This is a genomic window from Mesorhizobium sp. M0598 (assembly GCF_040320865.1).
GTDB lineage: Bacteria > Pseudomonadota > Alphaproteobacteria > Rhizobiales > Rhizobiaceae > Mesorhizobium.
Genome location: NZ_JAMYQL010000016.1, coordinates 55,476 through 109,378 on the forward strand (window position 1 = coordinate 55,476; position 53,903 = coordinate 109,378).

The 53,903-nt window shown below is 63.2% G+C and carries 59 protein-coding genes and 2 pseudogenes (1 of these 61 only partly in view); 29 read left to right on the plus strand and 32 right to left on the minus strand.

Annotated features, from left to right (window positions below):
• The 3 genes from NKI59_RS20070 to NKI59_RS20080 form a co-directional block, all read right to left on the minus strand.
• A protein-coding gene (locus NKI59_RS20070) for an LLM class flavin-dependent oxidoreductase (RefSeq protein WP_352645505.1) crosses the window boundary here: on the minus strand, positions 1–593 show its 5' end (the start). It extends 772 nt beyond the left edge of the window; 593 of the gene's 1,365 nt are visible here — the first part of the coding sequence; the start codon lies at positions 591–593; the stop codon falls past the left edge of the window.
• A gap of 52 nt (positions 594–645) precedes the next feature.
• Positions 646–1,203: an FMN reductase gene (msuE, locus tag NKI59_RS20075; protein WP_023677302.1), complete on the minus strand. Its 558-nt coding sequence runs from the start codon at positions 1,201–1,203 to the stop codon at positions 646–648.
• A 575-nt stretch (positions 1,204–1,778) separates the two neighbouring features.
• Positions 1,779–3,071, minus strand: coding sequence for an Nramp family divalent metal transporter (locus NKI59_RS20080; protein ID WP_352706331.1), 1,293 nt, complete (start codon positions 3,069–3,071; stop codon positions 1,779–1,781).
• Positions 3,072–3,307: 236 nt separating this feature from the next.
• Between NKI59_RS20080 and NKI59_RS20085 the strand changes: the two genes are divergently transcribed.
• A complete protein-coding gene (locus NKI59_RS20085; RefSeq protein WP_023677305.1) occupies positions 3,308–3,613 on the plus strand; it encodes a hypothetical protein in 306 nt (101 codons plus the stop codon).
• Positions 3,614–3,717: 104 nt separating this feature from the next.
• Here the strand turns inward: NKI59_RS20085 and NKI59_RS20090 are convergent.
• Positions 3,718–4,573 (minus strand): annotated as a pseudogene (locus NKI59_RS20090) (aldo/keto reductase).
• Positions 4,574–4,802: 229 nt separating this feature from the next.
• On the opposite strand from NKI59_RS20090, the gene NKI59_RS20095 reads away from it, so the two are divergent.
• From NKI59_RS20095 to NKI59_RS20110, 4 genes are all read left to right on the plus strand, one after another.
• Positions 4,803–5,438, plus strand: coding sequence for an ankyrin repeat domain-containing protein (locus NKI59_RS20095; RefSeq protein ID WP_352569141.1), 636 nt, complete (start codon positions 4,803–4,805; stop codon positions 5,436–5,438).
• Between the two features lie 145 nt (positions 5,439–5,583).
• Positions 5,584–5,973, plus strand: a complete 390-nt coding sequence (locus NKI59_RS20100) for an ArsR/SmtB family transcription factor (protein WP_352569142.1) — start codon at positions 5,584–5,586, stop codon at positions 5,971–5,973.
• Positions 5,970–6,503 carry an SRPBCC family protein gene (locus NKI59_RS20105; protein WP_352706333.1) on the plus strand — a complete coding sequence of 178 codons (534 nt, stop codon included), beginning with the start codon at positions 5,970–5,972 and terminating at the stop codon, positions 6,501–6,503. Before NKI59_RS20100 ends, NKI59_RS20105 begins: the two co-directional genes overlap by 4 nt.
• Positions 6,504–6,604: 101 nt before the next feature.
• On the plus strand, positions 6,605–7,180 hold the full coding sequence (locus tag NKI59_RS20110) for a dihydrofolate reductase family protein (protein WP_352706335.1): 576 nt from the start codon (positions 6,605–6,607) through the stop codon (positions 7,178–7,180).
• A 63-nt stretch (positions 7,181–7,243) separates the two neighbouring features.
• Here NKI59_RS20110 and NKI59_RS20115 read toward each other — a convergent pair whose 3' ends face one another.
• The 6 genes from NKI59_RS20115 to NKI59_RS20140 form a co-directional block, all read right to left on the minus strand.
• Complete coding sequence (locus NKI59_RS20115; RefSeq protein ID WP_352706337.1) at positions 7,244–8,044, minus strand: class I SAM-dependent methyltransferase; 801 nt, start codon at positions 8,042–8,044, stop codon at positions 7,244–7,246.
• 153 nt (positions 8,045–8,197) lie between these two features.
• Positions 8,198–9,229 carry a DUF930 domain-containing protein gene (locus NKI59_RS20120; RefSeq protein WP_352706339.1) on the minus strand — a complete coding sequence of 344 codons (1,032 nt, stop codon included), beginning with the start codon at positions 9,227–9,229 and terminating at the stop codon, positions 8,198–8,200.
• A gap of 61 nt (positions 9,230–9,290) precedes the next feature.
• Positions 9,291–10,040: a glucose 1-dehydrogenase gene (locus tag NKI59_RS20125; RefSeq protein ID WP_352489988.1), complete on the minus strand. Its 750-nt coding sequence runs from the start codon at positions 10,038–10,040 to the stop codon at positions 9,291–9,293.
• 47 nt (positions 10,041–10,087) lie between these two features.
• The gene (locus tag NKI59_RS20130) at positions 10,088–11,092 is read right to left on the minus strand and encodes a sugar-binding protein (protein WP_352489989.1); all 1,005 of its coding nucleotides are present in this window, start codon (positions 11,090–11,092) and stop codon (positions 10,088–10,090) included.
• Positions 11,093–11,145: 53 nt separating this feature from the next.
• Entirely contained in the window at positions 11,146–12,207 is a 1,062-nt protein-coding gene (locus NKI59_RS20135) for an ABC transporter permease (protein WP_352706341.1), read from the minus strand.
• Between the two features lie 55 nt (positions 12,208–12,262).
• On the minus strand, positions 12,263–13,003 hold the full coding sequence (locus tag NKI59_RS20140; RefSeq protein WP_254819718.1) for an ATP-binding cassette domain-containing protein: 741 nt from the start codon (positions 13,001–13,003) through the stop codon (positions 12,263–12,265).
• A gap of 469 nt (positions 13,004–13,472) precedes the next feature.
• Between NKI59_RS20140 and NKI59_RS20145 the strand changes: the two genes are divergently transcribed.
• From NKI59_RS20145 to NKI59_RS20155, 3 genes are all read left to right on the plus strand, one after another.
• Entirely contained in the window at positions 13,473–14,906 is a 1,434-nt protein-coding gene (locus NKI59_RS20145; RefSeq protein ID WP_352706344.1) for a coiled-coil domain-containing protein, read from the plus strand.
• Positions 14,907–15,034: 128 nt separating this feature from the next.
• Positions 15,035–16,597, plus strand: a complete 1,563-nt coding sequence (locus tag NKI59_RS20150; protein ID WP_352706346.1) for a serine hydrolase — start codon at positions 15,035–15,037, stop codon at positions 16,595–16,597.
• A 255-nt stretch (positions 16,598–16,852) separates the two neighbouring features.
• Complete coding sequence (locus NKI59_RS20155; RefSeq protein ID WP_352501252.1) at positions 16,853–17,173, plus strand: hypothetical protein; 321 nt, start codon at positions 16,853–16,855, stop codon at positions 17,171–17,173.
• A gap of 47 nt (positions 17,174–17,220) precedes the next feature.
• Here NKI59_RS20155 and NKI59_RS20160 read toward each other — a convergent pair whose 3' ends face one another.
• Positions 17,221–18,162, minus strand: coding sequence for a hypothetical protein (locus NKI59_RS20160; protein ID WP_352706348.1), 942 nt, complete (start codon positions 18,160–18,162; stop codon positions 17,221–17,223).
• Between the two features lie 291 nt (positions 18,163–18,453).
• On the opposite strand from NKI59_RS20160, the gene NKI59_RS20165 reads away from it, so the two are divergent.
• Positions 18,454–18,894, plus strand: a complete 441-nt coding sequence (locus tag NKI59_RS20165; RefSeq protein WP_352451439.1) for a lipid-binding SYLF domain-containing protein — start codon at positions 18,454–18,456, stop codon at positions 18,892–18,894.
• 18 nt (positions 18,895–18,912) lie between these two features.
• On the opposite strand, the gene NKI59_RS20170 is transcribed toward NKI59_RS20165, so the two are convergent.
• The gene (locus NKI59_RS20170) at positions 18,913–19,545 is read right to left on the minus strand and encodes a TetR/AcrR family transcriptional regulator (protein WP_023677324.1); all 633 of its coding nucleotides are present in this window, start codon (positions 19,543–19,545) and stop codon (positions 18,913–18,915) included.
• A gap of 682 nt (positions 19,546–20,227) precedes the next feature.
• Here NKI59_RS20170 and NKI59_RS20175 point away from each other — a divergent pair.
• Genes NKI59_RS20175 through NKI59_RS20185 form a run of 3 tightly spaced genes read left to right on the plus strand, consistent with a single transcriptional unit; the run spans position 20,228 to position 24,011 of the window.
• A complete protein-coding gene (locus NKI59_RS20175; protein WP_352451438.1) occupies positions 20,228–20,713 on the plus strand; it encodes a (2Fe-2S)-binding protein in 486 nt (161 codons plus the stop codon).
• Positions 20,710–21,693 (plus strand): FAD binding domain-containing protein, encoded by a 984-nt coding sequence (locus tag NKI59_RS20180; RefSeq protein WP_352706351.1) that lies wholly within the window; start codon positions 20,710–20,712, stop codon positions 21,691–21,693. The genes NKI59_RS20175 and NKI59_RS20180 overlap by 4 nt, the downstream gene beginning before the upstream one ends.
• Positions 21,690–24,011, plus strand: a complete 2,322-nt coding sequence (locus tag NKI59_RS20185; RefSeq protein WP_352706353.1) for a xanthine dehydrogenase family protein molybdopterin-binding subunit — start codon at positions 21,690–21,692, stop codon at positions 24,009–24,011. Before NKI59_RS20180 ends, NKI59_RS20185 begins: the two co-directional genes overlap by 4 nt.
• Positions 24,012–24,357: 346 nt before the next feature.
• Here the strand turns inward: NKI59_RS20185 and NKI59_RS20190 are convergent, their stop codons facing one another.
• Complete coding sequence (locus tag NKI59_RS20190) at positions 24,358–25,368, minus strand: zinc-dependent alcohol dehydrogenase family protein (protein WP_352706355.1); 1,011 nt, start codon at positions 25,366–25,368, stop codon at positions 24,358–24,360.
• A 105-nt stretch (positions 25,369–25,473) separates the two neighbouring features.
• Here NKI59_RS20190 and NKI59_RS20195 point away from each other — a divergent pair, with 105 nt between their 5' ends.
• Positions 25,474–26,403, plus strand: coding sequence for a LysR family transcriptional regulator (locus NKI59_RS20195; RefSeq protein WP_352706357.1), 930 nt, complete (start codon positions 25,474–25,476; stop codon positions 26,401–26,403).
• A gap of 38 nt (positions 26,404–26,441) precedes the next feature.
• Here NKI59_RS20195 and NKI59_RS20200 read toward each other — a convergent pair whose 3' ends face one another.
• The 6 genes and pseudogenes from NKI59_RS20200 to NKI59_RS20225 form a co-directional block, all read right to left on the minus strand.
• The gene (locus tag NKI59_RS20200) at positions 26,442–27,212 is read right to left on the minus strand and encodes a slipin family protein (RefSeq protein WP_023680344.1); all 771 of its coding nucleotides are present in this window, start codon (positions 27,210–27,212) and stop codon (positions 26,442–26,444) included.
• Positions 27,209–28,600 carry an NfeD family protein gene (locus NKI59_RS20205; RefSeq protein ID WP_352706360.1) on the minus strand — a complete coding sequence of 464 codons (1,392 nt, stop codon included), beginning with the start codon at positions 28,598–28,600 and terminating at the stop codon, positions 27,209–27,211. The genes NKI59_RS20200 and NKI59_RS20205 overlap by 4 nt, the downstream gene beginning before the upstream one ends.
• A gap of 286 nt (positions 28,601–28,886) precedes the next feature.
• Positions 28,887–29,174: a hypothetical protein gene (locus tag NKI59_RS20210; RefSeq protein WP_352472174.1), complete on the minus strand. Its 288-nt coding sequence runs from the start codon at positions 29,172–29,174 to the stop codon at positions 28,887–28,889.
• 69 nt (positions 29,175–29,243) lie between these two features.
• Complete coding sequence (locus tag NKI59_RS20215; RefSeq protein WP_352579470.1) at positions 29,244–29,834, minus strand: RES family NAD+ phosphorylase; 591 nt, start codon at positions 29,832–29,834, stop codon at positions 29,244–29,246.
• Positions 29,835–30,182 (minus strand): antitoxin Xre/MbcA/ParS toxin-binding domain-containing protein, encoded by a 348-nt coding sequence (locus NKI59_RS20220; protein WP_254819704.1) that lies wholly within the window; start codon positions 30,180–30,182, stop codon positions 29,835–29,837.
• Positions 30,183–30,339: 157 nt separating this feature from the next.
• Positions 30,340–30,534 (minus strand): annotated as a pseudogene (locus NKI59_RS20225) (pseudouridine synthase); the annotation flags it as partial.
• A 140-nt stretch (positions 30,535–30,674) separates the two neighbouring features.
• Here NKI59_RS20225 and NKI59_RS20230 point away from each other — a divergent pair.
• Positions 30,675–31,184, plus strand: coding sequence for a hypothetical protein (locus NKI59_RS20230; RefSeq protein WP_352706363.1), 510 nt, complete (start codon positions 30,675–30,677; stop codon positions 31,182–31,184).
• 221 nt (positions 31,185–31,405) lie between these two features.
• On the opposite strand, the gene NKI59_RS20235 is transcribed toward NKI59_RS20230, so the two are convergent.
• A complete protein-coding gene (locus NKI59_RS20235) occupies positions 31,406–32,170 on the minus strand; it encodes a pseudouridine synthase (RefSeq protein WP_352706365.1) in 765 nt (254 codons plus the stop codon).
• 115 nt (positions 32,171–32,285) lie between these two features.
• Here NKI59_RS20235 and NKI59_RS20240 point away from each other — a divergent pair, with 115 nt between their 5' ends.
• Complete coding sequence (locus NKI59_RS20240; protein WP_352451428.1) at positions 32,286–32,876, plus strand: DUF922 domain-containing Zn-dependent protease; 591 nt, start codon at positions 32,286–32,288, stop codon at positions 32,874–32,876.
• A gap of 46 nt (positions 32,877–32,922) precedes the next feature.
• On the opposite strand, the gene NKI59_RS20245 is transcribed toward NKI59_RS20240, so the two are convergent.
• A complete protein-coding gene (locus tag NKI59_RS20245) occupies positions 32,923–33,666 on the minus strand; it encodes an SDR family oxidoreductase (protein ID WP_352706368.1) in 744 nt (247 codons plus the stop codon).
• Positions 33,667–34,026: 360 nt separating this feature from the next.
• Here NKI59_RS20245 and NKI59_RS20250 point away from each other — a divergent pair, with 360 nt between their 5' ends.
• From NKI59_RS20250 to NKI59_RS20280, 7 genes are all read left to right on the plus strand, one after another.
• Entirely contained in the window at positions 34,027–34,650 is a 624-nt protein-coding gene (locus tag NKI59_RS20250; protein WP_352706370.1) for an NAD(P)H-dependent oxidoreductase, read from the plus strand.
• Between the two features lie 373 nt (positions 34,651–35,023).
• Positions 35,024–35,356 carry an ArsR/SmtB family transcription factor gene (locus NKI59_RS20255; RefSeq protein ID WP_352457336.1) on the plus strand — a complete coding sequence of 111 codons (333 nt, stop codon included), beginning with the start codon at positions 35,024–35,026 and terminating at the stop codon, positions 35,354–35,356.
• 4 nt (positions 35,357–35,360) lie between these two features.
• A complete protein-coding gene (locus NKI59_RS20260) occupies positions 35,361–36,053 on the plus strand; it encodes an aquaporin (protein WP_352706372.1) in 693 nt (230 codons plus the stop codon).
• Complete coding sequence (gene arsC / locus NKI59_RS20265) at positions 36,050–36,472, plus strand: arsenate reductase (glutaredoxin) (protein WP_352706374.1); 423 nt, start codon at positions 36,050–36,052, stop codon at positions 36,470–36,472. Before NKI59_RS20260 ends, arsC begins: the two co-directional genes overlap by 4 nt.
• Positions 36,473–36,541: 69 nt before the next feature.
• Positions 36,542–36,874, plus strand: a complete 333-nt coding sequence (locus tag NKI59_RS20270; protein ID WP_352490030.1) for an ArsR/SmtB family transcription factor — start codon at positions 36,542–36,544, stop codon at positions 36,872–36,874.
• A gap of 50 nt (positions 36,875–36,924) precedes the next feature.
• A complete protein-coding gene (locus tag NKI59_RS20275) occupies positions 36,925–38,301 on the plus strand; it encodes an FAD-dependent oxidoreductase (RefSeq protein ID WP_502901082.1) in 1,377 nt (458 codons plus the stop codon).
• Positions 38,298–39,539 carry an MFS transporter gene (locus NKI59_RS20280; protein ID WP_352706379.1) on the plus strand — a complete coding sequence of 414 codons (1,242 nt, stop codon included), beginning with the start codon at positions 38,298–38,300 and terminating at the stop codon, positions 39,537–39,539. Before NKI59_RS20275 ends, NKI59_RS20280 begins: the two co-directional genes overlap by 4 nt.
• Positions 39,540–39,563: 24 nt before the next feature.
• On the opposite strand, the gene NKI59_RS20285 is transcribed toward NKI59_RS20280, so the two are convergent.
• Entirely contained in the window at positions 39,564–39,788 is a 225-nt protein-coding gene (locus tag NKI59_RS20285; RefSeq protein WP_031213090.1) for a hypothetical protein, read from the minus strand.
• A 229-nt stretch (positions 39,789–40,017) separates the two neighbouring features.
• A complete protein-coding gene (locus NKI59_RS20290) occupies positions 40,018–40,383 on the minus strand; it encodes a VOC family protein (protein ID WP_023680367.1) in 366 nt (121 codons plus the stop codon).
• Between the two features lie 144 nt (positions 40,384–40,527).
• On the opposite strand from NKI59_RS20290, the gene NKI59_RS20295 reads away from it, so the two are divergent.
• Complete coding sequence (locus NKI59_RS20295; RefSeq protein WP_352706381.1) at positions 40,528–40,839, plus strand: hypothetical protein; 312 nt, start codon at positions 40,528–40,530, stop codon at positions 40,837–40,839.
• Between the two features lie 8 nt (positions 40,840–40,847).
• Entirely contained in the window at positions 40,848–41,759 is a 912-nt protein-coding gene (locus NKI59_RS20300; RefSeq protein ID WP_352706384.1) for a sigma-70 family RNA polymerase sigma factor, read from the plus strand.
• A gap of 188 nt (positions 41,760–41,947) precedes the next feature.
• On the opposite strand, the gene NKI59_RS20305 is transcribed toward NKI59_RS20300, so the two are convergent.
• From NKI59_RS20305 to NKI59_RS20325, 5 genes are all read right to left on the minus strand, one after another.
• The gene (locus NKI59_RS20305; RefSeq protein WP_352706386.1) at positions 41,948–43,105 is read right to left on the minus strand and encodes a sulfite oxidase; all 1,158 of its coding nucleotides are present in this window, start codon (positions 43,103–43,105) and stop codon (positions 41,948–41,950) included.
• A 592-nt stretch (positions 43,106–43,697) separates the two neighbouring features.
• Positions 43,698–44,342: a hypothetical protein gene (locus tag NKI59_RS20310; RefSeq protein WP_352638081.1), complete on the minus strand. Its 645-nt coding sequence runs from the start codon at positions 44,340–44,342 to the stop codon at positions 43,698–43,700.
• A gap of 170 nt (positions 44,343–44,512) precedes the next feature.
• Positions 44,513–45,754 carry a DNA polymerase IV gene (gene dinB / locus NKI59_RS20315; protein WP_352706388.1) on the minus strand — a complete coding sequence of 414 codons (1,242 nt, stop codon included), beginning with the start codon at positions 45,752–45,754 and terminating at the stop codon, positions 44,513–44,515.
• A gap of 331 nt (positions 45,755–46,085) precedes the next feature.
• Positions 46,086–46,544 carry a GNAT family N-acetyltransferase gene (locus NKI59_RS20320; RefSeq protein ID WP_352706390.1) on the minus strand — a complete coding sequence of 153 codons (459 nt, stop codon included), beginning with the start codon at positions 46,542–46,544 and terminating at the stop codon, positions 46,086–46,088.
• Positions 46,545–46,617: 73 nt separating this feature from the next.
• On the minus strand, positions 46,618–46,980 hold the full coding sequence (locus NKI59_RS20325; protein WP_352706393.1) for a hypothetical protein: 363 nt from the start codon (positions 46,978–46,980) through the stop codon (positions 46,618–46,620).
• Between the two features lie 186 nt (positions 46,981–47,166).
• On the opposite strand from NKI59_RS20325, the gene NKI59_RS20330 reads away from it, so the two are divergent.
• Positions 47,167–47,475, plus strand: coding sequence for a hypothetical protein (locus NKI59_RS20330; protein ID WP_352706395.1), 309 nt, complete (start codon positions 47,167–47,169; stop codon positions 47,473–47,475).
• A gap of 218 nt (positions 47,476–47,693) precedes the next feature.
• On the opposite strand, the gene NKI59_RS20335 is transcribed toward NKI59_RS20330, so the two are convergent.
• The gene (locus NKI59_RS20335; protein ID WP_352617088.1) at positions 47,694–48,389 is read right to left on the minus strand and encodes an XRE family transcriptional regulator; all 696 of its coding nucleotides are present in this window, start codon (positions 48,387–48,389) and stop codon (positions 47,694–47,696) included.
• A gap of 82 nt (positions 48,390–48,471) precedes the next feature.
• Between NKI59_RS20335 and NKI59_RS20340 the strand changes: the two genes are divergently transcribed.
• The 3 genes from NKI59_RS20340 to NKI59_RS20350 all read left to right on the plus strand — a co-directional run bounded on the left by NKI59_RS20340 (position 48,472) and on the right by NKI59_RS20350 (position 50,237).
• Entirely contained in the window at positions 48,472–48,870 is a 399-nt protein-coding gene (locus tag NKI59_RS20340) for a hypothetical protein (RefSeq protein WP_352706399.1), read from the plus strand.
• 69 nt (positions 48,871–48,939) lie between these two features.
• Positions 48,940–49,566, plus strand: a complete 627-nt coding sequence (locus NKI59_RS20345; RefSeq protein ID WP_352706401.1) for a GcrA cell cycle regulator — start codon at positions 48,940–48,942, stop codon at positions 49,564–49,566.
• 65 nt (positions 49,567–49,631) lie between these two features.
• Positions 49,632–50,237 carry a DUF6456 domain-containing protein gene (locus tag NKI59_RS20350; RefSeq protein ID WP_352706403.1) on the plus strand — a complete coding sequence of 202 codons (606 nt, stop codon included), beginning with the start codon at positions 49,632–49,634 and terminating at the stop codon, positions 50,235–50,237.
• A gap of 44 nt (positions 50,238–50,281) precedes the next feature.
• Here the strand turns inward: NKI59_RS20350 and NKI59_RS20355 are convergent, their stop codons facing one another.
• Both NKI59_RS20355 and NKI59_RS20360 read right to left on the minus strand, forming a co-directional pair.
• Positions 50,282–50,587, minus strand: a complete 306-nt coding sequence (locus tag NKI59_RS20355) for a hypothetical protein (protein WP_352706405.1) — start codon at positions 50,585–50,587, stop codon at positions 50,282–50,284.
• Between the two features lie 223 nt (positions 50,588–50,810).
• Positions 50,811–51,128, minus strand: a complete 318-nt coding sequence (locus NKI59_RS20360) for a hypothetical protein (protein WP_352706407.1) — start codon at positions 51,126–51,128, stop codon at positions 50,811–50,813.
• A 230-nt stretch (positions 51,129–51,358) separates the two neighbouring features.
• On the opposite strand from NKI59_RS20360, the gene NKI59_RS20365 reads away from it, so the two are divergent.
• On the plus strand, positions 51,359–51,637 hold the full coding sequence (locus tag NKI59_RS20365) for a hypothetical protein (protein WP_352706409.1): 279 nt from the start codon (positions 51,359–51,361) through the stop codon (positions 51,635–51,637).
• 229 nt (positions 51,638–51,866) lie between these two features.
• Here NKI59_RS20365 and NKI59_RS20370 read toward each other — a convergent pair whose 3' ends face one another.
• Positions 51,867–53,837, minus strand: coding sequence for an acyltransferase family protein (locus NKI59_RS20370; RefSeq protein WP_352706412.1), 1,971 nt, complete (start codon positions 53,835–53,837; stop codon positions 51,867–51,869).
• Between the last annotated feature and the right edge of the window lie 66 nt (positions 53,838–53,903).

Below are 53,903 nucleotides of genomic sequence, written 5' to 3' on the forward strand. Positions count from 1 at the left end.
TTGTGGTCGATGTCGTGGAGCTTGTCCTTGTCGTAGAAGCGCCCCGATTTCTTGTCGCGGATGAAGGCATCGTCCTCCCAGCTGTCCCACAGCGCCTTGACCGTCTCGACATGCTCATGCGCGCGGGCATAGCGCTCGGCGTGGGCAGGCTGCGTCTCGCGATTGAAGTTGCGCGCGGTTTCGTCGCCGGCCGAGGTGACGACGTTCCAGCCGGCGCGGCCATTCGACAGATGATCGAGCGAGGCGAATTTGCGGGCGAGCGTGTAGGGCTCCTCGTAGGTGGTCGAGGCGGTAGCGATGAAGCCGAGATGCGTGGTGAGCGGCGCCAGCGCAGCAAACAGCGTCACTGGCTCGAAGCCAGCGATCTTGGCATTGCCGCCTTCGCGGGCGCCGAGCCCGACGGTCAGATTGTCGGCGAGGAAATAGGCATCGAACAGGCCGCGCTCGGCGGTCAGGGCGAGCTGCTTGTGGAACTCGAAATTGGTGGCGCCGTCGGCCGGCGCCTCGGGGTGGCGCCAGGCGGCGATATGCTGTCCGCCGCCGGGCAGGAAAGCGCCCAGTTTGATTTGCCTGGATTTGGTGGATCTGGTCATCGCGGCGTGCTCCTGGACGGATCGGAAAGGGGATCTCGGGTCAGTGGTGCGTTCAGGCGGCAAGGCCGACGCCGTAGGGCACCCCGGTTACACGGCATGCCTCGGCGACCGCCTGCCGGGCGCGGGCGTGGATGGCTTCCGACACCAGCACGCCATTGGCAAAATCCTTGTCGGAGGCGTAGATCGCGGTCGGCACGGTCAGCGCCTCGAAGAAGCCGAACAGCGGCCGCAACTGGTGCTCGACGATCAGCGAATGGCGCTCGCCGCCGCCGGTCGCGGCGAGGATGACGGGCTTGCCCCTCAGCGACGACGGATCGAGCAGGTCGAAGAAATGCTTGAAAAGCCCGGTATAGCTGCCTTTGAAAGTCGGCGAGCCGGCCACCAGGATGTCGGCGCCCAGCAGCCGTTCGACGATGTTGCGCGCCGCCGGGTCGAGGTCGCCGAGGCGCCTTGCCTGCGGCAGGGACGCGCCGAGATCCTCGATGTCGAAGACGGCCGAGGCCGCGCCGATGCTTTCGGCGGCCTGCCCGACAATGTGGCTGACGAACGCCTTGGTCTTCGATGGCCGGGTCAAATTGCCCGACAGCCCCACTACGAGCTTTTTCGACATTCCTGGCTCCCTCTCAAGCGCTCTATTTTAAGATCTTGGTTCTAGCGATCTATTGTAAGTCTAGAGAGTTTGTAGAATTAAAAGAGCGAGAAAATTTCAAAAGCAGCGCGGTGAGCGAACTGAGTTTGCGGAACACCGCCCGTTATTGGTTCATTCAACGCGGCGTACCGCGCCGGCGCAGTGCATCGACCAGCGATGCAAAGGCCTGCCAGCACCTTGTCCCTCGGGCTACGGTGAGTCAGGCCAATTTGATTCAAATCCGGCTGTGGATATTTGCTTTTAGCTAAATCGAGGCGGTCATCTTGCCGGCGGGCGGGCAACAGGGAGATGCCTATGACAAGCGACTTTGCCGCCGCACACCTGCACCTTGAACGAGCCTGCCACTATTTGAGCGGCGAGGACGAGACGAGCCGCACGGCTCGTGCGGCTCTGGATCTCCTGATCGATGCAATTGTCGCAGCGCAATACAAGCGGCCGGTGGGAGATGTTGTGGAGTTTCCAAGGCCGGCAAAGCTGGGGCAATCCGCAAGCGGGAACGGGTAATCCAACTAGCGGCGTCCCTTGTCCTGCCGGATTTACATGAACCAGGTGGCCACCAGGCCGATCGTCGCCGAGAAGATAGCGGCGGTCGTTGCCCAACCGAGTATGTTGGTGCTGCGGCTGTTCACCTGCTCCCCCATGATCCTGCGGCTGTTCGTCATCAGCATGATGAGCAGCAGCAAGGGCGGCGTCGAGAAACCCTGAACGATGCCGGACCAGACCAGCGCCTTCATCGGATTGAAGCCGAGGAAGTTGAGGCCGGCGGCGATCGCCGTAAAAAATCCGATGGCGAGATAAAATTTGGGCGCCTCTTGAGCCCGGGCGTGCAGGCTGTTTTTCCAGCCGATGGCTTGTGCCACATCATAGGCAGCGCCGGTGGTCATGATAGGAACCGCTAGGAAACCGACGCCGATCACGCCTGCGGCGAACAGAACGCTTGCGGCCTGGCCGGCGAGTGGGCGCAGCGCCTCCGCGGCTTGCGCGGCCGTGTCGATATCGTGGTGGCCCGCCTTGTAGAGCGTAGCACCCGTCGACAGGATGATGAAATACATGATGAGATTTGAAAACATCATGCCGATGAGGATGTCCCGGCGCGAGCGGCGGAGTTCGCCGGCGGTGGCGCCCTTCCTTTGCCTGAGCGTCGTTCGCCCTTGGGCAATCTCCTCCTCGACCTCCTCATTGGACTGCCACGTGTAGAGATAGGCGGACAGCGTCGTGCCGATGATAGCGACCAGGATCGACAGGAACTCGCGATTGAATTCGATCCTCGGAAGCAGCGTCCCGCGCAGCACCGCCGCGGCGTCCGGCTTGGCCAGAATGGCGGCACCGACATAGGCGAGCAGCGCCAGCGCCAGCCAGCGAAAGATGTTGCGGATCAAAGTGTAGGAGCCGAAAACCTGGAGGGCGAAGATGAGGGCGGCGACGAACAGCACGATCAGCGGAATGGGAAGCGGCACGAATATGTTGATCGCCGCCGCCATTCCACCAAGATCGGCCGCTGCCTCGATGGTGTTGCCGACGAGCACACCCAACAGCACCGACCAGAGCAGCCACCGCGGGTAGAAGTCCTTGATGACGTGGAACAATCCGCGCCCCGACACCTGGCCGAGCTTCGACGACAGATAGACGACCGCGTACATCATCGGCAACGTCACCGGAGCCGTCCAGAGCAGGTCGGGTCCGAAACGGGCGCCGGCACTGGCATAGGTGCCTATCGCGGAACAATCGTCGTCGGCCGCCCCTGTTATCAGGCCGAGGCCGAGCGCTCGTCCTATGCCGCCTTTGCCCTCCTTCGGTGGGATGGAATGATCGGAACCGGCCTGCCTCATTGCGACCGGACCGGGTTGCGAACGAAAGACGCGGCCTGCCATGCAATAATGGTAAGGATCGGTCGCGGCGCTGGTCTCATTTTGCTTCCTTCCACAACTTGCCCAAACCCGGCGTGCCATGACTTGTTCCGCGACGACCGGACAGGGGTTTTGTCTCAGGCAAAAAAGTTCGGGTTGACCGCTTCCGAACGCGAAGCGACTATCCGTTCGAGGCGAAGATCGCAGGAGGAAATGCAATGGACGAGCCCGGTCAGTGGCGCCACATGTCGAGCGCGCCAAGGGACGGCAGCAGAATCCTTGTCACGGTTCGGCCGTCCGAACAGGGTCCGGCCGAGGTCGACATGGCTTACTGGGCCCGCGCCGATCAGTTCGGCAGCGAAGGCTGGCGCGCCTCCGACTCGTCTCCAGGACGCATCGTCGAATATGCCGAACCCGAACTGAAATGCTGGATGCCGCTGCCGTCGGCCAATCTCAGCAAGGGATCGATGCCGAGCCCCTGGGAGGGCGAAGATGTGCCGCTGGTGGATGGCTCCGGGATATGAGCTAGCGGGAAGGTAGTTTTGATCGCTGGCTGGACAGCGCCTCCCTCTGTCCTGCCGGACATCTCCCCCACAAGGGGGGAGATAGGCAGCTTCACTGTCGGCCCTCAGAACAGGAATGCAGCTGTAGCGGGGTTCGGGCCGGTGCGGCCGTCGGGCGAATCCATGCCCCGGATAAGCTCGAGGTCCTTCGCTTCCAGCTCGAAATCGAAGACATCGAAATTGGCGGCGATGCGGTCCTGGTGGATCGACTTTGGAATGACGATCAACCCTTCCTGAAGGTGCCACCTGACGATCGTCTGCGCCACCGACTTGCCGTGTTTCCTGGCGATGCTTTCAAGCGTCGGATCGCTCAACAGCCGGCCGCTGCCCAGCGGGCTCCAGCTCTCGATGCGGATGTTGTGCCTGTCGTGGAATTCACGTTTGTCACGCTGCTGGAAGCGGGGGTGGAGCTCGATCTGGTTGACGGTCGGCGTGACGCCGGTCTCGCCGATGATCCCTTCGAGGTGGTCCTGGTTGAAGTTCGAAACGCCGATCGACTTGATTCGGCCTGATTGCCTGAGTTCGATCAGCGTCTTCCAGGCCTCGACATATCTGTCCTGGCTGGGCACCGGCCAATGGATCAGGAACAGGTCGATCTGTTCGATGCCGAGCTTGCTCATCGTTTCGTCGAAGGCGCGCAAGGCGGCGTCGCGCTGATGCGCGCCGTTGCGCAGTTTCGAGGTGATGAACAACTCGCTTCTCGGGACGCCGGCCGAGCGGATCGCCTGCCCCGACACCTTCCTCGTTCTGATAGCCTTCGGCGGTGTCGATCAGCCTGTAGCCGGCCTCGATTCCCCAGCGCACCACCTTGGCGGTGATGGCTGGATCGACCTGCCACACGCCGAGGCCGATTTGCGGAATGGCGGAGCCGTCGTTCAATCTGATTTGTTCAGGTCTATTCAGGGTAATCTGTTCAGGCATGTTCAGGTCCTTCTGCATCGTTCCGCCCGGCGCAGGCTCTATCTAGTCTGAATGGCCGCCAAAGCCAGTCGATATCAGGAGAATGTGAGGAGACGGACGTGAAGCGCTGATCCTCCGCTTCGGGCCGACAGCTCTCTGTGACCCACGAGCTCCAGGGAACTCTATGCAGGACGACCCCACTATCGCGGATTCTGTGGTATTCTGTGAGCTATCCGAGGAGGCGACTGCGTTGACCAACAGCTTGGAAGCCGAAGGGGCAAGAGACTGGTCGCCCCTGCTGGTCGCGGCAGAACAAGGCGATGCGGAGGCGGTTCGATCGGAGTTGGCGGCTGGCGCCGACATCAATCAGTCGGACGACGGCGGCTGGTCTGCACTTCACCTTTCAGCCCTCAATGACCGCACAGCTGTGGTGGAGGCGCTGATCGAAGACCCGGAAATCGACGTGAATTCCAGAAACAAGTGGAAGAGCACGCCCTTGAGCCTTGCGTCGGCCAAGGGACATTACGCGTGTATCTCAGTCCTCGTGAGACACCCCCAAATAGAGATCAACGCGCGAGCTGACTACTACGGCAGAACGGCTCTTATCGAGGCGGCGAAGAACGGGCATCTCGAAGTCGTCAAGTTGCTCGTGGAGAATGGCGCGGAAGTAAATCTGACCGACAAGACGGGGAGAAACAACGCGCTCATCGAGGCTATCAAGGGGCGGCACTACGAGATCGCGGAATACCTGCTGGATTCTGGGAAAGTGAGCTTTATCAACAAAGAGATGAGGCTAAACGCCCTGATCTGGGCTGGCAGCTGCCACAACCCTCAGCTTATCGAAAAGCTGGAAGCCGCGATCCACAGTTTCTTCAACGGCAAATAAGGGCCTCGCCCTTACTGTCGCGGGGCGCGTCCGTATCTCCCGTGACGTCGACACGCTCGATGGCGCAAACGGCCCCGCGGCGCTTCACAAAAATTATTCAACCAAACAGTTGATTATCTCAAAGCGTGTGTCTATATTCAACTACATGGTTGAATTAGAGACACCCCAGATGGACGCGGTTTTTCACGCCCTTGGCGACGCCACCCGGCGGCACATGCTTCGCGATCTCGCCGATGGCGAGAAAACGGTAAGCCAGCTGGCGGAACCCTTCGCGATGTCGCTCGCGGCGGCCTCCAAGCACATCAAGGCGCTGGAGAACGCAGGGCTTATTCGTCGAGAGGTGAGGGGCCGCACGCATCTGTGCCGACTAGCCCCTGGACCGCTGGCCAGCGCCCATCAGTGGCTCAGCTTCTACGAGCGCTTCTGGACCGGTCGTCTCGATGTTCTCGAACGCCTTCTTCGCGAAGAGGACGCACGCAAAGCCCAGGATGAGTCCAGGAAATCGCCCAATCCGAAAGAAGGAGACGAGCAATGAACCAGATGAGAAGCATCGACGCCTATGGCGCGCTGAGCGAGCCCGCCACGTTCACCATCCAGCGCCTCTTGCCCGGCCCCATCGAGCGCGTCTGGGCCTATCTCACCGAGAGTGACTTGCGCCGGCAATGGATGGCCGCGGGCCAGATGGAAATGAAGGCCGGCAGCTCGTTCGAATTGGTCTGGCGTAACGACGAGCTGACGGACCCGCCTGGCCAGCGACCCGCGGGCTTTCCCGAAGAGCATCGGATGGAGGGTCGGATCACCGAACTCGATCCGCCGCGCAAGCTTTCCATCACCTGGGGAAACACCGGCGGCGTCTCCTTCTTGCTGGAGGCGAAGGGTAGCGATGTGCTGCTCACCGTCGTTCATCGCCGCCTGCCGGAACGTGCAATCCAGCTCAACATCACGGCCGGCTGGCACATACACCTCGACCTGCTGGCCGCCCGCCTGGCGGGCAAGACGCCGACCTCGTTCTGGGACGGCTGGAGCCGCCTGCGGGAAGAATACGACCGCCGCCTGCCGGCCTGATGTAACTCGCGGCGGCCATCCCTGAGGTCGCCGCCAGCAACACGAAGCAACGCTGAAACGATGAAACGTGCTTGCATCCCGCAAGCCTGATGGAGGAAGTCATGCGCAAATTGATCGCTGGAATGAAGATTTCCGTCGACGGCAAGATGGAGGGACCCGAGGGTTACGCCGATTGGGTCGACGCGTGGTCGGACGAATACGGCCTGACGCCGCAAATCGACGCTTGCCTGCTTGGCAGCGTCATGTATGCCGGCTACGAGCGCTACTGGAGCGCCATCCAGAACGAGCCCGACAAGCCGCTGCCGATGACCGGCAAATTGCCGAAGCCGGCCGAGCTCGAATGGGCCCGCTTCGCCGCGCAGACCCCGCATTATGTGCTGTCGAACACAATGACTTCGGCGGCCTGGCCAAAGACGCGCTTCGTGCGGAATTTCGAGGATATCGCTGCACTGAAACAGCAGCCCGGCAAGGACATCTACCTTATGGGCGGCGCCCGAATTACCGCGAGCCTTATCGATGCCGGGCTGGTCGATGAGCTCAGGCTGATCGTCTATCCGCTGCTCGCCGGTGAAGGAAAGCCGCTGTTTGGGACGGCGAAAAATCGTCGTGGGCTCGAACTGCGCAAGGTCGAACAGCTTTCGGACGGCCGCGTCGGGCTGGTCTATGGGATCGGCTAAGCGCGTCGCGTTCGATCGGCCTCATGCGACGCGCTTTTTGCGCGGCATGCATTAGCGCCAAGGTCAGGCAACGACGCCGCGGCAGGCCCAGGCGACATTGGCAAAGGACCTCGGGCCGTCGGGCCGGCCGGCCTCATAGGCGTCGCGCATGGCGGCGTCGGTGCGCGCCCGCTCTTCCGGGTCGAGCGCGGCCACATACTTGCCGAGCGGCCCTTCGCCGGCGGCAATCGGCGCCCAGTAATCATCGAAATTTTGGTAGTCCATGCGGATCATCAACTGGGTTTCCGTAACGTCGCGGAGACCCTGTTCGACAAAGGTCCGTTTCATTTCACCCGGCTGCATCATCGGCTGCGTGCAATAGCGGGCACGCAACTGGCGTCCGCCTTCACTGAGCACCGCCACGGTGTCGATCATCATGCGCATCCCCGGCGTGCCGCCGAGATGGTCCCATACCGTCGCCGCGACGACGCCGCCCGGCCGTACGACGCGGCGCATCTCGGCGACTGCCTTGCCGGCTTCGGGCACGAAATGGAGCACGAGCAGGGCCAGGGCACGGTCGAACGCGCCATCCTCAAAGGGCAGGGCGCAGGCATCCGCCTGACGGATTTTTATCCGCGGATCGGTGTTGCGCCGGATTGCCTCCTCGACGAAAACGGTCGAAAAGTCGATCGCCGCGACCTCACCGAGGTCAGCGGCCTTGACGAGCGCGAAGGTCAGGCTGCCGGTGCCGCATCCGACGTCGAGGATCTTTTCGCTGTCCTTGAGGCCCGCGAAGCCGATGAACAGCGGCGCGAGCTTTTGGCTCCAGCGGCCCATGAGCTGCTCATAGCCGGCAGCATGGTGAACGTTGAAACTTGAAGTCATCGAAGCCCCCTCCCAAAGCCGTATGCTAGACTTCGGCGGCCGCTGACGAAAGCCCACTTTTGGCGCGTGTTGGTTCGGCAGCCCGGAGCGCGCGAAGACATCGCCGGCCGGATTTGATGGCGCCGGCCAGCCAGCCTCCGTGGCCTCGACCACCTATTCGGCGGGTAGCCCGCGGCGCTTCCATTCGCTGCGCGGCACCGGATCTCCGACAAGGAAGGCGAAGGAAATGACTTTCGTCGCGTCCGGATCGACCTCGCAACGATAGCTCAAATCGTACCACTGCCCGTTGGCACGGAAGGCGGTCCTGGGAACTTGCATGATAGTGCCTTCCTTCAGCCTGAATGAACGCAAGAGGTCGGGAAAATAGGGGGGCGAGGCGCGGCGCAACTGTTCGCGCAATTCCGTGAGGCAGAGCTGACCGATCCGCACGGGGTGGGGTATATTGCCCATTGCGCTTGTCGCTATCGGATCACCGGTTGCTGCTTCCGAGAACAACGTCTTGGCTTGCTGAAGCTTCAAGGGTTTTTGCTCCTTGACGTTCGCTGGCTTGGGCTTAGGCGGCGCGGATGCGCCAGGCGACGGAGCCTGGTCTTTCCCCTCGACCGCTGTCACGGCAGGTGGCTGTGCAAGATCCTGGTTACTGGGAACTTGCGGCGCTGGCGGTTGTTCCGAACCATCCTCCGCACTGTTGCCGTCCAGAGACTTGCGAGGACCGGCGTCCTTCTCACCGAATTGGAAGACAGGTCTCTGCGCGGCGACCTCACGGCTCGCCGGGGTCTCGATCTTGGCTTCCGGCTGCTTTTCCGGCTTGGGCGGTTCAGCGGGGGACGGAGGTTTGGTTTTTTCCGGCGGTTTAGGCGGCGGCACGATATCCACTGCGATGGGCTGCTCCTTCTGCGGCTGCGGGGGCGACAGCGGCAGTGCGGACAAAAGAAGCGCGGCGGCGAGCAAATGCGCGACCGCGGAGGCAGGCAAGGCCCACCCGAATACCCGGCGCTGATCCCGTATGTCGTCTCTCATCGTGACCGGTGTGTGGAATGAAATATTGGCGGCATCAAGCATCGATGCCGCCAGACGTAGAAATAACCCGTTGCGAATCGAAAAGTCGGCGGCTGCAATGCGGCGCGGCATCCAATCGTGTGGCGTCGGCGTCCGCGCAGGGGACCGGGCCAGCAGCGCATGCATCAAGTCGTCATTTCAGGCGGCTAGCAGGCACGCCCTCCCGGTACGGTGTCGCCGGTTGAAATCACAGGGAAACCGATAGCCCGCCGTCAACCGCCAGCACGTGCCCGTTGACGTAAGCGGCAGCGTCGGAGGCGAGAAACACCACGGCTCCGCCGAGCTCCTCAGGCTGGGCCCAGCGGCCCGCGGGGGTTCGTGCCTCGACCCATTTGGTGAAGGCCTCGTCGTGCATAAGTGCGGTGTTGAGCTCGGTGGCGAAATAGCCGGGGGCGATGGCGTTGACGGTGATGCCGTGACGGCCCAGCTCAGCGGCAGTGGAGCGTGTCAGCCCGTGCAGGCCCGCCTTTGCCGCCACATAGGCGTGAATGGTGGGGCGGCCAAGGATCGCTGCGACCGATCCGGTGTTTATTATGCGCCCGAACTTGTTTGGCAGCATCAGGCGCACCGCGTCGCGCATCATGCGGAAGCAAGCCGACAGATTGACGGCAACCACATGGTTGAAATCCTCGTCCTGCCATTCGACCAGCGGTTTCCGATGCTGGATGCCGGCGTTGTTGACCAGAATATCGAGGCGGCCGTGGCGTTCGACGATTCCTTCGAGCGACGCCCTTGAGATCGCCGCGTCGGTGACATCGAACGGCAGGGCTTCTGCACCGATCCTTTCGGCCGCCACGGAAAGGGCGGCCACGTCGCGGGCATTGACGATCACCGTCGCACCGTTTTCGGCAAGTGCCTTGGCCATGGCAAAACCAAGACCACGCGAGGCACCCGTGACCAATGCGACACGGCCCTTGAGCGAGAACAATTCCGGCATTGAGATCCCCTATGAAAAGGGCGGGAGTTTCCTCCCGCCCAAAAGCGCTATTTGGCGACGCAGGTGTCGGCTGTCTCCGGAGTGCAGACATCGAGGCCCGTGTAGGTCGGGTCGGCCGGCGGAGCCTTGCCCTCCTTCATGTCCTTCAGCGCCATCATCGTCTTGTAGCCCATCTCGAACGGCCGCTGACCGACCTGGCCAAGGGAGAAACCTTCCTTCATCTGGTCGATCTGTACCGGAAGCGTGTCGGCAACGACAAGGGCCAGGGCTTTCGAGGCGATCTTGTCCTTGTACGGTGCGACCGCGGCGCGGTTGGCGTCGGGAATGAACTGCGGGAAGCCACCGGTTGGGACGAATGCGTCGAGGTTCGGGTTTTTCGCCATGATATCCTCGAACTGTTGCACCGAAAGCGGGAAATCATCGTTGGTGTAGAGCGGACAGCCTTCGATTTCGGTCCAGCCGTTCTGGCCCGTCAGCCGATCCCCGGGCGAGGCCGCCGATTTGGTGCCCGAAAGCGTATCGCGAATGCCCTGCATGCGCTCGTTGTGGTTGGCCGCCGCGGCGCCGCCGGACTGGATGCAGATCGTGCCGCCTTTGGGCTTGATCTGCATGACAAGCTTGGCGAGGTTCTCGCCGATCTCATAATTGTGCGTGCCGATATAGGCAACGCGCAGATCCTTGTTTTCGGGCAGGAGATCGGAGTCCCAGGTGAGGACCGGGATGCCGGCTTCCTTGGCGGCCTGCAGCGCAACCGCCATCGCGGCGGCGTTCGATGGCGACACGGCGATGCCGTCCACCTTCTTGGCCACGAGATCCTGCACGATCTGCACCTGCTCGTCGCCACCACCATGCTCGCCGGGGCCGATATACATGCACTCCACGGCGCCATTGGATTCGGCCTCGGCTTTCTTGCAGCCGTCGCGTGCCTGGTCGAAGAAAGGATTGTTCATGTTCTTCGGCACCAGGGCGAAGGTGTATTTCGCCTGGGCGCCGGAAACGGCAAGCACCATTGCGCCAAGCGCGACGGCGGCCGTCAGCAGATGTTTTTTCATGTGACGTTCTCCTCCTTGGTGTGATGTCCCGCAAGCCTCCCGCCGGCGGGTTTCTAGCGGCGTTTTTTGGGCATCAAGACTGCCAGCGACGCGGCGAGAATCGATTTGCCGCCCGTTTGCATGCCCAAGAGAACCGCAAGAACGATGAAGGCGCCGACGAAGGCACCCTGCCAGTTTGAATCGATGCCGGCCATCAGCAGCGCATTCCTGATCACCTCGAGGAAGGCCGAACCGATGATCGCACCGAAGGCCGTGCCGGCGCCGCCCATGAGGCTGGCGCCGCCAATGACTGTCGCGGCGATAACGCGCAGTTCGTAGCCCTGGCCCATGGCATTTATAGCCGAACCGTTATAGCCGAGGAGCAGGAGCGAGGCGAGCGCGGCGGTGAAAGCTGAGAAGACATAGGCCTGGAATTTAATCCAGTTGACCGGAACGCCGGTGAGCCGTGCCGCCTCCTCATTGCCGCCGATGGCGAAGAGATGCCGGGCCCAGGCTGTGAAGTTGAATACGAAGCCGACAATCAGGGCCAGGATCACCATGGTCCAGAACTGTGACGACAGTTCTGGTATCCAATGCGGTGCCCAGTCGTTCGGACCATGCCGCGGCCATTTCCACTGACCGATTGCCTTCACGATCGGAGCATCGGGCCCGAACTGGTAGAGCATCTGGTTGGCCGAGAATACGACCGCCAGCGAGCGCGCGACGGACAGCATGCCGAGGGTGACCACAAAGGACGGCATCCCGACATAGGCGACAAAGAATCCGTTGACCGCGCCACAGGCCAGACCGGAGAAAAGGCCCATGGCGAAGGCGACGTACCAGGGATAATGCCAGGTGAGGAACAGGCCGGCGACGATGACCACGAGACCCATGACGGAGCCGACCGACAGATCGATACCGCCGGTGATGATGACGATCGTCATGCCAAGTGCCATGATGCCGAAAGGTGCGAAGTTGCGCGTCACATTGGCGACGTTTTCAGAGGTGCCGAAGCTCGGCTCCATCGCAGTCATCAACATGACGAGCGCGATGAGCGCAATCATCACCCAGAAGGGCTGACTTGAAATCACACGTTGGAGAACTGTTTTTTCCTTGGTCGGGACGAAATCCGACATGGCCGGCCTGCCATGTTCTTCGACTGAGCCCTGAACGCCAACTGACTCCTGAACACTATTCGCCACGGATGGCCCCCGTTATCAGTCCGGTGATTTCCTCGGGCGATGTTTTGTCGGCTGGCTTGTCGGCAACTTTCGAGCCCCGCCTGAGGACGATAATGCGATCTGCCACGGCGAACACGTCAGGCATTCGGTGACTGATCAGCATGACGCCGACTCCTTGTGCTTTGAGGCGTCGGATCAGTTCGAGTACTTCCGCCACCTGGCGCACCGAGATGGCGGCCGTTGGTTCGTCCATCAGCACCAGCTTGGCATTTGAAAGCCGGGTCCGCGCGATGGCGACCGCCTGGCGCTGCCCACCCGACATCTTCCTGACGAGGTCGCGCGGCCGGGTTTCCGATTTGAGTTCCTTGAACAGCGCTGCCGAGCGATCGATCATCGCCTGCTTGTCAAGAATCCTGATCGGCCAGAAGCCCTTCTTGATCTCGCGCCCCAGAAAGACGTTCTGCGCGGCCGTCAGATTATCGGCGAGCGCCAGGTCCTGATAAACAACTTCGATCCCCTTGGCGCGGGCCTGCACGGGCTGGTGGAAGTGGCACACCTCGCCCTCGACTACAATTTCGCCGTCGCTCGGAGGAAAATTCCCGGCCACAGTCTTGACTATCGTCGACTTGCCGGCGCCGTTGTCCCCCATCAGACCAACGACTTCGCCTCGCTCCACCTGGAAGCTGACGTCGGTCAGGGCCTGGATAGCCCCGAAATTCTTGGAGACGTGGCGAACCTCAAGCACCGGCATCGCGGTCCTCCCGGGACAACATTTTATCGGTCTTGTCCCTGGTCTATGCACAGCAGCTAATCAGCGAAACGTATTCAACACAATCATTTATTAGGTCAGGCATTTATTAGGTCAGGCCTCCCGGCAGTGACACGCGTCGTCTTAGGCCGTGACCTTGTAGCTGCTGCAGAACACCGAGGGCTCGGCCGGTCCTTAAGACAATCACCAGGCGATCCTCAGGCTTGCGCCGCTTCATATCCGTTTCGGGTGAAATGAGTAGGCGTTTTGCGAGCGGTGCCAACGCCTCGGGTATGGAGCGCGGCAGAACACGGTTTGCGTCATTCAAACACACGAGGACAGTGGCCAAGCCTGTCCCTAGCGTGCGTCGGCCAGAGCGCACGTCAGGAGATGAACCCGCATTCGGGGGAGGCGAGGGTCAAGTATTGAAAATCCGCTCCTTGCCGGCGCTGCACGAGAGGGATATTCGGTCATGAATTTCAAAGGTTTGATCAAGCGTGCCGAGACAGTGGAGAGAGCGTTCAAGGAGCTCGAAACCGATTTGGCGGATGCGTTTAGCGAATGTCTCAATGTGGACGATCAGTCGCCGTTGAACGACGTCACTGTGCCGGATGAGACGGTATCGGATGAGAATCTCGCGACAACGGATGACAGCTCGCAGCTCGAAGCCAATGCGGACGCCTTCGAGACCGCACGACGGCTGTCCCCCCATACGCAAACCCGGCTGGCTGCCTTAAATGCGGTCGATGGGCTCTTTCACGACGCGCAGGAGTATCTGGGGGAGATCAATGCGAAACTGTCGGAGATCGCGACCTCGCATCATCTGACGGGCGAATTCCTGAAACTGCTTCACGGCGACATTCTTCGCGCCAACGAATTGGAGCTGGCAAATACCGGCCTGACCGCGCAGCAAAGGGTGCTGTCCGAACAGCTCCACGATGCAACCAGAAAGCAGCGCGAGCGCGACAGCGCTATCGAGGCCCTGCAGCAGCACGAGGCGAGCCTGGTCGAGGACAAGGAAGCACTCCGCGGCGCGCTGGCTGCGGCAAGGCTGGAACTCGTCGTCGCAGGCAATGCGAGCGCAAAACGCGAGGCCGAGTTCGGCGAGCTTGTCAAAACACTCTCGGCCAGAGCCGTCGAGGCCAACAGACGCTCGCGCGAGAACGAGATGCTGCGGGAGAAACATGTCAGCCTGTCGATCGACCTCGACAAGGCGCTGAAACGGGAGGCCGAGGCCCGGCACAGGCTGGACGAACTCTCGACTGTCCATGCCAATGATGCCGCGCAGCTTTCGGAACTGCTGGCCGCGCTTGGCAAGAGCGAGAAAGAGGAGATGCGGCTGCAGAAATCGCTCGATATGGCGCAGGCAAAGCTATCGGAAATAACGGAAGCGGCCCGCATCAGGGACGGTGACAGGGAAGCCGAACTTGCACGCAGTGTCGCGGAGATGACCGGCTTGCGTTCTGAAATCGAGGATCTTCGATCGCGACTGGAGGCCGCCTCCAACCACAACAGCGAAGCCGCCAGCGAGATCGCCAGGCTCAAAGCCCAAGCGAGCGACGCGGTGGCGGAAAAGCAAATTGTCGAGCAAAAATTGTCCGCCCTCACGAAGGAGAGCGAAAACGACAAGATGAATCTTTCCGCGGTCAGCGCGAATTTTTCGCAGCTTTCCCTGCAGCAGGCATCCGAACAGATACAGTTCGACGTCCAGCGGCAGGAATGCGAGGATCTGCGAGCCGAAGTCGCGTCGCTTCAAGCCCGGGTCAAGGACCTGTTGCCCTATGAGCGGCTCCACAAGGCCACCAACGCCAGACCGCGTGAAGACGGCGTGGTCGAGATCACCGCCGCGGTGGCGGAGAAGGCCCGCGCCAGCAGGCGGCGCCTCCGCCTGCGCGCTGCTTCGTAGCTCAGGCGCGGCTGTCTGAAGTTCGACTGGTGCGAAGCGAACATCCGTCGATGGAAGCGATCCTTGGGGCTGGCCTCCCCTGCGTCAGGCTGCAATAGTGCACGCCGGTGAGGCGGAGGGGGCTGAGCATGCGGCTATTCACAAACCGGAATCACCTCCGGTGGAGGATGTTGGCCTTCATCGCCGTCATTACGCTTTCGCCGAAAGCGGCGTCGGCCGACACCATTACACCCGACAGGATCGCCGCGGCCATTGCGAAGCTCGAATTACTGGCCGAAGGCGTCGTCGCGGATGGTAGCGTACCTGGTCTCGCCATCGGTGTCGTGCACGGCGACGAGGTGATCTTCCTCAAGGGTTTTGGGAATCGCGAGGCCGGCAAGCCGGAGGCCGTCGACGCCGACACGGTGTTCCAGATCGCCTCGCTCTCCAAGCCTGTCTCCGCCACGGTCGTGGCGGCGCTGGTCAGCGGGGGGATCGCTTCGTGGGATTCGAAGATCGCCGACCTCGATCCGGCTTTCCGGCTCGCCCAGCCCTATCCGACCAGCGAACTCACGGTCCGCGACCTGTTTGCGCACCGCAGCGGGCTTCCCGGCACCGCCGGCGACGACCTCGAGGACATCGGCTATGACCGCGCGGAGATCCTGCGCCGGCTGCGGTTCGTGTCGCCGTCATCGAGCTTTCGTGCGGGCTATTCCTACAGCAATTTCGGACTGACCGAGGGTGCCGTCGCGGCCGCGAAGCCGACGGGTAAATCATGGGAAGAGGTCGCCGAAGAGAAGCTCTACCGTCCGCTTGGAATGGCCTCGACCAGCTCCCGTCATTCGGACTTCATCAAGCACGCCAACCGCGCCGAGCTTCACGCCAAAATCGATGGCGCCTGGACCGCGAAAGTCCAGCGCTATCCGGATGCGCAGGCGCCAGCAGGCGGCGTCAGTTCCACCGCACGCGACCTCTCGCAATGGATGCGCCTTGTGCTCGGCAACGGGGTCTATGCCGGCAAGAGACTCATTGCCGCCGATGCGCTGGAACAGACACATATTCCCTTGACGGCTCGCGGCAAGAATCCCGTCTCAGGAGGCGAGGCCTTCTACGGCCTCGGCTGGAATATCGAATTCGGCCGGCACGGGCTGATCTGGGGTCACGCGGGCGCCTTCAGCACCGGCGCACGCAGCCTGGTGATGCTCTTCCCCGAGGAGAAGCTTGGCATCGTCGTCATCGCCAACGCCTTTCCGACAGGCGTGCCGGAGGGGCTGTCCGACAGCTTCGCCGATCTCGTTTTCGACGGAACGCTGGGGAAGGATAAGGTAAAGGCATGGAATAATATCTATGCGAGCATGTTCGGCCCGGTGATTGCGGCGGCCGAGGCCACCTATGCCGCGCCGCCCTCTCCAGCAAGTCCGGCCGAGCCGGCCAGTGCCTATGCAGGCCGTTACTTCAACGATTTCTTCGGCGATGCTATTGTATCGGGCGAAGGAGACACTCTTGTCCTCAAGGTCGGGCCTGCCGGCGCGCGGTCGTATTCGCTGAAGCATTTCGACCGCGACCTCTTCGTGACCTTCCCCGATGCCGAGATGCCGGACAGGCCCTCGGCCGTCAGCTTTGCCGTCGGCCCCGACGGCAAGGCGTCGGCCATCACCGTCGAATTTCTCGACGACAATCATCTCGGCACGCTGCAACGCGTGGGAGATTAGAGCACTTCCAGGAAAGTCCGGAGCGGCTTTCCGTCCATAATTGCGTAAAAACAGATATTTGGAGCGGGTCAGCGACTATCAAAAGCTGAACCGCTTTAGGTCAAAATTCAATCAGCTGGCTGCCGCCAACAGCCGAGATGGTCAAAAAGCAGTCAAGCTTATTATGGTAGGGATCGCCGATAGCGGATTCGACAAATCATGCAAAGACCGACTAACGAGATCAGTCGGCTTTCGTCCCAAATTGGAGACCAGCAGGTGGCCTGGGTGCAGAATTGGGTCTGGCTAGTTAATTGGAACCCGCTGATCGATGAACTCGGTCACATGGCTGGCGAGGCCCTTGATGTCGGATTGCGTAGGATTCTCGAAGACGAGCTCAAAGAAACCGATACAGATGCATCTCCACAGCGATGGGCATCGTGCCATTTCGATGGTCCCCGACCGATTGCCGCTTTGTTCGGAATTGATCAAGGAACAGACATTTTACTCGTTCGGATCGAGGTGCCAGACAACCTTTCTGTACGCGCCGAGACAACACTTGATCTGATGAAGTCATACGCGTTTGTGGCGCTTGACTGATCGTCCGCAATGGGGTCGAACCTGGTCGTTGAGTGTTTGGCTCGTTCTCAACTCAAAGGCGCCGGGCCGAACTGGAGCAGTTTGAAGCAATCGCCGCTTCCTGACTTCAACTGCGTCAGGAAGGGTTTCGACCGGTCGAGCCATTCCTGGTGCGATCTGGCATCGGCTTCGATTTCATTGGCCGGTGCAAGCTTGACGAAGCCGCGCCCCGTGCTGAAAAGCCAGCACGCGCGGGCGAGAAACCGCCTGCTGCGCTGGCGCAGGAGGTCGGCATCATAAAAGACGTCGAGCACCTCCTGCTTGATCTTCCGTTCCTTTTCGGGATTGGCGATCGCAACCTCGATCGGCTCGCCGCCGATTGCATCCTGCAGGTCCTTGTAATCCAGAGCGATCTGGGTAGTGGCATATTTGATGTCGCTCTCGTCCCGGACGATGTTGAACCATAGCGTTGGGTTGAGCTCGTTGACAACGAACGATGCTTCGAAATCGCGTGACAGATTGAGAATATCGAACCCCTGAACATCGACGTCGCGCTCGACCAGAAGGATCTGCGAAACCTGCTTGGCGAGCCCCGTTCCCTGGGCGCTGACAGCGGCGTTGTCACCGCCGAGTTCCGGACTGACATAGGCGCCGCCATCATCCAGCAGCGCGTCGAATTCGCCGAGGGCCTCCACGACAGCGCTGCCGCGGGCAACACGCGCCGCCAGTTTGGCGAGAACCTGCTGGAGCTCCGCTTCGCGTTTGCGCTGGTCCTGATAATTCTGCTGGAAAAAGAAGATGAACAGGGACACGCCAATCCCGATCAGGATCACGCCCAGCTGCGAAAAGATATTGCGATAATATTCCAGCAGCTTTTCACGATGGCGTACGTCGTCACGCACACTGTGCGCCACGCGAAGATTGACGATCAGCGAAACGACCAGGAGCCCGGCACCGACCAGGATCAGACCGCCGATCAGCAGGTAGCCATGCCGTGAGTTGAAGTCCATTCCTTTGCCGCGCTCCCCGAAACCCCAGACGGGCGCAGACTAATACCATTCCGCTTCAATACACATACGTTTCCTAGGAACGCCGGCGACAGATCCCCGCTGGTCGGCCACTGTTTCTTACAGCCAGGACTATGCTCGCCATCCGCCTCGTTTCGTGGCGGTCTTCTCGCGGCCGGAATTCAGGCCGCGTGCTTGGAACCAATGAAGGGCGAGACTGTTCAGCTATGACTTTGATACGACGCCGACGTGCCCGGCCGGCTGGGCATGCGGCGATCTTGAGGAGTTCTCATCATGAAGATTTCGTCCAGATTTCGTTCAGTCGCAGTTGCCGTCATCGCTGCGGCGGCAGTTAGCTTTGCCAGCGTCGCGCATGCCGACAGCGGTACGATCCGCTTCGCCGTCTACAAGGCGGCCTTCTTCATCGGCGGCTCCGGAGGCGAGGGCACACTGACCTTCCATGGTCGCCGATATCCGATCTCGGTCGGCGGCATCTCGGGCGGCCTCGCCTTCGGCGCCTCCAAGACCTATTTCAAAGGTACCGTGCGCCACATACGCCGCGCCCGGGATGTGACGGGGGTGTACGGTGCAGCGGGCGGTGGCGGCGCGCTCGGCAAAGGAGCCCAGGTGATCGTCATGACCAATGACAAGGGTGCCCAACTCGAACTCACGGGCAGGCAGGTAGGCCTGCAAGTCAATGCCGATCTCAGCGGTATGAGCATCTCGCTGAAATAAGGACAGTCACTGCATTCGTTATTCCTTGGATGGGCCGGATTTGGCCGCTCCAAACCGCAGCCCATCCATCAGCAGCGACACCAATCGGCGCGAGCGATCGCGCCAGTCCTTGGTGTCCGGGGCCGAATAGATGCCGCCCAGCGCATGCAGCACGTCGGAGGCATCGACATCGCCGCGGATCGAGCCGTCGGCGACCGCGGCATCGATCAGCCGCCGCAAGGCGAGCGTCACCCTGCCGGAAACGTCGGAGAACAGGGTTGAGTTGGTCGTGAGCAGGATGCGCAGGCTTGTCGACAGCCCGCGCTTGGTGGCGATGTAGTCGACGAAGCGCTGCATCCATTGTTCGAGCGCCATGTCGGGCGCATGATCGCGGGCGAGTTCGTCGGCCGCCTGGCACAGTCCTTCCACTTCGCGCCGATAAACCACCTCGACCAGGTGCTCGCGGGTTGGGAAATGCCGGTAGAGCGTGCCGATGCCGACGCCGGCCTGCCGCGCAATCTCCTCCAGCGAGGCATCGACGCCTTGCGCGGCAAAGGCTTTTGCCGCGACCTCGACCAGAGCATCGCGGTTGCGCTGCGCGTCGGCGCGCAGCGGCTTTGCAACGGCGGCTTCGGTTTTGTCTCCAGAAATGACGGGCGGCTCCGCGGCCAATTTTTTCTCCCCCGTTTCAAGAACGCAGACGCTTCCACCTTCGTTACGTCTCCGACAAATATAATCGCAAGTAAATATAATCACAGGATCGAATCTGGGCCGGCGTTCCGGCAGGCGAGGCATCTTGCCCGCCCCCGGTGCACGGCCCGTGGATGACGTCCGGTGGATGACGACGGAGGATATTTCCTCGCGGCCGGCACTCGTCATCTGTTCGGCCGATGCCGTGGGGCAAAAATGAGCCCATGTTGAGCACGATCCCCTCAGGATCATTGGACTGTCCTGCCCCTACAGACAGTTCAGAGAGCACCACCGGCTTGGGCCGGTGGTGCTTTTTTGTCTCCAGGCATGACGGCCGGCTGCCTGCCAATTTCCTCCAATTTTGATCATTTTCGATCCTGGGCTTGAACAGGGCGGAGCAGGCCCTTAGGTAATAAGCGGAGGCGCCTCCGATTGTGGAGCGCCTTTCTCATGTAATCACGGGATCGGGTATGTCACGTCTTTCGACCTCCCAAGCCGCAGCCCTCCCGGAGCTCGCGCCAAGTCGAACCGACCCCCTCTGCCCTGCCGGGCACTTCCCCCAAGGGGAAGATAGCCTTCACCTAGCCATAAGCTGACCTTGCCGCTCGCCGGCCGGGCACCAGATCATCCCCTCCCGCGTCAAGCAACTGGAGCCAGACGCCCCATGACAAGCAAAACCCGAACTCCAATCCAACTTCGAATCAACGGACATCGACATGAGCTGGAGGTCGAACCGCGCGTTACCCTGCTCGACGCCTTGCGCGACCATCTCGGGCTGACCGGCACCAAGAAGGGCTGCGACCAGGGCCAGTGCGGCGCCTGCACCGTTCATATCGACGGCCAGCGCGTGCTGGCCTGCCTAACGCTTGCCACTCAGGCTGAAAGCAGGGACATCACCACCATCGAAGGGCTTGCCGGGGAGGATGGCACGCTGCATGCGGTGCAGGCCGCCTTCCTCGAACAGGATGCCTTCCAGTGCGGCTATTGCACGCCGGGCCAGATCATGTCGGCGGTCGCCTGCATTCGCGAAGGCCATGCCGGCTCGGATGAGGAGATCCGCGAATACATGGCCGGCAATCTCTGCCGCTGCGGCGCCTATCCGCATATCGTCGCCGCCGTGCGCCAGGCGGCCATGGAGGCCGCGTCATGAGGGACTTTTCGTATCTCCGCGCCGGCTCCGTCGATGCAGCCCGTGAGGCAGCAGCACTTCCCGGCGCCATGCTTCTGGCCGGCGGCACGACGCTTGTCGATCTCGCGAAATGCGGCGTTGCCGAACCCGAGACCGTGGTCGACATCACCCATCTCAAAGGACTGGACACGATTGCCGTTGATGACCGGGGCGCCACGATCGGGGCGCTGGCCAGGATGAGCACCGTCGCCGACCATGCCGGTATCAAGAGCCGGTTCCCTGCCGTTTCGGAGGCGCTGTGGCAGGCGGCATCGGCGCAGCTGCGCAACATGGCGACGATCGGCGGCAATCTGATGCAGCGTACACGCTGCCCCTATTTCCGCGATCCGGCAAATTTCCCCGCTTGCAACAAGCGCTCGCCCGGCAGCGGCTGCTCGGCGATTGGCGGCGTCACCCGCGGCCATGCCGTGCTAGGCACCAGCGAGGCCTGCGTCGCCACCTATCCCGGCGACCTGGCGGTTGCACTCGTCGCCTTCGACGCGATCGTCCATCTCGGCGACCGTCAGATCGCCGTCGATGATTTTTTCCTGTTGCCGGGCAGCACGCCCGAAAGGGAACATGCGATCGAGCCCGGCGAGATGATCACCGCGATCGGCATTCCCGCTTCGGCGGCCGCCCGCCGCTCGACCTATCTCAAGGTCCGCGACCGCCAGTCCTATGAATTCGCCGCGGCAAGTGCCGCGGTCGGCATCGAATTCGAGGCCGACGGAAGGACGATCCGCGATCTGCGCGTCGCGCTTGGCGGTGTCGCCACCAAGCCATGGCGCGCCCTTGCCGTCGAAGAGGCGCTGAAAGGCAAAGTGCTCGAGCCGGAGGTCGTCAGGCAAGCCAGCCTGCTCGCCGTCGAGGGCACCGTCGACCATGGCGCCAACCACTACAAGATCGAACTGGCGCCGCGCGTCGTCGCCCGCGCCATCCTCAAAATGGGAGAAACGGCATGACCGTTCACGAGTTGAGAACAAGACCCGGCGATGCCAAACGCGGCGACGCTTCGGACGGTGCCGTCCTCGCCGACCAGGTCGGCGGCCGGCTGTCGCGCGTCGACGGCCCGGCCAAGATCACCGGTGCCGCCAAATACGCCGTCGAGCAGCAGCTCGAGGGGCTTACCCATGCGGTGCTGGTCGAGAGCACCATTGCCGCCGGCCGGGTGCGTTCGATCGACACGGCCGCGGCCAAGGCGTCGCCCGGCGTGCTGCTGGTGCTGACGCCCGACAATATCCTGCCGCTGAGAACCGCAACGGACTGGCTGGGCACGCCGCCGCCGGACGTCGCTTATTGCCCGCTGGCGCGCGACATCACCTTCAGCGGCCAGCATGTCGCGGCGGTGGTGGCCGAGAGTTTCGAGCAGGCGGTCGCCGCCGCGGCGCTGGTCAAGATCGCCTATGACGAGGCGCCGGCGATCGTCGACCTCAGCGATCCAAAGGCCGGCGACGGCATCCCCGTCGATGCGATGACCAAGGAATGGGGCGAGGCGGAGACAGCGTTCGCCTCGGCTCCGGTCAGGATCTGCAACGCCTACAACACGCCGCGCGAATACCAGGCGCCGATGGAGCCGCATGGCCTGATCGCAAAGTGGCAGGGCGACCAGTTGACGGTCTGGGAGCCGAGCCAATGGCTCGACGGCATGGCGCGGACCTATGCCGAATGGTTCGGCGTGCCGTTCGAGAATGTACGACTGGTCTCGCCCTATATTGGCGGCGGCTTCGGCTCCAAGGCGTTTGCCTATGGCTACGGCGCTGTAGCGGCAGTCGCCGCGAAAATGCTGGGACGGCCGGTGAAGCTGGCGGTCACCAGGCCGCAGACCTTCACCGCCTATGGCGGACGGGCGGCGACGCGCCAGACCGTGGCGCTCGGCGCCAACGCGGAGGGCCAGATCCAGTCGATCGTGCATCGCGGCGTCAACGAGACCTCGGTCGACGGCATGTGGGTCGAGCCGCTCGGCTCGGTCACCTCGGTCATGTACGCGACGCCGAATTTCTCGTCGCGGCAGAACGTCGTGCGGGTCAACACGGTGGTGCCGGGGGCATTGCGCGCGCCGGGCGAGAACCCGAGCGCCTTCGGCATCGAAAGCGCCATCGACGAGCTCGCCTATGAGGTCGGTATCGATCCGCTGGAAATCCGGCTCAGGAATTATGCCGAGCAGGATCCGCATGCGAAGAAGCCGTGGTCGACACGGCAGCTGCGTGAGGCCTTCGCGGCCGGCGTCGAAGCCTTTGGCTGGTCGAAGCGGAACCCCCGGCCGCGTTCGATGCGCGACGGCAACCAGCTGATCGGCTGGGGTGTCGCGGCAGGCACCTATCCGGTGCGGCGCGCCTATGGCGAGGCGGTCGTGCGCATTCTCGCCGACGGCTCGGTCGAGGTCGAAAGCTCATCGATCGACATGGGGCAGGGCACCTACACGATCCTGGCGCAGACCGCCGCCGAGGTGGTGGGCGTGCCGGCGGAAAACGTTGTCGTCAAGCTTGGCGATTCCCGCTATGCCCGTGCCGGCGTCACCGGCGGTTCGCGGCTGGCCGGGGTGATGACCGGCGCCGTCCACAAGGCGGCGAGTGCCGCGCTCGACCAGCTGATCGGGCTCGCCATCAGCGATCCGGCTTCGCCGTTCCATGCGCTGCAGGCCAACACGCTCGTCGTCGCCAATGGCCGCATCGCCTCGCCGCGCGGCAACGGCCCTGAGGTTTCGATCGCCGAACTGCTCAGCAGCGTCGGGCGCGAGCATATCGAGGCGAAGGGCGACACCATGCCGGCCAATTCGACGGTCGAGGACCGCTACAAGAACTACACCACCATAGCCATGGCGCTGCCACACACCGAGGGCGACTATTCCCGCCACAGCTGGTGCGCGCATTTCATCGAAGTCCGCGTCGACGAGGACTTTGGCACGGTTCGCGTCTCCCGCGTGGTGTCGGCGCTGGATTCGGGCCGGCTCTACAATCCCAAGCTCGCCGAAAGCCAATGGAAGGGCGGCATCATCATGGGCATCGGCCAGGCGCTGCTCGAGGAGGGCATCGTCGACCGCCGGCATGGGCGCATCGTCAACGACAATTTCGCCGACTATCTCATCGCCACCAATGCCGACATTCCCGACATCGAGGTGATCTCGGTCGGTATTCCCGATCCGCATTCCTCGGCGCTTGGCGGCAAGGGGGTCGGCGAGCTGGGCATTGTCGGCGTGGCGCCGGCGATCGCCAACGCGGTATTCCACGCCACCGGGAAAAGGGTGCGGGACCTGCCGATCACGCTGGAGAAGCTGATTTAGGCGGAGGTTGGGACTGTCGGCGCGTTGGCGATTGGCAAAAGCCGAGGTGACGACCGATCTCCCCGCCAGAGGCAGGGCAATCGCATTTGGATTCTTACGAAGATGGACCCCACCCTAACCCTCCCCACAAGGGGGAGGGAATGCTGCCGCGCGCCTTTAACTTCCCCTTTGGCGCCGAAAGGCAGGCAATTTGCCGAGGTCAGCGCCAACGGAAGTCTCCCTCCCCCTTGTGGGGAGGGGTTAGGGGTGGGGGTCCATCGTAGAGCGAAAGCCTCGGCTTTCCATCTGCGATAGCCCTGCCGCCAGAGGGGAGATCGGTAGCTTCAACGCTCTGCCTTTTTCAGGCTCACCACGACAGACTGAATGCAAGCTTGCCGAAATGCCGGCCGCCGGCCGCCATATGGGCGTAGGCCTCGGTCGCCTGATGCTGGCTGTAGACCGTGTCGATGACCGGATCGATACGGGCGGCGCCGATGGCCCGCGCCGCGTCGCGCAGGTCGGATACCGAACCGGTGTTGTTGCCCACCACCTTGAGTGCCTTGATGATGATCGGCAGCAGGTTCGTGGCGGCCTCGGCGCCGGTGACGAAGCCGATGGCGAACACCGTGCCGCCGGGCGCCGCGGCATTGATGGAGCGGGCGAAGGTCGCCGCGCCGCCGGTTTCGACGATCAGATCGGCGCCGAGCCCGTCGGTCAACTCGAGCACCTTGGCGTCCCAGTCCGGCGTCTCACGATAATTTATGAGATGATCCGCACCCAAGGCCTTGGCGCGCGCCAGCTTTTCGTCAGACGACGAGGTGATGATGACCGTGGCGCCGGCTGCCTTGGCCAGTTGCAGGGTCAGGATCGAGACACCGCCGGTACCGAGCAGGACGACGACCGACCCCGGCCCGGCATCGGCGGCGCGAAGCGCATTCCACGCGGTGGTGCCGGCGATCGGCAGCGTCGCTGCCGCTTCGAAGGACAGATGCGCCGGCATCGGCACAACGGCATTGGCCGGCAGCGCGACGTATTCGGCGAGCGAGCCGGGCAGTGTCAGCCCGCGCATCTCTCTGGTCTCATAAGGCCGCGGACGGCCGCCGATCCAGCGCGGTTTTGCATGGGCGATGACGCGGTCGTTGATGGCGAGCCTCGACACGCCCTCGCCGATGCCGACGATCTCGCCGGCGCCGTCGACGACCGGAATGAGCGGAAAGCTCGGACCTGGATAGTTGCCGCTCGCTATCGCGACATCGACAAAATTGAGGCTTGCGGCGCGCAGGCGGATCAGCACTTCGCCGCGCTGCGGTTCAGGCGTGGGAACGGTGGCCGCGCGAAACGCGTCCAGTCTCGGGGCAGTCAGTTCGATCGCTTTCATGTCTCACTCCGGTTGATGGCCGATTGACGGGCCGGGATTGAGTGAAACTAGCTGCTGCGCTATTGGTATATAATCCTTGGCTTTTACATTTGAGCTTTGCGCCTGATGCAGCAATCGCACGAACCGGCAGCATTGGTCGAAATGGCCGCCTTCGCGGCAATCGCCGAAGCACGCTCCTTCACCAAGGCGGCTGCTCGCATCGGCCGCGACGCGACGATCCTGTCGCGGCGCCTTGCCTCGCTGGAAGAGCGGTTGGGCGTGCGCCTGCTGCACCGGACGACACGAAGCGTGTCGCTAACCGAGGCGGGTTCGGAATTTCTCGTTCGCGTCCGCGCCATCCTGGCTGCGGTCGACGAGGCCGAGGCTGCTGCGTCGGCGCATGCCGGCGGCGGGCCGCGCGGCGTGCTGCGGCTGGCGCTGCCCGGCTCGTTCGGGCGCATGTGGATCGGCCCGCTGCTGCCCCAGTTTCTCGCCGAATTTCCCGACGTTCGTATCGAGGCCGAGTTCTCCAACCGCTTCGTCGATCTCGTCGCCGAGAATTTCGATGTCGCCGTGCGTCTCGGCGCGCTGGAGGATTCGCGGCTGGTGGCGCGCAAGGTCGCTACACGGCGGCGGCTGCTGTGCGCCGCGCCGTCCTACCTCGCCCGCCGGGGCACGCCGACTGCGCCGGAGGCGCTACTGGAACACAGCTGCCTGGGCTTCTCGGGTTTCCAGACCTTTCCGGCCTGGGAGATGACCGACAGTTCGGGCCGGCGCGTCAGTATCGAGGTCTCCGGGCCGCTGGTCACCGACGACGCCGAGGTGCTGGTCGAAGCCGCCGTGCAAGGCGTCGGACTGATGATGAGCACGGATTGGCTGGTCGGACGCGAGCTCGCCGACGGCCGTCTGGTGCCAGTGCTGGAGGACTGGACGCTTGCCGACGAGGGCGCCGTCTATGTCGTCATGCCTTCGGCCAAGGGGCAAGCCGCCAAGACACGTGCCTTCGCCGACTGGATCGGCAAACGCTTTGCGCCGGTCCCGCCGTGGCGGAGGTGAGGGTGCTGATCTCCCCCTCGAGGTGGGAGATTATGCGCTCAGCCGCCTCCGCCTCCACCACCCTGCTTGATGAAATGACCGAGCAGATCCATCGGCACCGGAAACACGACCGTCGACGAGCGCTCACCGGCGATGTCATGGAGAGCCTCGAAATAGCGTAGCTGCATGGCCTGCGGTGCTTCGGCCAGCATCTTGCCGGCCTCGACGAGCTTTGCCGCCGCCTGCTGTTCGCCGTCGGCATTGATCACTTTCGCACGCCGCAGCCGTTCCGCCTCGGCCTGCTTGGCGATGGCGCGGACCATGTTCTCGTTGAGGTCGACATGCTTGATCTCGACATCGGAGACCTTGATGCCCCAGGCATCGGTGCGCTGGTCGAGAATCTCTTGGATATCGCTGTTGAGCTTGTCACGTTCGGCCAGCATTTCATCGAGCTCATGCTTGCCGAGCACCGAGCGCAACGTGGTCTGTGCCAGCTGGTTGGTGGCGGTCATGAAGTCTTCAACCTGGATCACCGCCCGCTCGGCGTCGACGATACGAAAATACAGCACTGCGTTGACCTTCACCGAGACGTTGTCGCGCGAGATCACGTCCTGCGGCGGGACGTCCTGGACCACCACTCGCAGGTCGACCTTCACCATCTGCTGCACGAAGGGGATGAGGATGATAAGGCCGGGGCCCTTGACCCCGGTGAAGCGGCCGAGCGTGAAGACCACGCCGCGCTCATATTCCCGCAGGATGCGAATGGCCGCGGATAGGAACATGACCACGACGAGCGCTGCTGCCAGATAGGCCACATAACCGATGATCATTGCCTTGCTCCATCGCTTCTCACATTGCGGCGCCGTATCGTCAGCACAAGATCCCTGACATCGGCCACCTCGACGCTGTCGCCCACTGCAAGCGGTTCGTCGGCTTTTGCCCGCCAGCGCTCGCCCCGGGCGAGCACGTGGCCCTCGCTGCCCTGCCAGTCGAGAACCTTCGCCGGCAGCCCCTGCATGGCCTGTGCGCCAACACGCGGAACGTTCTTGCGGGCCGCCCACAGATAGCTGCCGGTCAACAGCGCCAGGCCGAGCGTCAGGACGGCGGCGGTGCCGATAACGGCCCACGACATCTCGAAGCCGGGCCCCTCGATCCTGAGCAGCATGGCTGCGCCCAGCAGAAACGCAGCCACGCCTCCCAGCCCAAGGACCACAGTCGGGTTCAAGGCTTCGACGACCAGGAAGATGATGCCAAGCAGCATCAAGGCAAGGCCGGCATAGCTGATCGGCAGGAGATTGAGCGCATAGAGCCCGAGCAGCAGGCAAATCGTGCCGATCACGCCGGGCGCGACGGCGCCCGGGCTCGTGAATTCGAAGACGAGGCCATAAACGCCGACCAGCATCAGGATGACGGCGATGTTCGGGTCCGTGATGACGGCGAGAAGCCGGATGAGCCAGCCTGGCTCGAGCGTTTCGACCGGCAGCCCCTTCGTCGCCAATGCCTCTTTTTTGCCGGCGATCTCGACGGTCCGGCCGTCGGCCAGTTGAAGCAGTTCGGTGGTGTCGCGAGCGACGAAGTCGATGACATGCTGCTGCAGCGCCGCGCCGGCCGACAGGCTGGCCGCCTCGCGCACAGCCTTTTCTCCCCATTCGGCATTGCGCCCGCGCAATTCAGCCAGGCTGCGGATCAGGGCAACGGCATCGTTCGTCGCCTTGGCGATCATCGCATCGCCCGCGGGTGCGTTCTTCTTGTCCTTGTCCGCCTCCGGGCCATCGTTCTTGCCGCCGGGAAACGATGGCAGCGGCCCGCCCATCTCGATCGGCGTTGCCGCGCCCAGATTGGTGCCGGGCGCCATCGCCGCCAGATGGGTGGCGTAGAGGATGTAGGTTCCGGCGCTCGCCGCGTGCCCGCCGGCGGGCGCGACATAGCCGATGACGGGAACCGGCGAGGCGAGAATGCCGGCGATCATCTCGCGCATGCTGGTGACCAGCCCGCCGGGCGTGTCCATCTGCAGGATGAGAGCCTGGGCATTTCGGTCCGCGGCCACCGCCAGCGCTTCCTCGAGCTGCCTGGCACTCGCCGGACCGATGGCGCCGTCTATCTCGACGCGCAACACAATTTTCTCCCGGCCGTCCGCCTCTCCGGTTGCGGAAGAGGGACAAACGGCCGCAACAGCCACGAAAGCCGCGGCAAGCAGGACCGCACGCGCGAGTTTCACGCTCAAAGCTCCACATCTAGGAATATGGGCTGGATTTTGCCGAAATCCATGACGCGGCGCGGCGGGTGACGCATCGCACGGTCCTGCTGGGCGTCGGCCTGCTCAGGCGGCGGCTACGGCACCGAGGAGCTCCGCCAATCGGGCGCGTTTCGCGGCTGTGCAGACCCGACGGCATGTTGCGCCATGTCGACGAAGTCGGCGGCCGCACATGAAGGCGACCGGCGGGCTGTCGCCGTCATTCGATCACACCTATGTTTTGCGCATTGGAGCCATCTCTGGCGGGCTTCTATTGCGCGGCGTCCTCCTGGATTGTCTGTTCCTGGATTCGGGCGGGTGCCCCGAGACACTGATCGTAGCCGATGGTGCAATTATTCAGACATTCGTTGCGCCCCTGGATGGATTTGACGCTGTTGTAGTCGATCGGCACAGCCTGGCATTTCTTCTGGCACGCCTGGTCCTTCTCGGCGCAATTCGTGCCGTGGCCCTTAGGGTACTTCTTCGTGGTCGCTTCAGCGTTCAATGGCAAGACGGCCAGCAGCGCCAGCAGCGTCGGTATCAGTCGGAGCATACGCATGGATCCTCCCTTGCGCGTTAGACCTCTGCACTTGGAGGCAATGTTAGCGCGCCGCTTCCGTTGGCCGCATCACCCGTGCGGGGGATGGATGGCAGCGGGGCCGCCGCTAGCCCAGGCAATTTCCCCGTGATCGGTTCTGATCGTCATCGCTCCGGCCGGCAGCCGATCACAAAACGCGACGACGTTCAGGCAATCATATCGCGCGCTGGGCACGATCAGACCGTCATAATCGAGGAAATGCGCGGCCTCGCCGATGTCTTGCGACCTCGGATATTCGGCGTGCTTTTCCTGATACGAAAGCTGCCCGTAGCGCGCGGTGTCGAGGCCAAGGGTCTGCAAGGCTGCCAGGTCGAGCAGTCTGAGCGTCCGGTCCAAAGCAAGATCGATCTCGAAGAGATTGTATCTGACGCGCGAAGGGATCACTGGCTGCCCCCGCGTCAGGTGGAATCTCATCTCGCTCAAGGCACCTTCGCGCTCTTGCGAGGTGTAGAGCACGTCGAACGTTCCATCGTCCCAACGGCCGCCGGAGCTCGAGCACTGGATCGGGCTGCGGCCCTGGCGCACCACACGCCAAACCGTCCCGGAGTATTCGACCGGAACCATTTCCTCGATAGCATCGATGAGCCGACTGTCTCGTCTCATCCGCCCGGCGATCGCCAATTACAGAAAGACCTCGTTCTCAAGCCGGTCGATGACTTTGAGCACGTCGAGGGCGCGGTCGTCGTGAATGAGATCTATCGCCCTTTCACCGTTCAATTGCGGGTGGCGAGCGTAAAGCCAAGTGCGGATATCGCTTGGCTCGTAGAATTCCTGCAGTCGGCCGACGATATAGTGCAGGTCCGACAGAATGAGCTCGCTGCGCGGCTGGGGCTTGATGTCGCCGGCCTTCCACCTCGAAACCGTGGCCTTGGACACGTCGGTGATGTTTGCAATATCGGTTCCCTTGAGGCCGCCAAACGTACCCAATTCGTCCAGGAATCTGGGAACCGCCCGCAACGCAGTAGCCATGTTTTCTCTCCGGCTGCCAAGCCAGCTTCGCCCATGCGTGTCAGCCCTGACACTTTGACTGCATCGGCGCATTTCAGTTTCACAAATGGAAAATATGAAACAGAGATGCAAATGTCAATTGCCGCTTCGGTTCAAGGGGCCTCCAGTGCCTGGTCGCTCAGGCCTGAAGCAGCGCCAGCTCTTCGGCGCTCAGATGGCGTGCCTTGCCCTTGGCAAGGTCGCCGAGTTGCAGAGATCCGATCGCGATCCGTACCAGGCGCAGCACCTCGATATCGTGGGTGGCGAGCACCCGGCGGATGTGGCGGTTGCCGCCCTCGTCGAGCACGATCTCCAGCCAGGCGGTGCTGGTGCCGCTTCCACTCGATCGAAAATCAATCGCCTGAATTGCTACAGCGCCCTGGTGTCGCCGGTAATGCCACGGGACAATTTGTTTTGTATAGTCCTTGATGCCACGTGGCCGACGATGGTTCGATGACTTGGGAAGGGAAGATCATGCGAAGCGGATTGGCGAAATTCGTCGTGGCGGGTTGCGTCGCCGCTCAGGTCATCCTGCAAGCGGCGCAGCCGGCGTTTGCCGCGCCGTGCGGCTGGACGGCGAAACTGGAGGAAGAGGAGGGCGGCAAAGTGCTGATGGCGTCGGTCTGCGGCGGATCGAATGGCGGCGCCCAGCTGACGCTGGCCTGTTTCGGCAAGCCGACGCTGAGCTATGATTTGGGCGACAGCGGTCCGCAACTGGAACCCGGCATCGCTTCGTTCGCGTTCAAGGCCGGCGGCAAGGCGGTGACCAAGACGCTTCAACTCGAAGAAATGTACAACACCTTCACCGTGGAATTGAGCAGCACCGACCCGCTGTTGGCCCTGCTGCGCTCCAAGGGCGAGGTCACGGTCGCCTCGGGCAAATATGGCGAGAACAGCTTTCCGCTTGCCGGCTCATCCGCCGCCATCGGCAAGGTGCTGGCCCAGTGCGGCAAAGCCAAGGCTTCTTCCGACAATGACAACTGATGAGCCCCTTACATTTCAATTTGAACCGCGCGAGACGTTGGTTGCGAAGATAGAGCGTGATCCCGCTAACCTCGATCCCTGGACAGGGCTTGTCGAACCGGAGGCCGAGGAAAGCAGCCTGGACACCGCGGTGTCGGTTCTCTTGCGGGCAATTGATGCTGTATCCGACAGGGAACAGCTTTGGCGGGCAGCTGCCTGACTATCGAGTCGCCGCCAGCCGGCTAGGCCTGAAGCAGCGCCAGCTCTTCGGCGCTCAGATGGCGTGCCTTGCCTTTGGCAAGGTCGCCGAGCCGCAGCGAGCCGATCGCGATCCGCACCAGGCGCAGCACCTCGATATCGTGGGCGCCGAGCAGCCGCCGGATATGGCGGTTGCGGCCCTCGTCGAGCACGATTTCCAGCCAGGCGGTGCTGGTGCCGCCGCGCAGCAGCTCGATGGACCGGGCCGTCAGCAATTCGCCGTCGACCGTCGCGCCGGCGCGCAACCGCGCCAGCATGGCCTCGTCGGGCAGCGCGCCGATCTGCACGTGATAGGTCTTGGCGACATGCGAGGCGGGATCGAGCAGGCGCTGCGCGAAGCGGGTATCGTTGGTCATCAACAGCAGGCCTTCGCTGGCCTTGTCGAGGCGGCCGACCGGCGAGACGAAAGGCAGGTCGAGGCCTGCCAGGCAATCATAGACGGTGCCGCGGTCCTGCGGGTCGTCGCGAGTGGTGACCAGCCCGCGCGGCTTGTTGAGCATCAGATAGACCTTGCGCTCGGCGGCGACGCGGCGGCCGTCGACCTCGATGCGATCGCGGCCTGGATCGACACGCATCGAGCCGTTGCGCACGATCTTGCCGGCGACCCGCACGCGCCCCTCGGCAACCAGAAGCTCGGCCTGCTTGCGCGAGCACAGGCCAAGCTTCGACAGTGCACGACAGAGGCTGACGCCGGGAGGCTGGGCCCCGGGGGCAGGGCGTTGCCGGGCAATGTTCGGTCGCGGCGACATGATGTTGCCTGTGGATTCTTGTATACGAGCATCCCACTATAGCCGGCCGCCGGCTATGTCCACGGAAGGGAACTGCATATCGTTTGCGTCGTGCGCAGCGGCTGCGAGGACTTGCATGAAAACAGCCATTCGCCTTTGCCTGCTGCTCGCCTTCCTGCCGACATCGCCGGCGCATGCCGGCTGGCAGGCGGTCGAGAAGGTCGAGACCTATGCCATCTCAGGGCAATCCGGGCCGGAGCTCTACGCCTCGATCGGCGGGCGCGGGCCGCTGCTCGGCGAACGCCGCGTCATCGCGCATACCAATTTCAAGCTGACCTGGGTGAGGGACTACCAGCCGCAAGGCGACGCCTGCGTGCTGGTGTCGGCGCGGCCGAAGCTGATCATCACCTACACCTTGCCGAAGCCGGCCGCGCAGCTGCCGGGCGCAATCCAGAAGAACTGGGAGGTTTTCGCAGCCGGCCTCGCAGCTCACGAGAAGGTGCATGGCGCCAGCATCGTCGACATGGTGCACAAGATCGAGGCGGCCACCATCGGCCTGACCGTCGCCGATGACCGCGGCTGCAGCAAGATCAGGATCGAAGTGACGAGACGGCTCGCCGGAATCTCGCAGGCACAACGGCAGGCGAGCCGCGATTTCGACCGGGTCGAATTCGGCCCGGGCGGCAAGTTGCGGCAGCTTGTGTTCACGCTGATGATCGGCGGATGATGCTGCAGGGCTGCGGGGGCGGCGCAGGGTACCACCTTTGCGGCCCTCACGCCTGCTCGGTCGGATAGAGCGTCAGGATGTTGACGTTGACCCTTGGCGGCTGCGTCACCGCATAAAGGATGGCGGCGGCGATGTCCTCGCTTTCCAGTTGCTCCATGTCGCCCAGCCTTTGCTCGACCGCCTGGCGCACATCGGCGCGCATATTCTGGGTGAACTCGGTCTTGACGGCGCCAGGCTCGATGCAGGTGACACGGATGCCGTCTTTGCCGATCTCGCGACGCAGCGATTCCGCCATCGCGCTCACCGCGTGCTTGGTGCCGGAATAGACCACCGAAGGGTGGATGTAACGGCCGGTGCCGGACGAGACCACGACGATGTGGCCGGCGCCTTGCCGCTGCATCGACGGCAGTGCCGCATGGATCGGATAAAGCAGGCCCAGGATGTTGACGTCGACCATCCGGCGGTATTCTTCCGGCGTCGTGTTGCGGAACGGCGCGGCGACGCCGACCCCGGCAACCGCAAGCAGCATGTCGAACCGGCCGTACTCCTGCCGGACCCGCTCGACCATCGCCGTGGCTTGCGTTTCGTCGGTGACGTCGACGGCAATCGGCAGCGCCGCGCCGCCGGTCTCACGGATACGCCTCGCCAGATCGTCCAGGCGCTCGGCGCGCCGCGCGGCAATCACCAGCGTGGCGTCCTCGGCCGCCAGCGCCAAGGCGGTGGCCTCGCCGATGCCGGAAGAGGCGCCCGTCACCAAGGCGATCTTGCCGCTCAGTTTTCCTGTGTGCATGTTTTCTCTCCTGACGCTTTGGACACGCCGTGAAGCTAGGGCGCAGGCTTTCGGGCAACAATGCCGATCGAAAACCGAATCCACTGTTGGAGTTCCTGGGCGCAATACGCGGCAGCGCCCGTTTCCCGCAGAGTACCGCAAGGCATGCGGGACAGTGCCCTCCGGCAAGCCCATGTGCGCGCAATTTCCTTTGAGCTGACGAGCGGGCCTTGACGTGACTGGAGGTGTTGCGTCTTGATATGGGGGCTGCGGGGCTTCGCATGAAAACAGCTGATCGACTACGTCTGCGGGTGGCTTGTTTGCATGCGACGCTTGCATGCACCCCGCGATCCTCTCGCGACCGACAGGTCTGAGCGCCAGATGAAGGTCCTCGTCGTCCATTGCCATCCCTGCGCCGACAGCTTCAACGGCGCGGTGCGCGACACGGTGCTGGAGACGCTTGCCGAAAGCGGCCACCAGGTCCACCTGCTCGACCTCTATGCGACCGGCTTCGATCCGGTCATGCGCACGCAGGAATGGCGCGGTTACCACGACAAGGCGGCGAACCTGCAACCGGTGCACGAACATGCGCAGGAGCTGCTCTGGGCGGAGGCGGTCGTCTTCATCTATCCGACCTGGTGGTATGGCCTGCCGGCGATGCTGAAAGGCTGGCTGGAGCGTGTGCTGGTGCCGGGCTTCGCTTTCGAGATGCCGACGGCACGACGCGGCCCGCGGCCCAAATTGCGGCACATACGCCGGGTGATGGCAATGACCACATGTGGCGCCACGCCGCTGATGTCGTGGATCATGGGACAGCCCGGCCGGCGGACCCTGCTGCGCGGCTTCCGCTCCGTCTGCCATCCGCTGTGCCGGACCAAATTCCTGGCGCTCTACCGGATGGACAGCGTCTCGGCCGACGGACGCCAGGCGCATCTGCAGCGGGTCAGGAAAGCGGTTGCCGGTCTTGGCCGCGCTGATGCCGTTGCCGCCACGGTGCCTGGCTGATCGGCCGGGTGGGCCGTCGCCGGCGCGGGCAATCGCTTTGGACGGGCGATAGCCTTCAGATTTGTGTTGGGGACGGCCAGTTGTCGAAGCCGGCGCCGCCCCTCATCGCCCTGCCGGGCACTTCTCCCCGTATAGGGACGGGGAGAAGGGGCTGACCGCGGCCTCGGCGCCCTTCTTGCAATGCTGGCGATTGGCGAAAGCAGCGACGAGAGCACCCCCTCTCCCCGTCACTATACGGGGAGAGGATGCCGGCAGGCAGGTGAGGGGCAGCGCCAACGCTCGGAGCAGAGGGCGACTTCAAACCTCGAGAGATTGCATTGCGCCACCGATACCATGCGTTGACTCTATTCCCCATTTCTGGAAATCTGGAAATATGGACAAGACGCTCGCCCTTTCGGCACTTGCCGCGCTCGGCCAGGAGACCCGGCTGGACGTTTTTCGCCTTTTGGTGCGGGCCGGCGCCGAGGGCGTGGCTGCGGGCGAGATCGCCTCACGGCTCGCCGCGTTCCCGAATACGATGTCGGCCCATCTCAAGATCCTGTCGCATGCCGGCCTGGTGCGGACCGAACGAGAGGGCCGCAGCGTGCGCTACTTCGCCGACATGACCAGGTTTCGCGATCTGCTGGCCTATCTCATGGAGGATTGCTGCAATGGCGCGCCGGAACTTTGCCAGCCTGTCATCCAGGCCGTGACCTGCAACTGCTAGCTAGATGAGCTCCGGCAATCTTCCCCGCCGCCTTGTTGCCGAAGCCCTCGGCACGGCTCTTCTGGTCGCCACCGTGGTCGGTTCCGGTATCATGGCCGATAAGCTGACCGACGAGGTCGCACTCACCTTGCTCGGCAACACCTTGCCGACCGGGGCGATCCTGGTCGTGCTCATCATCATATTCGGGCCGATATCCGGAGCGCACTTCAACCCGGCGGTGACGCTGGTATTCGCGCTTCGACGCGAGATCGAAACGAACGCAGCGCTGGCTTACGTCGCCGCCCAGATTGCCGGCGGCATCGCTGGAACATTCCTGGCGCATGCAATGTTCGAATTGCCGATCCTGCAAGTGTCGGCGACGGTGCGGACCGGAAGCGGGCAATGGATTGCGGAGCTGGTCGCCGCCTTCGGGCTGGTCTTCACCATCCTCGCCGGCCTGCGTTCCCGTCCGGATTCGATCCCCTGGCTGGTCGGGCTCTATATCACCGCCGCCTATTGGTTCACCGCGTCGACATCCTTCGCCAATCCGGCCGTCGCCATCGCCCGTGCGTTCTCCAACACTTTTGCCGGGATCCGCCCCGCCGATCTGCCGGGCTTCATCGCTGCCGAGCTTTTGGGCGCGTTGCTCGCCATGGCATTGGCAGGGTGGCTGCTCGCCGAACCGAAACCAGTCGGACAGACGAAAGCTGCGCAATGACCATCACCATCTATCACAACCCCGATTGCAGCACTTCGCGCAACACGCTGGCCATGATCAGGCAATCCGGCGAGGAGCCGGAGGTGATCGAATATCTGAAAAACCCGCCGTCGCGCGAAAAGCTCGTCGAGCTGATCGCAGCGATGGGCATGACGCCGCGCCAATTGCTGCGCGAAAAGGGCACGCCCTATGCCGAACTTGGCTTGGGCGAGCCGAAGTGGAGCGACGACGAGATCCTCGATTTCATGCTGGCGCATCCGATCCTGATCAACCGGCCGATCGTGGTGACGCCGCTCGGCACCATGCTCGCCCGACCCTCCGAAGCCGTGCTCGATATCCTGCCCAATCCGGAAATCGGCCCGTTCACCAAGGAGGACGGCCAGGTCGTCATCGACGCCGCCGGCGAGCGCGTCGCCTAGATATCGTCTTATTTCGATCTTTGTCGAAATTCTCTTGACGTGCAGCGATTCTGGAAATAGCTTATTTCCATGAAACTCGAAAAAGCAGCCTCGCAACTTGAAGCCCTCGGCAGCCCGACGCGGTTGCAGCTCTATCGGACGCTGGTGCGGGCGGGCGATGAGGGGCTGCCGGTCGGGCGTATCCAGGACAGATTGGGCATCGCTGCCTCGACGCTGTCGCATCACCTCAAGCGGCTGGTCGACACCGGCCTGGTGACACAGGAGCGCCAGGCGACGACGCTGATCTGCCGGGCCAACTATCCCGCCATGAACGGGCTCATCGGATACCTCGCAGACGAATGCTGCGCCGACGCCACCTGTGCGCCGGCATCGGCGGAAGCGGCCGCCAAAACGGCGGCATGATTTTTTTGCCATTATAATTCGAAATTACCGGAAGGATAGAAGACATGGAGATGATCGAAAAACTCCCCGTTGCGGTGATCGGCGCCGGGCCGGTCGGTCTGGCGGCAGCGGTCCACCTGATCGCGCGGGGCATTCCTGTCAAAGTCTACGAAGCCGGCAATGCGGTTGCATCCAATCTCAGGGATTGGGGCCATGTCCGTGTGTTCACGCCCTGGCGCTATTGCGTCGATCAGGCGGCCAGAAACCTGCTCGAGGCGCATGGCTGGCGGATGCCTGAGCCCGAGGCATTCCCAACCGCGGACGACCTCGTCGCGGATTATCTCGAGCCGCTGGCAACGCTTCCGCAATTGTCGCCGTCGATCGAAACCGGCGCCCGGGTCGTCGGCATTTCGCGCTGGGGCGCCGACAAGGTCTCGAGCAAGGAACGCGAGAACCGGCCGTTCATGCTGGCGGTCGAGACTGCCGATGGTACAAGACGCGACAGCGCACGTGCCGTCATCGATGCTTCGGGAACCTGGCAGATGCCGAACCCGCTCGGCGCCGGCGGAATTCATGCCGAAGGCGAGGCCGAATTTGCCGACCGCATCGCCTACGGCATCCCCGATATTCTCGGCCGCGACCGCAGCCTTTATGCCGGCAATACGACGCTGGTCGCCGGCTCCGGCCATTCGGCCGCCAATGCGGTGCTGGATCTCGCCAGCCTGGCAAATGTGGAGGCCGGCACCGCTTTCATCTGGACAACGCGCGGCACCGACCTGGTGCGCATCTACGGTGGCGGCGATGCCGACCAATTGCCGGCACGCGGCGAACTCGGTGCCGAAGTGCGCGAACTCGCCGAGAGCGGCGGCGTCAGGCTGGTGACGGGCTTTGCGGCTGTTTCGATCCGCGATGCCAACGGCCGGCTGCTCGTCGAAGGCCAGACCAGGGACGGTTTGCAGGCGCTTGGCCCGGTCGACCGCATCATCGCCGCGACCGGACAACGCCCGGATCTGTCGCTGACCCGTGAGCTTCGGCTCGAGCTCGATCCATGGCTGGAAAGCGTCAAGGCACTGGGACCGCTCATCGATCCCAACGAGCATTCCTGCGGCGACGTGCCACCGCACAGCCACCGTGAGCTCAGCCATCCAGAGGAAGGGTTCTACACAGTCGGCATCAAGAGCTATGGTCGCGCGCCGACCTTCCTGCTGCTGACCGGTTATGAGCAGGTCCGCTCGGTCGCGGCGGCGATCGCCGGCGACATGGTTGCGGCCGACAATGTCCAACTCGTGCTGCCGGAGACCGGCGTCTGCACGGTGCCGCGGATCGGCGTGGCCGACAAGGGGTGCTGCGGCGGTCCGGCGCCGGCAGCGGTGGATGCGTGCTGTGTCGCCGACGCCAAGGCGAAGGCGGTCGGCAAAGGCGGCTGTGGCTGCAGCGTCGCGGCATGAGTCTTTCGCCGCCTTCGCCGGCCATCCTGCGCAGCCGCGGCGCGATCATCACCGCGCTTGGCCTGACGCAGATCATGGCGTGGGGTTCTTCCTACTATCTTCCCGCGGTCATCGCGCCGGCAGTCTCCTCCGATACCGGCTGGCCGCTGGCATGGGTTGTCGGCGGCCTGTCCCTCGGCTTGCTCACGGCAGGATTGATCTCTCCGCGCGTCGGCTCGTCGATCGAGCGGCATGGCGGCCGCAACGTTCTGGCGTTCAGCGCCAGATGCATCGGGCTCGGCCAGATCGGGCTGGCTCTTGCGCCCAATCTTGCGGCCTATATCGCTGCCTGGCTGGTCATCGGCCTGGGCATGGGAGCGGGGCTCTACGATGCCGCTTTCGCAACGCTTGGCCGCCACTATGGCCACGGCGCGCGCTCCGCCATCACTATGCTGACGCTGTTTGGCGGCCTTGCGAGCACCATCTGCTGGCCGATCTCAGCCTTGCTGCTGGGGGAGGTCGGCTGGCGCGGCACCTGCCTGGTTTACGCCGCCTTTCAGCTGGTGATTGCGCTTCCGCTCTATCTGGTGATCCTGCCCCGGGAGCCGCCGCAACCGGCAGTCGGGCCAGGATTGCCAGTCGGGCCAGGATTGAAAGAGGCCACACCGGCCCGCGAAGGCAATCCCGATCCGTCGATCATGATCGTTCTGGCCGCGACCCTGACACTCGCCGCGGTGATCTCGTCGACGCTGTCGGTGCATCTGCTCACCATCCTGCAAGGCAGCGGCATGGCGCTTGCCGCAGCCGTCGGGCTCGGCGTGCTGGTTGGCCCTTCCCAGGTGGCGGCGCGCGCGATCGAGATGATGATGGCGCGCTACCACCATCCGATTTTCACCAAGTTTGCCTCGGTTACGTTTGTGGCGATCGGCGTTTCGACGCTCTGGGCCGGCATGCCGATCATCCCGCTGGCGCTGGGCTTCTACGGCGCGGGGATCGGCCTCGAATCCATCGCGCGGGGGACGTTGCCGCTCGCGCTGTTCGGCTCGAACGGCTACGCGAGACTGATGGGCCGCCTCGCCATGCCGAGCCTGATCGCCCAGGCGGCGGCACCCTCGGCCGGAGCATTGCTGCTGGAGCGCTTCGGCCCGCACGGGACGTTGGCCGCGCTTTCCGGCCTGGCGCTGGCCAACGTCATCCTCGCATGCGGCTTGGGCTGGCGGATGCTCCGCCGGCGGCAATCGCAGGTTCAAACCCGATAGGATTTCGATCTGCGTTCAGCGCCTTCAACTGGAGAGCGGGAGATCTTCCAAGGGATCGACAAGGAAAGACGCGGCGATCAGATCGTCCGCATCGAGGCGCAGTGAGCCTTTGGCGCCGCCCATAATGGCGGCAACCTTTTGAAACGTCTTGATCTCATGCTCGGTAATCTGGGCACTTTGCATTCTGGATTTGAGGTCAGCGACGCGCAGCCCCAAACTGTGGGACATTCCGATTTTACGGTTCGACATGGTAAGATGCTCCTCCCCGGCCCATGTTTGTTTGCCACCCGCCCTTATTCGTATTTCCTCCGCCTGCCTAAATATGAGGCATCGCGATACAGCGCCCGAACGCCCGATGCAAGGGAAGGTTCCGGCGCGCAGAGGTCACGAAATAATAATACGAAGGAAGTACGGCCGATGGTCCGGCCGGAGGTAGGACTTAGGTACGACGCCCCGCCGGACAGAGGGCTCCGGTGCCTTATCGGCTGGCGAGGACCATGCGGTTGCCTTCGCTGTCGCGAAACTCCGCCACCGTGCGCCCCGGCTGCCACGGCGCCTCATGCGCTTCGGTGATGATCTCGACGCCACCCGCTTTCATGGCCGCGATCATTGCCCCGACATTTTCATCGACCAGCACCAATACCGGCTCCGCGCCGGGTGCGTCGTCGGCGCGCCTGACAAAATGCAGGTTCGTCACGGCATGCGGAAATGCCAGCTCGATCCAGCGCCAGCCGCCATCACCCATCTTCTGGTCGGCCATGACCTGGCAGGCGAGATGCCTGGTGTAGAACGCCTTGGCGCGGTCCTGCTCGAACACCGGAAGCTCGGCAAACTGGATATGCATGATCGTCTCTCCTGCTTGATGGCTGCCGCGCAGCCGCCCACGCGGGAAAGACGATGCGGGCAACCGAAAAGATTCTTCGGCACGGAGAATCTTTTCAGCGCAGCCGGTCGTCCTTCGTTCATACCAACCAGTCAGGAGACGATGATGAACTACGCGCTCATTCGATACGGTGTGAAGCAAGCCGACCTGGAAGATAACCGCGCGCTGGTCGAAAAAGTGTTCGAAGCGCTGGGCGAGGCGGCACCGCCGACGGTGCGCTATCTCGTGCTCGAGCTGGACGACGGCTCGTTCGTCCACATCGTCGGCCAGGACGGCGATTCGTCGGCGCTGACCGGGCTTGCGGCCTTCAAGGCGTTTACGGAAAACCACGCCGAGCGCCGTTCGACCCCGGCATTGCGATCGCCTGTCAAAGTCATCGGCAATTACCGTATGCTGGCGGATCAGAAAGCCGGGTAGCGCCTGCCATGCCGCTCGCGCAGAAATGGGACGCTACGCCGAAAATGAACAGGGCGACTTTGGAGGCGATGCTCGTCGGGTTGCGGCCAAGGCTGCATCGCTACTGCGCGCGTATGGCCGGCTCGGTGATCGACGGCGAGGACATCGTCCAGGAGGTGCTGATCAAGGCGCTGCAGGCGATCGACGGGGGTGCGATCGTCGAACGTCCCGAGCAATGGCTGTTTCGCATCGCCCACAATGCCGCGCAGGATCATCTGCGGCGGCGCAATCGGGAAAGGTCGCGCATGACCGAGGCCGACATGAGCGTCATCGAGGATCCCTCCGGCAGCGCCGACAGCCGGCTCGCCGCCCAGACCGGCCTGCGCTCCTTCATGCAGCTTTCGGTGCCGCAGCGCAGCGCCGTGATCCTGGTCGACGTGCTCGGCCTCAGCCTGCATGAGACCTGCGAGGTGACCGGCACGACGCTTGCCGCCACCAAGGCCGCGCTGCATCGCGGGCGGGCGCAGCTCAAGCAGCTGGCGCTGCAGCCCGAGCAGGCGCTGGCGCCGAGGCTCGACGCCGATGACGAGCGCCGGCTGCGGCGCTATGTCGACCTGTTCAACGCGCGCGACTTCGACGGCGTGCGGGCACTGATCGCCGAGGACGTGCGGCTCGACGTCGTCAACCGCGTCCGCCTGCGCGGCAAGGCCGAGGTTTCGACCTATTTCGGCAATTACGACCGTATCAGCGACTGGACATTGTCGCTCGGCGTGGTCGACGGCAGGCCGGCGATCCTGATCCGCGACCCGCAGGCGGCCGACGGCGCTGTGCGCGGCTTCATGCTGGTCGAGTGGCGGGACGATCAGGTCATCCAGATCCGCGACTTCCGCTACGCGCCCTGGTGCCTGATCGACGCGGAGATTGAAACGGTGGACGGGTGAGTAGAAGGCTGGAATGATGCGGAGATGGCGATCAGGCAGCCTCCTCCTGGGTGACCCAAACGCAATTGCCACATGGCAGCACGTTCTTAGAGCGGTTCCGGTTCTCTTGGAACCGGTAACTCGCTCTAACTATCTGTTTTGCCGCATTTATGCGGACGCCAAATGACTCCATTTGGCTGCAAAATGCTCTAGCCGATACGCACGCGGCGCGTCACCTGGCCATTGCTTTCCCAGTATGTGTGTTTCTTGGCTATCAAGGGATCGTCCATCGCCGGTTGAATTTGTCCTGTGGTGCTGACCGCGCGCGAGGTCACCGTGTGTTCTCCAGGAGAGGGATTCGCCCAAGCCAGGGACCAAATTTTCCAAGCGTGTTCGGCCTCCTCACTGTGGTCAATGGTCGCTGGTGTCCAAGGCCCTTGATCGATTTGCACTTCGACCCGGTCGATCGGCGCCCCCCAGGCTGCCCCAACGATGCGGTAATCTGAGTCTTTCCGGGTAACCTTCGCAGGTGCGGACTTTATCAGCGCTCGGCCGACTGACGTCTCGGCCCATACGGTCTCGCCGTTGTGGTCCTCCTCCCGGATGGTGACATAGTCACGGGCCATCAGAAGGCTCATGAACCGCGTATCGCGAACCTCGATGCGCTTTAGCCACTTGACGTTGGCAATCCCATACCAGCCTGGCGTAATGAGCCGTACCGGGAAGCCATTGGGCGCCGGCAAGGCGGCCCCGTTCATTTCATAGCAGAGGAGATTGTCGGGGTTCATCGCGTCGGCGAGCGACATGCTACGAGCGAAGTTCTGCTGCATCTTGACGTCGCGTATCGGGATCTCGCCTGTGTCGGTACCGAAAAAGACGACCTCGATGCCCTTCTCCAGAACGCCGGCTTCCTCGAGGATCGGGGCGAGCGGCGTCCCTGCCCAGCGAGCATTGCCGATGCCGCCGGTGAAAAAGGGAAACCCGTGGTTGCCCGAGCATTCCACTGTGAAAACGACCTCCTGCCGCGGTCGCGCCCTGATGTCGGCGAGCGTTAACTCCAGGGGCTTCTTGACCAGGCCTCCGATCTCCATCGACCATGTCTTCTCGTCGATCGTTGGTCGGTTGAAATGGGAGATGCTGAAGAACTTGTCGTTTGGCGTTATCCAGCTATCCAAATCCTCCCAGACAAGCTGCTTCTGGATACCCGCCGGATCGGGATTTTCGGTCGGCTGATCCAGCCACGGAATAACTTCCTCGTTCGGCCGTGTTGGAAAAGCGTAAGCCCGGCGCGAGGTATAGAGAGCAGCAATTGCGGCAAGAGCCGCGCTTCCTTGAACAAGAAGTTCTCTGCGCTGAAAATCAGGCATGTTGTTTACCTCCCAGTTGATCCGGAACGGGCTGCAACGTGCCTTAGGCCGTAGCCTGATCACGGATAGGCGACACAATGTGAGGTCTGCCCACCCGAAAGTATCCGGGTAGGTCAGATAATCACCGACGCAAGTCAAGCATGTGAAGCGTTGCACGAAACGCTAGCTCGCGTTTCGCATGCTAAGAGTGCGCCTTTGAGAAGGAACTGTCCACAACTTGGACGGGACATGATGATGATTGCAGCATTCCATTCCGATTTCCGGTCCTGCCAAAATCGTTGCTGCTCGGATCGCTGCCGAACGCCCGCTTCTGGGTCATTTCGGGACCTTCGTGGGTTCTCGTCGAACCGGTGTTTCCTGCCGGCCCGTGGGTTGGCCGTGCGGCCGGCACCGCCCTGATCGCTTGGGGCGGCGCAACGCTTTTGGTCTGACGACCAGGGCTGCCTCGAATGTCGCATTTGCAGGTGGAGGGCGGGCCCGGGCGGCACATCAGAACCAATCTGCATAACGAGGTGGCCAGCAACCAGGCCGCCTGGCTCGGGCGCGGCAGATCATTCACACGTGAACCATTCGCCAACCGAGCGGGGACACCCTAATTGGTGGTGACTTGCGTCACCGCCACGCCGGTTATCCTGCCGTTCCCGGCTGTGTAGGTGAGCGTCTGCGTGACCGTGGCGTCCTTCTGGTCGGGAGACGAAGCAGGATAAGAGGCGGCGAAGCCGAAATGGCCGTAACGATCGGGCTTGGCGGCGCCAAATTTCGCGGCCACGTCGCTCAGCGGCGCTCCGACGCCGGGCGTATCGAGTTCAATAGCTGTCAGGCTGGCAGGCGCGCTGGCGCATCCTTCCGGTACCTTGCCTTCCGGGTTCGGCTGCAGGGCGACGGACAGGACACCGTGGTCGGAGCCGCCCATCTCGCCGGATACGAACCAGAAGATCGACGGCGATCCGCCGGCGTCGGGGCCGGCATAGCAAAGCCAGTGGCGTGAATCTCCGGCGTCACCTTCATCGTGCATCGCTCCGCCGAAGGCTTTTTCGACATCGGCAAGCGTGGTTTCCTCAAGCTTTATCTCCAGCGGCCCAGCCTTGACCTGCTTGAATAGCGGGCTGGCCAGCGGCGAGTTGATATCGCCCAGGGATGGAATCGCCCGGTCCGGGTTGAGCGGCTTGGCCAGCGTCGTTGCATTGGTCACCAGTCCGGCAACGATGAGTGCGAAATATCCGGCGTTCTGTCCCATGCCGATCTCCTGTCGTTCGAAATGAAGGTGCGGAAGGATTTGCGGGCGGGTGCTACCCTGTCTGGCTGATACCCAAACCGGTGCACGACCAACTGGACCGAAGATAAATTCACAAGTCCGCAGCCTTCAACGTCATTCCGGCGACTTGGCAACCAAAGTGTAATCGAGGCTCACAATTCCTTTTCGGCCAGTTCGCGAAACGCGTCGGGAACCGACCGCTGTAGCCCGAGCGCGACCGAGGCGTAGCCCACCGCCTCCCAGCCGAAGCGGTCGCGGATCTTGTCGACGGCGCGATCCGCGGTCCAGCGCGCCGCGCCCTTGCTGGTGCCGGGGCGGCGGCGGTCGTCGTCGAGGCCGAGCGGCAGTTCCAGTTGCAGGCCGGCATGCTGCTCCAGATGCGATACGGCGATCGCCAGCAGCGAGATTGTCTTTTCGTGCGGATGGTCGATGAGCACCTTGCGCACCAGCGCCTCGGCGATCTCGGCCAGCATGGCGGTTGCCGATATCGGCTGGTCGAGCGTGATCGAGCGCGTCACCGAGCGCAAATCGGCAAAGCGGACGCGAACCGTCACCGTGCGGCCGGGCCGGGATTTCGCCCGCAATCTTGTGGCGACCCTGTCGGCCAGATGCAGCAAAGCGGGCACGAAGACCTGCTCCTGGGCCGGTTTTCGGCCAAGCGCCGACTGCGCACCCGCCGAGCGCGCCCGGCGCTGTGTCTCGAGCTTGCGCGGATCGCGGTTCCACGCCAGCGCGTTGAGTTTCTCTCCCGCCGCCGGCCCGAGCAGGCGCTCAAGCGCCCCACCATTGGTCTTCGCCAGCTCGCCGATGGTGTTGACGCCGATGCCGGCCAGCCGCTGCCTGGTGACCGGGCCGACGCCCCACATCAGCTCGACCGGCAAGTGGTGCAGGAACTCCAGCTCGTGGCGCGGATCGACCACCACCAGCCCGTCCGGTTTTGCGACCTGTGAGGCGATCTTGGCCAGATGCTTGGTGCGGGCTACGCCGACCGAGATCGGCAGGCCGAGCTCGGCCTGCACGCGGCGGCGGATCTTGCCGGCGATCTCGGCCGGCGAGCCGAACAAATGGGTGCAGCCGGCGACGTCGGCAAAGGCCTCGTCGATCGAAATCCGCTCGACCACCGGCGTGAAATCGCCGAGCACCTTGATTGCCGCATCGCCCAGCCGCTGATAGTCCTTGAAATGGCCGCCGACGAAGATGAGTTGCGGGCAGAGTTCCCGCGCCCGCCGTCCCGGCATACCGCCGCGCACGCCGAACGCCTTGGCTTCATAGGATGCGGCAAGCACTACCCCGCCGCCGACGGCAATCGGCTTGCCGCGCAAGGCCGGGTCGAGCAATTGTTCGACCGAGGCATAGAAGGCATCCAGATCCGCGTGGAGGATGTTGGCTTCCATCCGGCCCGTTCGCCCGCGGCGGTTCGAACGCCGCATTGTCTCGAGTTGTGATGAGAACATAAAGAGAACATTATGGGTGAATTGTCAAGCAGCGCGGACGACAGGTGAAGGGGCAATCGCTTCAGGTTGGCGCCGCCCCTCATCGCCCTGCCGGGCACTTCTCCCCGTATAGTGACGGGGAGAAGGACGCTTTCGTCAATGGTTTCGCCAATCACTAACGTTGCAGGAAAGTGCCGAGTTTGCGGACAGCCCCTTCTCCCCGTCGCTATACGGGGAGAAGGTGCCGGCAGGCGGATGAGGGGCAGCGCCGACTTCGGCAATCAGCCGAGCGCTACAGCGCCATCTTGTAGCCGAGGTGGCTGGCGGTGAAGCCGAGGCGCTCGTAGAAAGCGTGCGCCTCCCGTCGTTCCTTGTCGGTGGTGAGCTGAATGAGGCTGCAGCCGCGCGAACGGCACGTTTCAATCGCCCATTCGACCATTAGCTTGCCAACGCCGCGGGAGCGCCATTGCCGGGCGACGCGAACGCCCTCGATCTGGCCGCGCCAGGCGCCTTTCCTGGAGAGGCCTGGAAGAAAGGTGAGTTGCAGGGTTCCGACCACTTGCCCGGCCTCGACGGCCACGACCAGCAACTGGTTGGGATCGGCACCGATTGCGCTGAACGCATCGAGGTAGGATGGCGCGAGCGGCGTGGACGGGTCTTCCCGGTTCGCGCCGAGCACGTCGTCGGCAAGCATTGCAACAATTGCCGGCAGGTCGGGCGCTTGCGCGCGACGGAACTTAATCTCGCTCATCGCGTGGAGACATACGGCGCGGTGTCGGCGATCGCAACATCCGTTTTGACTTGCAAGGGAGGCCCGCGCGCCTTCAGGTGGCCTCGAGCGCCCAGAGGCGGTGGCCGTAGCGGCGGAAGAAGCGGGCGAAGAGGCGCTGCTGCCTGGCGCGGGTGAGGTCGGCGGCGCGCCTTTCCTGTCGCCAGTGCGGCATGTTGCGGAACATCGACAGGAAGCGGGCGGCATCCTCGAGGGCCTCCTCGGCTGACTGCGCCGGGCGGATCGCCGCCAGGAACAAAGCGCGGCTCGGCTTCATCCGGTCGATCGCCGCCTTGCGCTGGCGATGACCCTGGCGCGCCGTGCGGATGCCGTCCTGGCGGATGGCCGCAAAAGCGGCAAGCATGGCCGGGCTGTCGCCGGCATAACCGCAGGCCTGGGCGAACTGGGCGAGGTCCATCGTCACTCCCTTGCTTGCCGGCCGACGGAGCGGCCGCGGTTCTGTTGCTCGCGCCGATTCCAGCCTGCACGAGATAAAAGCATAACTCAAATATATGAACAAGTGAAACTTTCACGTTGGTGCAAGCGGAACCGACTCGACTCCGCCCCGAAAACCGATAATGTTGCGAACAAAGCAGGAACAACGATGGGGATGACCATGGCATTGGCAGGCAGGGAAGCGACGATCGCCGATGTTGTCTCGATTGCCGTCGAATGCATCGACTGCGGCCGCAACAGGTGGTGGAAGCCGGCCGAGCTCAAGCGGCATGGGGTGAGGCCGGAGACACCGCTGGCCGCACTTTCGGGGCGCCTGATCTGCAAGGCCTGCCGGGCCGACGGCCTGCCGGGCGCCGCCGTCTCGATCCAGGCCGCCTTCATCGACGACCGGCAGCGGACCCGCGCCGAGGCGCGCCTGCTCAACGGTCGAGAGCTGGAGCAATCGAGGCGGGCTTGAGGGGGAGGGGCGGTGTTCTTCCTTCTCCCCTTGTGGGAGAAGGTGGCCGAGCGAAGCTCGGTCGGATGAGGGGTGTTGGACGGATCGCTACCTTGATGGCGTAAGTGCTTAAAAATCGCTTCTACATTTCCTCCGCCGCGTTCCTTCCAGCACCCCTCATCCGGCTCGGCGCTGTGCGCCGATCCACCTTCTCCCACAAGGGGAGAAGGCAACAAGCCTCAATACCCCAGCAATTCCTTGAGCGGGATGACGCGGAAGACGTTCTTGATGGCGTAGCGGTTGAAAGACAGCGTCTTGGGCGGGTTGTACTGCTCGACGATCAGCTCGGCGGCGGTGCGCTTGACCAGCTTCTTGATGAAGGCCTTGCCGTTTTGCTCGTTCTCCTCGGGCAGGGTCTCGATCACCACATGGTCGCCCGGCAACGCCTCGCGGCCGCCGCAATAGATCATCTCGCCGGGCTCGTAGCGCGGCACCATCGAATCGCTCAGCACGTGCAGCGCAAACACATTGCGCAGATGCCGGATCCCCGGCGGCCGCTGGACATAGCCGGCCGGCTGGCCGTTGAAGGTGAAGTCGCCATCGTCGCCGCCGACGGCGGTGCCGAGAAGCTGGATATCCATCGGCCCGGCGGGCAGGGGGCCGGGATCGGTGACGATCTCGGCATCGGCAACCGGCCCGGCATCTTCGAGGAAAACGACCTCGCCCTTGCCGAGCGCCACCGGGTCGACGCGCAGGAACGCGGCGGTCTTCAAAAGGTTCTCGGTCTTGGGCAGGTTGCGCCCGGTCTCCCAATTGCCGACGGCAGCGACATCGGTGTCGTTGTGCTCGGCAATGTGGCGCATCACCAGGCCGCGCTGCTTGCGCGCCCGGCGGATCGCCGCCCCGACCTTGATCGACAGTGCAGTTTTCACCATAGCTCCATCTGAGGCACAAGATTCGGTTTCGTCTATGCAAGAATCGCTTGCATTTTGGTTTGAGTTATGCTCTTATGTAGTCATGCACAAGTCGCTCCGCCAGCTTTCGGTCCTTGAATCCGCCCTTCAGCGCGCCGGCAGCGCTCGCCTGGAGGTGGTAGCGCAACCGATCGCCGAGGCCATGCATGTGCCAACCCTGTCCCCTTCGTCGCGGCTGTCCTCCCCCCCGGCCGGGACGATGCCCGAGGCTCGCGCCTCGGATCCGGCAGCGCAAGCGGCCGGAACGGCCGGAGCCGTTCCCCTCACGGCTCCGGCCACGAATTGCCTGCCGGCCGGCAATGCGGAAGCCGCGGTTTCCTGCATCCGCACCGAAGACGGCACGGTCATCGCCTTCGACAAGCGGACGGGCAAGGCAGTGTCCGGCGCAACAAGGCAGGCGGCCGAGATGAAACTCGATCGCAGCAGACCACGCGAAGGCTGACGGGCTTTCGAGCCTGAGGCCGGAGAAGCCGGCGCCGCACACAACCATTTTTGCAGGGAATGAAACATCATGGCCGCCCGCTATTCCGCCTCGGAACTGGAACAAATCGAGAACTGGCTGATGAGCGGACTGTCGGCCGCGAAGATCGCTGCCCGGCTCGGTGCGCAGCGTCGTAGCCCGGTCTCACGCGCGGCCATCATCGGCATCGTCCACCGCACCGCCCGTTTGCGCACCATCGGCCTTGCGAGATCCAAAGGTTTGTGTGGCGGACGGCATGGGAAACCGCTGGCAAAGCCGTCAAGCACCGCGGGTCAGGCAGAGGCGATAGCCATGCAGTCCCAGCCACGCTGCCGCCCGGCAAGGCTGTCGGCCAGGCTGGCGCCGCCGGCCTGGCAGCCGGGTCCGGCTCGGATCACCGGGACCGATGGCGCGCCGCTCGAAATGCCGGCGCCGCGCCCGATCGCCGCCGGCGGTCGCCAGCCGCATTTCGCCGCCATGCGCTTCATCGATTGCCTGTTCGAGCGCTGCCGCGCGCCGCTCGATACGACGCTGCAGGAGGATGCGGAAAACGACGCCCCCGGCAGCCGGCCAGGTTTGGACATGCTGTGCTGCGGAATGCGCACGAACCCATCGAAAAGCTACTGCGCCTATCACGCTGCGCGCTTCCTGCGCACGCTGCCGGCCGAAGCGATTTGAGCCCGCTGCAATGAGGCTGGAAGTTCGCCAGAGCCCGACGACCAAAACCCAGGAGGACCGAGCCGATGAGCACCAAAACCGCCCAAAAGGCCAAAGCCAGGCCACCGAGATTGCCGAAAGGCGAGGCCGAGCAGGTGCGCATCCGCAAGGAGATCGGCCATGATTTCGCACTGAAGGACGACCGGTTCGGCCGCAAGCGGCTGGCGAAGGGGACGCAGGAGGGAGCGCGCCTCTATGAGGTCTCCAATGACGGCCACACCGCGACCGGCGGCATCGTGCGGGTGCGCAACGTCGACCCGCTGAGCGGCCTCACCTCGCTGTCGCGCCAGCAGCGCGAGGCGGGCATGCGCTACCGCCAGGATTTCCGCAACTCGTCCGAGGCAACCGCCAAGCCGATGGCTTGGGCCGAGCGCGTCGACGGCGGCCGCACCGGCAGCGGCGTCGCCGAACACATCCTGTCCGCCGGCCGCGACCATGCCGAGGCCACCAGGGCGCTTGTCCATTGGGAGATCGCCGGCATCGTGCAAAAGGTCTGCTGTGCCGACGCAACGGTCAAGAGCCTGGCCGAACAGGCCGGCGAGCCGCGCGACGCGGTGGTGAAACTACTCAAGATCGGACTCGACATATTGGCCGTGCATTACGGCATGATGCTGATGCGCAAGCCGAGGTGAGGAGCCCCGCCGATCCGGCCGGCAATACCGGCCGGATCGATCCGTCAACGACGGCAGACACGGATTCTTTCGATGACCCGGTGGTGATGACGCCAGTGCTTGATGACTTCGGTGTGGCAGCGCCGGTGGTGGTACCGGTAGCGCGGCCTGTAGTCCTCGTTATAGACATCATAGCGGTAACGGGGGACGTACTCATCGTCGTAATCGGAATACCGATGGTGGCGATAATAATAGTCGTCGTCATAGCCGTTGCCGATGCCGATCGTGACGCTGCCGCCGGCATTCGCCGGGCCGATCACGGAAGCCGCCGAGGCGATGGCGATCACCGAGGCAAGCAGGAGCTTCTTCATAGCTACCTCCTTCTTTAACGTCCCTCTAATAGAAAAACCCCCGAGGGGCAGCCTCGTTCCATAGATTGGCAAGATGTAAGGAACGGACGGGCGCGAAGTTTAGCGCCTGCTGGCGCGAAAACGCCGCTGGCTGCGCCGGGGTCGGATCGTCGACGCAGCGTGGCCGCTCCTCTCATCAAACAGCGGCAATCGCGCGTCAGTCCCGTCTTTTGCCGACGTCTGCCTACAGAACATGGCCCAATTCCAGCAAAACGAACGCGGTCGCACCCAGCACAGCGAGGGCGTAGGCCGCATAAAGAACAAGTAGCATTACCTCAAAGTCCCGGACGAAGCTTGTGGCAATCCTGGTCTCCTTAGGCTCCGCTTTCTCGATGCGGTCGGTTTCCAGTTTCTCCGTTGCCACAACGAGGCAGACAATCCTGTCGTTGTCGGCCGCCTGTAATATCCGTTCCGTCAAATCGACTGCAATCACTGGATCATCGGCCAACTGATCTGGCGATAGCCGGCTTTCAGTGACGGTCTGGATTTCACGCTTTCTCACGCACGCATAATTGCGTCGACTAAATTAGGTTCCACTAAAATAGATAGATTGCCTCGACCCGATCACGGCGTGGTGAGCGTGATCCCACCTGGGCTCCACCTGGGCGGTGAACTCCGCCTGAGGCCCCCATTTGCCGACCGTCGAGGCGAATCTCGATCGGCGCATCCTCCGATCAAACGGCGCGGGCTTCTTTATAGGCTGCTACGGTGCGCCATTGCTGGTAGGTCGCAATGCTAAAGCCGCCAAACCTTCATATCGCGAACGCAGCGCCGACGTCTTCGGTGCCGACCGGTTATGACGAAGATCGCATGCTTACTTATATCCGGCTGCTCGACGCGTCGGCTGAAGGGACCGATTGGCGCGAGGTCGCCCGCATCGTTCTGCACATTGATCCGGAGCAGGAGCCGGACAGGGCTTTCCGGGCGTGGGCGACACATCTGGCGCGTGCACGATGGATGACCAGGAAGCGGAACGAGTTGCGCCAATTGCATGATGAGTGGTGGGGATGAGCACTATCTAAGCGGAACTGCCGTCTCGGTCTGGCCGTTGAGGGAGGAGGCCAACATGGAAAAGCGCCCAATGACTTCTTGGCGAGCCGATACTTTCGAGCTGTGCTGCCTTCTTGCAGTTCCGCTGTCGCTTATCCTTACGGTTTTCCTGGCGGGTCTTATCCTTAGCTGAGTCCGGCATGGTTCCTTGCCGAGGGGCTGGGTCGTGATCCGACAAGATCCGGAGCCGTTACTTTACAGCCGCCGCCATCACATCCGAAAACAGCGCCCGCTCCACTGCCGGTTCCAGCGTTTCGGCGAAGGGCGTCGCCAAGTGGTGGCGGTCGCGGAAGGCTAGTTTGCCGTCGATGAAGACATGGCAGGTGGTCTGGTCGCAAAAGCGGTCGGTCATGTCGATGTAAGCAGCGTTCGGTGTCGAGCGCACGATATCGCGCTCGATGGTGGCGATGTCGTCGTTTGCCGCCATGATCCTCGGCGTGTCGCATGTCGCGGGCGTCTGGCCCCGCCACAGCGCCCGCGCCACGCATTTGTCGGCGTAGCTTGCATTGTAGGGAACGTCCCTGATGACCGCGACCTTGATGCCGGCCTGGCTGAAGGCTTGAAGCGTCCAGGTGAGGCCCGTCCGCCACTGCGCTTGCCAATCGGCGTGCTTCAACTCCTCGGGCGATTCTTTCATCACATTGCCGATCGAGAACTCCGAGATCACCACCAGTTGCGGGTGGAGCGCGATGATGTCCTTGACCGACTGCTCGCGCCATTGATCGCATTCGGTGTAGTCGCGCTTCAGCCGCCAGTTCCAGGTCGTCACCCGCGAAGCCCGGCAGGAGGATTTGAGAAAGGTGACGACGCGAAAATTGTTCTTCTCGGCCGCCTTGATCAGCGGCGTCGACCAATGGTCGGCATGCGAGTCGCCGAACAGCACGACCGAGCGCTGGGCATCCTTGCGGCCGAACATGCAGGGCTTCGGCTTGACGGTCTCGAAATCGAGCACGCAGCCGCCATTGCTCGCGCGCACGGTGGAGAGCTGCGCGGCGCTGTCGGCGATGACGTGCTGTTCGGGGCTGAGATTGTGCTCGGCAAAGCGCGCATTGCCATAGGCCGCGACCACGCCGGCGCCGGTCAGCGCGACGGCGGGCACCAGCGCCCGCGCTGCTCCGGCCATCAGCCAGCCGTTGCGGCGGATCGGGTTCTCGATGAAATGATAGGTGAACATCGATAGAAGCAGCGCCAGCGCCGCGCAGGCAAGGCGGTCCAGGATGGACAGGCTGGGAACCACCATCGCCGCATAGACGATGACCGGCCAGTGCCAGAGATAGAGCGAATAGGACAGCCGGCCCAACCATTGCATGGGCGGCAGCGCCAGCACGGCGCTCGGCAGATTGCGGCCGCCGCTGCCGCTGAGCAGCAGCAGCACGGTGCCGGCAACAGGCGCCAGCGCATTCACCCCGGGAAACGGCGAGTCTTCGTCCAGCATCAGATAGGCCCAGGCGATCAGCGCCAGACCGAGGCCTGCCTGGAGCGTGGCCAGCAGCGGCCGGTCGCGCCAGATCTTTGCCGGCGCCATGGTCGCGAGGCCGCCGGCGGCGAATTCCCAGGCCCTGAGCGGCGAGAAATAGAACGCCCAGGGCTGCGACACTTCCGTCAGCCAGGCGCAGGCGGCGAAGGAGGCCGCGCCGGCGACGCCGATGACGATAATAGCGGCGCGCTTGCCGGGACGCAGCCAAGCGGCGGCAAGAAGCAGCGCCGGCCATGCCAAATAGAACTGTTCCTCGACCGAGAGCGACCAGAAGTGGATGAACGGGTTGTTCGTGGCGTCGGCAGCGAAATAGTCGAACGACCAGCGGATCAGCCAAAGGTTGATCATGTAGGCGGAGGCGAACATGGCGCCTTTCGAATAAAGCGCCTGTTCCTCCGGCGACAGGATGAAGTAACCCGTGAACAGCGTGGCGAGGATGACGAACAGTGCCGCCGGCAACAGGCGCCGGGCGCGCCGGGCGTAGAAGCGCCAGAGGTTCAGCCGCCCGGTCTCGGTGATTTCCGTAACCAGGTGACGGGTGATCAGATAGCCGGAGATGACGAAGAAGATGTCGACGCCGGCAAAGCCGCCGGGCAGGCCGGACAGACCAAAATGGAAGGCGATGACACCCGCCACCGCCAGCGCGCGCAGCCCTTCGATGTCAGGCCGAAATGATGCCGACACAATCACCTCATGCAAGGAATGCCCACCTCGCAGAGGCTCGACCCGATGCGACGATATTGCAATGCA

What these genes read in the sequence shown, in the direction of transcription:
- NKI59_RS20085 (WP_023677305.1), top strand. Translation starts at nt 3,308, where the DNA reads ATGGACGAGCCCGGTCAGTGGCGCCACATGTCGAGCGCGCCAAGGGAC.
- NKI59_RS20280 (WP_352706379.1), top strand. Translation starts at nt 38,298, where the DNA reads ATGAGTCTTTCGCCGCCTTCGCCGGCCATCCTGCGCAGCCGCGGCGCG.
- NKI59_RS20340 (WP_352706399.1), top strand. Translation starts at nt 48,472, where the DNA reads ATGCACAAGTCGCTCCGCCAGCTTTCGGTCCTTGAATCCGCCCTTCAG.
- NKI59_RS20120 (WP_352706339.1), bottom strand. Translation starts at nt 9,229, where the DNA reads ATGCATGCGCTGCTGGCCCGGTCCCCTGCGCGGACGCCGACGCCACAC.
- NKI59_RS20330 (WP_352706395.1), top strand. Translation starts at nt 47,167, where the DNA reads ATGGGGATGACCATGGCATTGGCAGGCAGGGAAGCGACGATCGCCGAT.
- NKI59_RS20140 (WP_254819718.1), bottom strand. Translation starts at nt 13,003, where the DNA reads ATGCCGGTGCTTGAGGTTCGCCACGTCTCCAAGAATTTCGGGGCTATC.
- NKI59_RS20130 (WP_352489989.1), bottom strand. Translation starts at nt 11,092, where the DNA reads ATGAAAAAACATCTGCTGACGGCCGCCGTCGCGCTTGGCGCAATGGTG.
- NKI59_RS20230 (WP_352706363.1), top strand. Translation starts at nt 30,675, where the DNA reads ATGCGAAGCGGATTGGCGAAATTCGTCGTGGCGGGTTGCGTCGCCGCT.
- NKI59_RS20100 (WP_352569142.1), top strand. Translation starts at nt 5,584, where the DNA reads ATGGTTGAATTAGAGACACCCCAGATGGACGCGGTTTTTCACGCCCTT.
- NKI59_RS20190 (WP_352706355.1), bottom strand. Translation starts at nt 25,368, where the DNA reads ATGAAAGCGATCGAACTGACTGCCCCGAGACTGGACGCGTTTCGCGCG.
- NKI59_RS20175 (WP_352451438.1), top strand. Translation starts at nt 20,228, where the DNA reads ATGACAAGCAAAACCCGAACTCCAATCCAACTTCGAATCAACGGACAT.
- NKI59_RS20080 (WP_352706331.1), bottom strand. Translation starts at nt 3,071, where the DNA reads ATGAGGCAGGCCGGTTCCGATCATTCCATCCCACCGAAGGAGGGCAAA.
- NKI59_RS20325 (WP_352706393.1), bottom strand. Translation starts at nt 46,980, where the DNA reads ATGGACCTCGCCCAGTTCGCCCAGGCCTGCGGTTATGCCGGCGACAGC.
- NKI59_RS20200 (WP_023680344.1), bottom strand. Translation starts at nt 27,212, where the DNA reads ATGATCATCGGTTATGTGGCCTATCTGGCAGCAGCGCTCGTCGTGGTC.
- NKI59_RS20275 (WP_502901082.1), top strand. Translation starts at nt 36,925, where the DNA reads ATGATCGAAAAACTCCCCGTTGCGGTGATCGGCGCCGGGCCGGTCGGT.
- NKI59_RS20335 (WP_352617088.1), bottom strand. Translation starts at nt 48,389, where the DNA reads ATGGTGAAAACTGCACTGTCGATCAAGGTCGGGGCGGCGATCCGCCGG.
- NKI59_RS20320 (WP_352706390.1), bottom strand. Translation starts at nt 46,544, where the DNA reads ATGAGCGAGATTAAGTTCCGTCGCGCGCAAGCGCCCGACCTGCCGGCA.
- NKI59_RS20235 (WP_352706365.1), bottom strand. Translation starts at nt 32,170, where the DNA reads ATGTCGCCGCGACCGAACATTGCCCGGCAACGCCCTGCCCCCGGGGCC.
- NKI59_RS20255 (WP_352457336.1), top strand. Translation starts at nt 35,024, where the DNA reads ATGGACAAGACGCTCGCCCTTTCGGCACTTGCCGCGCTCGGCCAGGAG.
- arsC (WP_352706374.1), top strand. Translation starts at nt 36,050, where the DNA reads ATGACCATCACCATCTATCACAACCCCGATTGCAGCACTTCGCGCAAC.
- NKI59_RS20310 (WP_352638081.1), bottom strand. Translation starts at nt 44,342, where the DNA reads ATGGGACAGAACGCCGGATATTTCGCACTCATCGTTGCCGGACTGGTG.
- NKI59_RS20345 (WP_352706401.1), top strand. Translation starts at nt 48,940, where the DNA reads ATGGCCGCCCGCTATTCCGCCTCGGAACTGGAACAAATCGAGAACTGG.
- NKI59_RS20355 (WP_352706405.1), bottom strand. Translation starts at nt 50,587, where the DNA reads ATGAAGAAGCTCCTGCTTGCCTCGGTGATCGCCATCGCCTCGGCGGCT.
- NKI59_RS20350 (WP_352706403.1), top strand. Translation starts at nt 49,632, where the DNA reads ATGAGCACCAAAACCGCCCAAAAGGCCAAAGCCAGGCCACCGAGATTG.
- NKI59_RS20250 (WP_352706370.1), top strand. Translation starts at nt 34,027, where the DNA reads ATGAAGGTCCTCGTCGTCCATTGCCATCCCTGCGCCGACAGCTTCAAC.
- NKI59_RS20135 (WP_352706341.1), bottom strand. Translation starts at nt 12,207, where the DNA reads ATGTCGGATTTCGTCCCGACCAAGGAAAAAACAGTTCTCCAACGTGTG.
- NKI59_RS20180 (WP_352706351.1), top strand. Translation starts at nt 20,710, where the DNA reads ATGAGGGACTTTTCGTATCTCCGCGCCGGCTCCGTCGATGCAGCCCGT.
- NKI59_RS20220 (WP_254819704.1), bottom strand. Translation starts at nt 30,182, where the DNA reads ATGGCTACTGCGTTGCGGGCGGTTCCCAGATTCCTGGACGAATTGGGT.
- NKI59_RS20165 (WP_352451439.1), top strand. Translation starts at nt 18,454, where the DNA reads ATGAAGATTTCGTCCAGATTTCGTTCAGTCGCAGTTGCCGTCATCGCT.
- NKI59_RS20270 (WP_352490030.1), top strand. Translation starts at nt 36,542, where the DNA reads ATGAAACTCGAAAAAGCAGCCTCGCAACTTGAAGCCCTCGGCAGCCCG.
- NKI59_RS20160 (WP_352706348.1), bottom strand. Translation starts at nt 18,162, where the DNA reads ATGGACTTCAACTCACGGCATGGCTACCTGCTGATCGGCGGTCTGATC.
- NKI59_RS20195 (WP_352706357.1), top strand. Translation starts at nt 25,474, where the DNA reads ATGCAGCAATCGCACGAACCGGCAGCATTGGTCGAAATGGCCGCCTTC.
- NKI59_RS20305 (WP_352706386.1), bottom strand. Translation starts at nt 43,105, where the DNA reads ATGCCTGATTTTCAGCGCAGAGAACTTCTTGTTCAAGGAAGCGCGGCT.
- NKI59_RS20115 (WP_352706337.1), bottom strand. Translation starts at nt 8,044, where the DNA reads ATGACTTCAAGTTTCAACGTTCACCATGCTGCCGGCTATGAGCAGCTC.
- dinB (WP_352706388.1), bottom strand. Translation starts at nt 45,754, where the DNA reads ATGGAAGCCAACATCCTCCACGCGGATCTGGATGCCTTCTATGCCTCG.
- NKI59_RS20285 (WP_031213090.1), bottom strand. Translation starts at nt 39,788, where the DNA reads ATGTCGAACCGTAAAATCGGAATGTCCCACAGTTTGGGGCTGCGCGTC.
- NKI59_RS20185 (WP_352706353.1), top strand. Translation starts at nt 21,690, where the DNA reads ATGACCGTTCACGAGTTGAGAACAAGACCCGGCGATGCCAAACGCGGC.
- msuE (WP_023677302.1), bottom strand. Translation starts at nt 1,203, where the DNA reads ATGTCGAAAAAGCTCGTAGTGGGGCTGTCGGGCAATTTGACCCGGCCA.
- NKI59_RS20290 (WP_023680367.1), bottom strand. Translation starts at nt 40,383, where the DNA reads ATGCATATCCAGTTTGCCGAGCTTCCGGTGTTCGAGCAGGACCGCGCC.
- NKI59_RS20245 (WP_352706368.1), bottom strand. Translation starts at nt 33,666, where the DNA reads ATGCACACAGGAAAACTGAGCGGCAAGATCGCCTTGGTGACGGGCGCC.
- NKI59_RS20365 (WP_352706409.1), top strand. Translation starts at nt 51,359, where the DNA reads ATGCTAAAGCCGCCAAACCTTCATATCGCGAACGCAGCGCCGACGTCT.
- NKI59_RS20125 (WP_352489988.1), bottom strand. Translation starts at nt 10,040, where the DNA reads ATGCCGGAATTGTTCTCGCTCAAGGGCCGTGTCGCATTGGTCACGGGT.
- NKI59_RS20150 (WP_352706346.1), top strand. Translation starts at nt 15,035, where the DNA reads ATGCGGCTATTCACAAACCGGAATCACCTCCGGTGGAGGATGTTGGCC.
- NKI59_RS20110 (WP_352706335.1), top strand. Translation starts at nt 6,605, where the DNA reads ATGCGCAAATTGATCGCTGGAATGAAGATTTCCGTCGACGGCAAGATG.
- NKI59_RS20145 (WP_352706344.1), top strand. Translation starts at nt 13,473, where the DNA reads ATGAATTTCAAAGGTTTGATCAAGCGTGCCGAGACAGTGGAGAGAGCG.
- NKI59_RS20300 (WP_352706384.1), top strand. Translation starts at nt 40,848, where the DNA reads ATGCCGCTCGCGCAGAAATGGGACGCTACGCCGAAAATGAACAGGGCG.
- NKI59_RS20105 (WP_352706333.1), top strand. Translation starts at nt 5,970, where the DNA reads ATGAACCAGATGAGAAGCATCGACGCCTATGGCGCGCTGAGCGAGCCC.
- NKI59_RS20210 (WP_352472174.1), bottom strand. Translation starts at nt 29,174, where the DNA reads ATGCGTATGCTCCGACTGATACCGACGCTGCTGGCGCTGCTGGCCGTC.
- NKI59_RS20295 (WP_352706381.1), top strand. Translation starts at nt 40,528, where the DNA reads ATGAACTACGCGCTCATTCGATACGGTGTGAAGCAAGCCGACCTGGAA.
- NKI59_RS20240 (WP_352451428.1), top strand. Translation starts at nt 32,286, where the DNA reads ATGAAAACAGCCATTCGCCTTTGCCTGCTGCTCGCCTTCCTGCCGACA.
- NKI59_RS20260 (WP_352706372.1), top strand. Translation starts at nt 35,361, where the DNA reads ATGAGCTCCGGCAATCTTCCCCGCCGCCTTGTTGCCGAAGCCCTCGGC.